48 protein-coding genes and 1 tRNA gene (2 of these 49 cut by a window edge) are annotated in these 57,671 nt (G+C 57.8%); 18 read left to right on the top strand and 31 right to left on the bottom strand.

Features of this window, described 5'->3' with window-relative positions; translation table 11 throughout:
* The 10 genes from BMX80_RS02970 to BMX80_RS02925 all read right to left on the bottom strand — a co-directional run.
* A protein-coding gene (locus tag BMX80_RS02970) for an efflux RND transporter permease subunit (protein WP_071871165.1) crosses the window boundary here: on the bottom strand, positions 1-2,281 show its 5' portion. 71 nt of this gene lie to the left of the window's left edge; only the first 2,281 of its 2,352 coding nucleotides appear in the window; its start codon is at positions 2,279-2,281; its stop codon lies off the left edge, out of view.
* 21 nt (positions 2,282-2,302) lie between these two features.
* Positions 2,303-3,352 carry a WD40/YVTN/BNR-like repeat-containing protein gene (locus BMX80_RS02965; protein ID WP_074864900.1) on the bottom strand — a complete coding sequence of 350 codons (1,050 nt, stop codon included), beginning with the start codon at positions 3,350-3,352 and terminating at the stop codon, positions 2,303-2,305.
* A 183-nt stretch (positions 3,353-3,535) separates the two neighbouring features.
* A complete protein-coding gene (locus tag BMX80_RS02960; RefSeq protein WP_074864897.1) occupies positions 3,536-4,906 on the bottom strand; it encodes a DUF1329 domain-containing protein in 1,371 nt (456 codons plus the stop codon).
* Between the two features lie 63 nt (positions 4,907-4,969).
* Positions 4,970-7,003 (bottom strand): DUF1302 domain-containing protein, encoded by a 2,034-nt coding sequence (locus BMX80_RS02955; RefSeq protein ID WP_074864896.1) that lies wholly within the window; start codon positions 7,001-7,003, stop codon positions 4,970-4,972.
* Positions 7,004-7,527: 524 nt separating this feature from the next.
* Positions 7,528-10,185 carry an aminopeptidase N gene (gene pepN, locus BMX80_RS02950; protein ID WP_074864893.1) on the bottom strand — a complete coding sequence of 886 codons (2,658 nt, stop codon included), beginning with the start codon at positions 10,183-10,185 and terminating at the stop codon, positions 7,528-7,530.
* 34 nt (positions 10,186-10,219) lie between these two features.
* Positions 10,220-11,047 carry a DUF2797 domain-containing protein gene (locus tag BMX80_RS02945; RefSeq protein WP_074864891.1) on the bottom strand — a complete coding sequence of 276 codons (828 nt, stop codon included), beginning with the start codon at positions 11,045-11,047 and terminating at the stop codon, positions 10,220-10,222.
* Positions 11,047-11,310: a YeaC family protein gene (locus tag BMX80_RS02940; protein WP_074864888.1), complete on the bottom strand. Its 264-nt coding sequence runs from the start codon at positions 11,308-11,310 to the stop codon at positions 11,047-11,049. The genes BMX80_RS02945 and BMX80_RS02940 overlap by 1 nt, the downstream gene beginning before the upstream one ends.
* Before the next feature lie 13 nt (positions 11,311-11,323).
* On the bottom strand, positions 11,324-12,190 hold the full coding sequence (locus BMX80_RS02935) for a rhomboid family intramembrane serine protease (RefSeq protein ID WP_074864885.1): 867 nt from the start codon (positions 12,188-12,190) through the stop codon (positions 11,324-11,326).
* The gene (locus tag BMX80_RS02930; RefSeq protein ID WP_074865001.1) at positions 12,187-13,161 is read right to left on the bottom strand and encodes a metallophosphoesterase; all 975 of its coding nucleotides are present in this window, start codon (positions 13,159-13,161) and stop codon (positions 12,187-12,189) included. The genes BMX80_RS02935 and BMX80_RS02930 overlap by 4 nt, the downstream gene beginning before the upstream one ends.
* A gap of 5 nt (positions 13,162-13,166) precedes the next feature.
* On the bottom strand, positions 13,167-14,054 hold the full coding sequence (locus BMX80_RS02925; protein WP_071871157.1) for an NAD(+) kinase: 888 nt from the start codon (positions 14,052-14,054) through the stop codon (positions 13,167-13,169).
* Between the two features lie 140 nt (positions 14,055-14,194).
* Here BMX80_RS02925 and BMX80_RS02920 point away from each other — a divergent pair, with 140 nt between their 5' ends.
* Genes BMX80_RS02920 through BMX80_RS02910 form a run of 3 tightly spaced genes read left to right on the top strand, consistent with a single transcriptional unit; the run spans position 14,195 to position 20,362 of the window.
* Positions 14,195-17,479 carry a transporter substrate-binding domain-containing protein gene (locus tag BMX80_RS02920; protein ID WP_074864882.1) on the top strand — a complete coding sequence of 1,095 codons (3,285 nt, stop codon included), beginning with the start codon at positions 14,195-14,197 and terminating at the stop codon, positions 17,477-17,479.
* Positions 17,445-17,870 (top strand): response regulator, encoded by a 426-nt coding sequence (locus BMX80_RS02915; RefSeq protein WP_074864879.1) that lies wholly within the window; start codon positions 17,445-17,447, stop codon positions 17,868-17,870. Before BMX80_RS02920 ends, BMX80_RS02915 begins: the two co-directional genes overlap by 35 nt.
* Positions 17,871-17,878: 8 nt before the next feature.
* Positions 17,879-20,362 carry a two-component system response regulator gene (locus BMX80_RS02910; protein WP_074864875.1) on the top strand — a complete coding sequence of 828 codons (2,484 nt, stop codon included), beginning with the start codon at positions 17,879-17,881 and terminating at the stop codon, positions 20,360-20,362.
* Between the two features lie 22 nt (positions 20,363-20,384).
* Here BMX80_RS02910 and BMX80_RS02905 read toward each other — a convergent pair whose 3' ends face one another.
* Positions 20,385-21,047, bottom strand: coding sequence for a class I SAM-dependent methyltransferase (locus BMX80_RS02905; protein WP_074864872.1), 663 nt, complete (start codon positions 21,045-21,047; stop codon positions 20,385-20,387).
* 210 nt (positions 21,048-21,257) lie between these two features.
* On the opposite strand from BMX80_RS02905, the gene BMX80_RS02900 reads away from it, so the two are divergent.
* The 3 genes from BMX80_RS02900 (at position 21,258) to folE (ending at position 22,966) form a co-directional block, all read left to right on the top strand.
* Positions 21,258-21,551, top strand: a complete 294-nt coding sequence (locus BMX80_RS02900; RefSeq protein WP_074864869.1) for a hypothetical protein — start codon at positions 21,258-21,260, stop codon at positions 21,549-21,551.
* Positions 21,552-21,769: 218 nt separating this feature from the next.
* Positions 21,770-22,339, top strand: a complete 570-nt coding sequence (locus BMX80_RS02895) for a Smr/MutS family protein (RefSeq protein ID WP_074864867.1) — start codon at positions 21,770-21,772, stop codon at positions 22,337-22,339.
* A gap of 78 nt (positions 22,340-22,417) precedes the next feature.
* Positions 22,418-22,966: a GTP cyclohydrolase I FolE gene (gene folE, locus BMX80_RS02890; protein ID WP_071871150.1), complete on the top strand. Its 549-nt coding sequence runs from the start codon at positions 22,418-22,420 to the stop codon at positions 22,964-22,966.
* A gap of 56 nt (positions 22,967-23,022) precedes the next feature.
* Here the strand turns inward: folE and BMX80_RS02885 are convergent, their stop codons facing one another.
* A complete protein-coding gene (locus BMX80_RS02885) occupies positions 23,023-24,042 on the bottom strand; it encodes an AraC family transcriptional regulator (protein WP_139213999.1) in 1,020 nt (339 codons plus the stop codon).
* 192 nt (positions 24,043-24,234) lie between these two features.
* Here BMX80_RS02885 and BMX80_RS02880 point away from each other — a divergent pair, with 192 nt between their 5' ends.
* Genes BMX80_RS02880 through BMX80_RS02870 form a run of 3 tightly spaced genes read left to right on the top strand, consistent with a single transcriptional unit; the run spans position 24,235 to position 25,975 of the window.
* Complete coding sequence (locus BMX80_RS02880; protein ID WP_074864862.1) at positions 24,235-24,687, top strand: hypothetical protein; 453 nt, start codon at positions 24,235-24,237, stop codon at positions 24,685-24,687.
* Positions 24,688-24,699: 12 nt separating this feature from the next.
* A complete protein-coding gene (locus BMX80_RS02875; RefSeq protein WP_074864860.1) occupies positions 24,700-25,098 on the top strand; it encodes a hypothetical protein in 399 nt (132 codons plus the stop codon).
* 37 nt (positions 25,099-25,135) lie between these two features.
* Positions 25,136-25,975: an SDR family oxidoreductase gene (locus BMX80_RS02870; RefSeq protein ID WP_074864858.1), complete on the top strand. Its 840-nt coding sequence runs from the start codon at positions 25,136-25,138 to the stop codon at positions 25,973-25,975.
* Positions 25,976-26,031: 56 nt separating this feature from the next.
* Here the strand turns inward: BMX80_RS02870 and BMX80_RS02865 are convergent.
* The 5 genes from BMX80_RS02865 to prmB all read right to left on the bottom strand — a co-directional run bounded on the left by BMX80_RS02865 (position 26,032) and on the right by prmB (position 30,022).
* Positions 26,032-26,122, bottom strand: a tRNA-Ser gene (locus tag BMX80_RS02865).
* Between the two features lie 104 nt (positions 26,123-26,226).
* Positions 26,227-26,763: a cupin domain-containing protein gene (locus BMX80_RS02860; RefSeq protein ID WP_074864855.1), complete on the bottom strand. Its 537-nt coding sequence runs from the start codon at positions 26,761-26,763 to the stop codon at positions 26,227-26,229.
* 9 nt (positions 26,764-26,772) lie between these two features.
* Positions 26,773-27,927, bottom strand: coding sequence for an MFS transporter (locus BMX80_RS02855; protein ID WP_074864853.1), 1,155 nt, complete (start codon positions 27,925-27,927; stop codon positions 26,773-26,775).
* A gap of 13 nt (positions 27,928-27,940) precedes the next feature.
* Positions 27,941-29,032, bottom strand: coding sequence for a chorismate synthase (aroC, locus tag BMX80_RS02850; RefSeq protein ID WP_074864850.1), 1,092 nt, complete (start codon positions 29,030-29,032; stop codon positions 27,941-27,943).
* 72 nt (positions 29,033-29,104) lie between these two features.
* A complete protein-coding gene (prmB, locus tag BMX80_RS02845; RefSeq protein WP_074864847.1) occupies positions 29,105-30,022 on the bottom strand; it encodes a 50S ribosomal protein L3 N(5)-glutamine methyltransferase in 918 nt (305 codons plus the stop codon).
* A gap of 191 nt (positions 30,023-30,213) precedes the next feature.
* On the opposite strand from prmB, the gene nhaD reads away from it, so the two are divergent.
* The gene (gene nhaD / locus BMX80_RS02840; protein ID WP_071871141.1) at positions 30,214-31,503 is read left to right on the top strand and encodes a sodium:proton antiporter NhaD; all 1,290 of its coding nucleotides are present in this window, start codon (positions 30,214-30,216) and stop codon (positions 31,501-31,503) included.
* A gap of 313 nt (positions 31,504-31,816) precedes the next feature.
* Here nhaD and BMX80_RS02835 read toward each other — a convergent pair whose 3' ends face one another.
* From BMX80_RS02835 to ppsA, 8 genes are all read right to left on the bottom strand, one after another.
* The gene (locus tag BMX80_RS02835) at positions 31,817-32,869 is read right to left on the bottom strand and encodes an OmpA family protein (RefSeq protein ID WP_074864844.1); all 1,053 of its coding nucleotides are present in this window, start codon (positions 32,867-32,869) and stop codon (positions 31,817-31,819) included.
* An 80-nt stretch (positions 32,870-32,949) separates the two neighbouring features.
* Positions 32,950-33,546: an RNA polymerase sigma factor SigX gene (sigX, locus tag BMX80_RS02830; protein WP_071871139.1), complete on the bottom strand. Its 597-nt coding sequence runs from the start codon at positions 33,544-33,546 to the stop codon at positions 32,950-32,952.
* Positions 33,547-33,647: 101 nt separating this feature from the next.
* On the bottom strand, positions 33,648-34,472 hold the full coding sequence (locus tag BMX80_RS02825; protein WP_071871138.1) for a mechanosensitive ion channel family protein: 825 nt from the start codon (positions 34,470-34,472) through the stop codon (positions 33,648-33,650).
* A gap of 7 nt (positions 34,473-34,479) precedes the next feature.
* Entirely contained in the window at positions 34,480-34,713 is a 234-nt protein-coding gene (locus BMX80_RS02820; protein WP_083394217.1) for a hypothetical protein, read from the bottom strand.
* An 87-nt stretch (positions 34,714-34,800) separates the two neighbouring features.
* On the bottom strand, positions 34,801-35,793 hold the full coding sequence (locus BMX80_RS02815) for a zinc transporter ZntB (RefSeq protein ID WP_074864841.1): 993 nt from the start codon (positions 35,791-35,793) through the stop codon (positions 34,801-34,803).
* A 3-nt stretch (positions 35,794-35,796) separates the two neighbouring features.
* Positions 35,797-36,282, bottom strand: coding sequence for a ribonuclease E activity regulator RraA (rraA, locus tag BMX80_RS02810; RefSeq protein ID WP_071871136.1), 486 nt, complete (start codon positions 36,280-36,282; stop codon positions 35,797-35,799).
* Between the two features lie 30 nt (positions 36,283-36,312).
* Positions 36,313-37,281: an alpha/beta fold hydrolase gene (locus tag BMX80_RS02805; RefSeq protein ID WP_074864839.1), complete on the bottom strand. Its 969-nt coding sequence runs from the start codon at positions 37,279-37,281 to the stop codon at positions 36,313-36,315.
* A 98-nt stretch (positions 37,282-37,379) separates the two neighbouring features.
* Positions 37,380-39,752: a phosphoenolpyruvate synthase gene (ppsA, locus tag BMX80_RS02800; RefSeq protein WP_074864836.1), complete on the bottom strand. Its 2,373-nt coding sequence runs from the start codon at positions 39,750-39,752 to the stop codon at positions 37,380-37,382.
* A gap of 167 nt (positions 39,753-39,919) precedes the next feature.
* Here ppsA and ppsR point away from each other — a divergent pair, with 167 nt between their 5' ends.
* The 4 genes from ppsR to maiA all read left to right on the top strand — a co-directional run bounded on the left by ppsR (position 39,920) and on the right by maiA (position 43,054).
* The gene (gene ppsR, locus BMX80_RS02795; RefSeq protein WP_071871133.1) at positions 39,920-40,738 is read left to right on the top strand and encodes a posphoenolpyruvate synthetase regulatory kinase/phosphorylase PpsR; all 819 of its coding nucleotides are present in this window, start codon (positions 39,920-39,922) and stop codon (positions 40,736-40,738) included.
* A gap of 122 nt (positions 40,739-40,860) precedes the next feature.
* The gene (locus BMX80_RS02790) at positions 40,861-41,409 is read left to right on the top strand and encodes a VOC family protein (protein WP_074864834.1); all 549 of its coding nucleotides are present in this window, start codon (positions 40,861-40,863) and stop codon (positions 41,407-41,409) included.
* Positions 41,406-42,407 (top strand): fumarylacetoacetate hydrolase family protein, encoded by a 1,002-nt coding sequence (locus tag BMX80_RS02785; protein WP_074864832.1) that lies wholly within the window; start codon positions 41,406-41,408, stop codon positions 42,405-42,407. The genes BMX80_RS02790 and BMX80_RS02785 overlap by 4 nt, the downstream gene beginning before the upstream one ends.
* Positions 42,404-43,054, top strand: coding sequence for a maleylacetoacetate isomerase (gene maiA / locus BMX80_RS02780; protein WP_074864829.1), 651 nt, complete (start codon positions 42,404-42,406; stop codon positions 43,052-43,054). The genes BMX80_RS02785 and maiA overlap by 4 nt, the downstream gene beginning before the upstream one ends.
* 49 nt (positions 43,055-43,103) lie before the next feature.
* Here the strand turns inward: maiA and prpF are convergent, their stop codons facing one another.
* From prpF to BMX80_RS02755, 5 genes are all read right to left on the bottom strand, one after another.
* The gene (gene prpF, locus BMX80_RS02775) at positions 43,104-44,297 is read right to left on the bottom strand and encodes a 2-methylaconitate cis-trans isomerase PrpF (RefSeq protein ID WP_074864825.1); all 1,194 of its coding nucleotides are present in this window, start codon (positions 44,295-44,297) and stop codon (positions 43,104-43,106) included.
* Between the two features lie 53 nt (positions 44,298-44,350).
* Complete coding sequence (acnD, locus tag BMX80_RS02770) at positions 44,351-46,951, bottom strand: Fe/S-dependent 2-methylisocitrate dehydratase AcnD (protein WP_074864821.1); 2,601 nt, start codon at positions 46,949-46,951, stop codon at positions 44,351-44,353.
* A gap of 63 nt (positions 46,952-47,014) precedes the next feature.
* Positions 47,015-48,142, bottom strand: coding sequence for a bifunctional 2-methylcitrate synthase/citrate synthase (prpC, locus tag BMX80_RS02765; RefSeq protein ID WP_074864819.1), 1,128 nt, complete (start codon positions 48,140-48,142; stop codon positions 47,015-47,017).
* Positions 48,143-48,337: 195 nt separating this feature from the next.
* Positions 48,338-49,228, bottom strand: coding sequence for a methylisocitrate lyase (prpB, locus tag BMX80_RS02760; protein ID WP_071871126.1), 891 nt, complete (start codon positions 49,226-49,228; stop codon positions 48,338-48,340).
* Positions 49,225-49,935, bottom strand: a complete 711-nt coding sequence (locus BMX80_RS02755; RefSeq protein WP_074864816.1) for a GntR family transcriptional regulator — start codon at positions 49,933-49,935, stop codon at positions 49,225-49,227. The genes prpB and BMX80_RS02755 overlap by 4 nt, the downstream gene beginning before the upstream one ends.
* 258 nt (positions 49,936-50,193) lie before the next feature.
* On the opposite strand from BMX80_RS02755, the gene rloA reads away from it, so the two are divergent.
* Genes rloA through BMX80_RS02740 form a run of 3 tightly spaced genes read left to right on the top strand, consistent with a single transcriptional unit; the run spans position 50,194 to position 53,267 of the window.
* Positions 50,194-50,718 (top strand): retropepsin-like aspartic peptidase RloA, encoded by a 525-nt coding sequence (gene rloA / locus BMX80_RS02750; protein ID WP_074864813.1) that lies wholly within the window; start codon positions 50,194-50,196, stop codon positions 50,716-50,718.
* 23 nt (positions 50,719-50,741) lie between these two features.
* Positions 50,742-52,271: an osmotic stress tolerance membrane protein RloB gene (rloB, locus tag BMX80_RS02745; RefSeq protein WP_074864811.1), complete on the top strand. Its 1,530-nt coding sequence runs from the start codon at positions 50,742-50,744 to the stop codon at positions 52,269-52,271.
* Positions 52,272-52,277: 6 nt separating this feature from the next.
* Complete coding sequence (locus BMX80_RS02740; RefSeq protein WP_139214004.1) at positions 52,278-53,267, top strand: alpha-L-glutamate ligase-like protein; 990 nt, start codon at positions 52,278-52,280, stop codon at positions 53,265-53,267.
* A gap of 83 nt (positions 53,268-53,350) precedes the next feature.
* Here the strand turns inward: BMX80_RS02740 and BMX80_RS02735 are convergent, their stop codons facing one another.
* Positions 53,351-56,125 carry a sensor domain-containing diguanylate cyclase gene (locus BMX80_RS02735; protein ID WP_074864805.1) on the bottom strand — a complete coding sequence of 925 codons (2,775 nt, stop codon included), beginning with the start codon at positions 56,123-56,125 and terminating at the stop codon, positions 53,351-53,353.
* A gap of 183 nt (positions 56,126-56,308) precedes the next feature.
* Between BMX80_RS02735 and dacB the strand changes: the two genes are divergently transcribed.
* Positions 56,309-57,671 carry the 5' portion of a D-alanyl-D-alanine carboxypeptidase/D-alanyl-D-alanine endopeptidase gene (dacB, locus tag BMX80_RS02730; RefSeq protein ID WP_074864802.1) on the top strand. Its footprint extends 80 nt past the window's final position, so only the first 1,363 of its 1,443 coding nucleotides appear in the window; it begins with the start codon at positions 56,309-56,311; the stop codon falls past the right edge of the window.

Below are 57,671 nucleotides of genomic sequence, written 5' to 3'. Positions count from 1 at the left end.
CCATGTTCCACAAGAACATGAAGGTCAGCATCAAGCCCATATCGGCCTGGAACTTAATCGCCGAGAAGATCCACGTAGCCACCGCAATCGCCAAGCAGATACCGGTAAACAATACCGCTTTACCTGTGCTCTTGAGTGTCTCGTAGTAAGCCTCTTGCAGCGTCAAGCCCTTACGCAGGAAAGACTCCAGACGGCTGTAGATGTAGATACCGTAGTCCACACCGATACCCACGCCCAGCGCGATCACCGGCAGGGTCGCCACCTTCACCCCAATACCCAGATACGCCATCAAGGCGTTACCGAGGATGGAGGTCAACACCAAGGGCAGAATCACACACAAGGTTGCCGCGATGGAGCGGAAGGTCAGCAAGCACATGATGCTCACCGCCGCATACACGGCCATCAGCATGGTTTCTTCCGACTGATCGATCACCACGTTAGTGGCAGCCTCAATACCGGCGTTACCCGCTGCGAGCAGGAACTTGCGGTCTTCCGTATCGTACTCTGCGGTGAACTCATTGATCTCGTTAACCACACGGATCAGTGTGTCGGCTTTGTGATCGTTCAAGAACACCAGCACCGGCGCCAATGAGCAGTCGCCGTTGTACAGCTCGGTGCCACGACTAATGGCGTTGTTGAGGATGTCTTGGTTACGCGACAGGCTTTCCCATTTCAGGTTGCCTTCGTTCATACCCTTGATCACCTGCTTGGCCACAGTCACCAGCGAGATGGTCGACTGCACGCCTTCGGTGTTCTCCAGCTTCCACATCAGCTGGTCGATGGCGTACTGAGTGTCGTAGATCGAACAACCTTCAGGCTTGGTTTTGACCATCACCACCAGCACATCAGAACTGGTCGAGTAGTTCTTGATGATGAAGTCGTTATCCAAGTTGTAGCGCGAGTCTGGATGCAGCTCAGGCGCGCCCGGATCAAGGTCTCCAATCTTCAGGTTCTGGCCATACCAAAGGCCGCCGACCACAGCCAGCAAGGCCACAGTGACAGAAATCGGTGCAACCACCGGGTGAGCAAAGTTAGACACCTTGCGCCACATGGGGCTTTCGCTGCTGGCCTGCTTACGGCTGCGCTCTACCGACTTCTTGCTGATACCCAGATAAGAAATGGTCACTGGCAGCAGGATCAGGTTGGTCAGAATGATCACTGCCACACCCATAGAGGCGCCAATAGCCAATTCGCGGATCACGCCGATATCGATCAGCAGCAGGGTCACGAAACCTACCGCATCGGATAGCAGCGCAATCAAACCCGGCATAAACAGCTGACGGAAAGCACGACGGGCCGCCGACAGGGCGTCTTCCGCTTGACCGGCTTCCATGGCGATACCGTTAATCTTCTGCACGCCGTGGGAAATACCAATCGCGAACACCAAGAACGGCACCAGAATCGAATACGGATCCAGACCGAAGCCCATGGTGTGCAACAAGCCCAACTGCCAAATCACCGCAATCGTGGTGGTTAGCAATACCGCCAAGGTGCTGCGCATGCAGTGGGTAAAGAAGTACAGCAACACCAAGGTGATGCCGAAAGCCAAACCGAAGAACATCACCACTTGAATGATGCCGTCGATCAAGTCGCCGACCTTCTTGGCGAAACCAATCACGTGCACTTTGACGTTGGGGTTTTTCGCTTGGTACTTATCGCGAATTTTCTCTTCGATCTCGTGAGAGAACTTGCGGTAATCCAGCTTCAGCAGTTCACCTTGGTTCTCCGGGTTGGGGTATTCCTCAACCAACGGCACGTCGATGATGCTGGACTTGAAGTTGTTCGCCACCAAGCGGCCAATCTGACCAGACTTGAGGACGTTATTACGCAGCTCTTCCAGCGACTCAGCCGAGCCGTCGTAGGTTTGCGGAATGACTTCACCACCGGCAAAACCTTCTTCGGTCACTTCGGTCCAGCGTACGCTGGGACTCCACAGTGACTTCAAACCGGAACGGTCTACACCGCCGATGTAGAAGACTTCGTCGTTAATCTGACGCAGGGTTTCCATGTATTCCTTGGTGAAGATGTCGCCATCGACAGCCTCAACAGAAATACGGATGGAGTTACCCAAGTTAGCCAGATCGTTACGGTGCTCCAGCATGTTCTGAATGAACGGGTGCTGCAGCGGGATCATTTTTTCAAAACTGGTCGACGGCTTTACCTGCGCGGCTTGGTAAAACAGAAAGACCGAAATCAACGCGCACAGCAGAATCACTGCCGGGCGGTTGTTAAAGACCAGACGCTCGAGGAACGACGCGCCTTCGTTGTGATGCTTACTCATCCAAACTCTCCTGGCGTGTCGTTACTTATCTTTTGAGGCGCCTTTGGCGTCGGCCATATGCACACCGCCACTGCCTACCAGCACCAACTTGCCATCCGCCAGACCAGTAACGCCGCCCAATGAGAGGCGATCAGGGCGATTGAACACGCTAAAGCTGCGGCCGTTATCTTGGCTACGCAGCACAGTGCCGCCATGGCCGACGATCAGCAGATTGCCATTAGCCAAACGCGTGCCGTCGGACAAACCGTACTCAACCACACCGTCTTCGCCTTTGGCTTCGACTTGCGTCCAGGTCGCACCGAAATCCGCCGAGTGGAAGATGTGACCACGCAGGCCATACACCACCACTTCGTTATTGGCGCCACTTAACAGGCCAAACAACGAACCTTCATAGGGGCTTTCGACGATTTCCCACGTCGTGCCGTAATCGGGCGAGCGGAAGATATTACCCAGCTCACCCACCACCATCAGGCCCGCGCCTTTTACTTCGGCAATGGCATTGAGGTGGTAGCCGTCTTCGTTATCTAACGAGTCGCTGACGTCGTCCCAGGTTTTGCCGCCATCGGTGGTGCTCAGCAGCATGCCGTAAGCGCCCACGGCGTAGCCTACTTTGGCGTCACGAAACCAAACGTCGAGCAACGGCGCTTCGCGCTCTGGCTCTTCAAACTGCTTAGTCCAGGTTGCACCACCATCGTCGGTGGCCAAAATGACCGCATCGTGACCGACGGCCCAGCCATGCTGGCCGTCCACGAAATACAGCGAGGTCAGCAGCTGGCGGGTCGGCACAATGACCTGACTCCAGCTCTGCCCCTGATCGCGAGAGATCAGTACGTGCCCGCGTTCACCGACAGCCACTAAATTCTGGCCAGCCAGCGCCACATCAACCAGCAAGCTATCAACGGCTTTGGCTGAGGCAATGGCATCGTAGGTTTTGATTTTATCTGCAGCCAGTGCCGACATGCTCATCACACCCAGAGACAGGCTCAGGGCCAAAGGCTTGAGCAATGTGGTCAAAGATGGGCGATGACGAACATCGCAGGCTGTCGAGCGCCGAACGTTGGGCTCAAACATACAGCTCCCCCCTATTATTATCGGTAAACGGCAAAGCGTAAGAGTGACTATCCTAGCCAGCTTGGTCACTGCGAACAATGCAATGGCCGTAATCTTTTGTTACCTATTTCTGACTGAACAGTTCTCAGATAGCAGAAAGCACAAAGCCGCTGTCCTTAGACAGCGGCTTTGTGCGCAACGCTATTAGCGAGTACCGCGACGACGCAGAGCAGACGGCTTGAAGTAAGAGTCTTCCGGCACAGCCTGGCTGAAGTCGATGGTCGAGGACTCTTCGTTATCCAAGTTTTGTACGTGGTAACGGCGAGCCTGCAGGTCATGGAAGACATCCAGAGCCGACCAGGTGGTGGGCAACTCATAGAAGTTCTTCAGGTAGGCCATGGACACACGCCACAGCTCACCACGACCGTCGTACTGGTCAACCACAGCGGCACCCCAGCTGTCCTCGTCGAGGAACAGGGTACGCTTGGAGTAGATGTGGCGAGCGCCCTTCTTCAGAGTACCTTCCACTTCCCATACGCGGTGCAACTCGTAGCGAGTGTGCTGCGGGTTCAGGTGACCCACTTGCAGCAGATCGTCGTACTTCACGCTGGGGCTGGTTACGCGGTAGTTGTTGTAAGGAATGTAAACTTCCTTCTTACCCACCAGTTTCCAGTCGTAGCGATCCGGCGCACCGTTGTACATATCGGTGTCATCGGCAGTACGCAGGCCGTCAGCTGCGGCGATTGGGGTGTCATACGCCAAGTTCGGTGCACGACGCACACGACGCTGACCGGAGTTATAGCCCCACGCTTGGCGCGGCTCTTTAACTTGGTCGAGCATTTCGTGAACCAGCACCGCACCACCGGCCAGACGAGCTGGAGTCTTGGTGAAAGACAGGTAGTAGAACAACAGGTTGTTCAGATCGGCATAGCTGCCGTTCTGGTTGTAGTAACGGAACAGCGCTTCTTGCTGCGAGGTCACCAAACTGTACGAACCATTACGCTGCACAGCCACTTCCGAGGCGCGACGCACAATGTAAGTACCGCGGTAACGAGCAATGTGGTTCCACAGCGCTTCTACGCCGTTTTGCGGGATCGGGAACGGGATGCCGCCGTAAGCGTCGGAGAAACCGTTACCACCGTCCAACAGCTTAGCGCTGGTGGCGTTTTTCACGGTATTGTCATAGATCCACTGCGGCGCGGAACCCGAACGACGGGATTCGTACACCGGCATCTGGAACGACTGCGGGTAGGCATTGAACAGGGCAACCTGACCTGCGGTCAGGTTAGCCTTGTACTGATCCAGATTGGCTTTGGTGATGGTGAACAGCGGTTTATCAGCAGCGAACGGATCTAGGTGATGCTGGCCCGAACCTTTGTAGCCAGCCGGCGCCTGAGTCAGGCCACCAGTCCAAGCCGGGATGGTGCCCGCCGCGTTACCGGCTTTTTCAGCGCCGAACGGGGTCAGACTGTCGCCCAGCTTGGCGGCTTCCTGCGCCGACACTGCAGCCAGAGCACCCGAGGACGCCAGGGTCAGCGCGATAGCAGCGCTGATCAGAGAGCGTTTCTTCAACATGTAGTTCGTCTCCGTGAGGATGCATACACCGAGCGCCACCCGGCGCCCGGCTTTTTATGATTATTAGAAGGAGTACTTAACGTTCAGACCGATGTTGTCGCGATCGCGGGCAGAGTTGTTCTGACCGGCACCGAAGAATTCGGTGTACTGAATTTCAGCTTCCAACGCGTTCAAGTAGCTAGCACGCAGACCAACGGTGTAAGCCTCACGACCTTCAATGAAGTTACCAGTCTGATGCGAGTTGCCTTCGAAGTCGTTCTTATACACAGCGAACGGTGACAGGTTTACGCCAGCGTAGACGTCGTTCCAAGTACCGTTAACCAACAAGGTGTAGCCGTAGGCGTTTTTGTTGATTTGATCGTCGCGGTTATAGCCAGAACGGTACGCACCATTCGGGCGACCTGCGTAGTAGCGATTTGTAGTAACACCTGAAGACACATACGCATCGTACTGCAAGCTATCGCCACGCAAATGCTCAGAAGCCAACTCGGCCACCCCAAAGAAAGAGTCGAAACCCATTACCGGGCCAAAGTTATGAATAGCCCCAATGGAACTATTGAAAGCCTCAACTCGAGTATAGTTACTAACAGCACCATCTCTCCGGTATGTATCACCAGCCAGCAGCGCAGTGCCATTACCAGCGATATTGGATACATCAACAAAGCCAGCCGCCTGAGCCGTTAAGTCACCCAACAAATCATTGGTAGCTGATATACCCACAGGCAGGTTAGGACGATAGCTCAGCTCACCAAATACAGAAGTATCTCCAACAGTAGTATTGAAGCTCATGCCATACATGCGGACATCTTCAGCGTATTCACGCTTAGCCTGGACATTACCCAACGCATCAATCGTTGCCACCCCGCCAGCAACCTCTACGCAGTCAGGAATACCGTTACCATTAGCATCCACTGCAAAGCAGCCAGCGCCACCACCCAAAGTGCTAGCCAGCGTTTGAATATTAACCCCATCATAACCATTCAAATCCGCATAAATAGCCGGCTCTTTTGAGTGATAATTAACAAAGTAAAAACCAAACTCTGTAGAGTTCAACTCTTCTGCAATATACCGAAAAGCAACACCAAACTGACCATCATCCTTGGCATTCAAGTCAGAGGTGATATCAGCAACTTTCAAAGTGGTATTGTCTGAGTAAACAAAGTTCTTACCACTTGAACAAAGCCCACCAACTTGACCGGCACACGCACCACCCGCGCCTGCATTATAGAACTGCACAAGCGATGCACCACCCAGTCCCGCCTGTGAAGCAGTCAGAGATGTACCCGCATAATTGTTGTAAGCAGTATTACCACCATCCGCAAACAAGTCAGTTTCAGAGAAGAAAGTACCCACTGGGTCAACGGCAGTTTCTTTCCAGTTCCACTGATAGAAGGCTTCCATCGACAGGTTGTCGGTAAGACCCAAGTTAAACTGGAAAGCTTCCAGCGGGATCAACACTTCTTTAACTTCCGAACCTGGCAGGCGGAACTTAGCGGCGTCCACCGGGTTAGTGGTGTTTACGCCACCACGGTAGAACAGGCCTTCACCCCAGTTGAATACCTGCTTACCCAAACGGGCCGACAGCGGCATATCGAAGACATCCCAGTAGCCATAGACATAGGCATCAAGGATTTCTGCGTTATGACCGGCTTTATCACGCGTCTCGCTGGTGAAGCGATTGTCACGCGGATAGCTCTGGCTTGGCTGATTAGTAGCACCAGGGGCATTGTAGTAGTCGTTACGGCTATCCATGATTTCGGTGTCGTAGAAAGCCGTGCCACGCACGAATGCACCGTAGTCGCCGTAACGCACTTCTGCGTCAGAAGTAATTTTGAACACCTGTGACACCAAGCCGGTACCGAAGTTACGGTTACCGTCATTGCTGTTCACGTCGTTATTGCTACGGTCTTGACCCTGTACGCGCCACAGGGCGCCGTAGGACACAGTGGTATCGATAGAACCGGTGATTTCGTCGTCAGCAAAGCTGAATTCAACGGCTTGGGCCTGAGCGGCGACCATCAGCGGCAGAAGGCCTGCCAGCGCGTAGCCGGCCTTAGCCGGGGCGAAGCGCAGTGGTGAGCGAGCGATGATTTCCATTGCGTCATTAACTCCGTGGATTGATCTGAATAATCAGGCACAGGGCCCAAGAAGAATTTTGTGACTGTCTCGCAGTCTGTTGTTATGCGTCCGCACGCTCTACGGCGCACTTTCAGCAGGACGGCACGAAAGAAAGCAAATTCAGTGCCAGCATTTACATCCCGTTACATTTCAGCCTGCAAGCACTCCAATATCCAACCACGTCAAAACGTGACCGAATATTCAGCTTCGTTTTCGCGCCGCAAATGAAACATTTGTTTAAAAACGCCCCGCCTCACGAACAGCAACCCTTGACACCTCAACACGGGGCAGAACGCTGAGAAAGCAAACTTTTCGGTACAAAAAAGCCTCGAGCGCATAAACGCTCGAGGCTTTATTACAAAAGGTAACAAACAGTGTTACTCGCCAGCGCAAGGTAACGCCACCCCGCTCACTCTATCGACGGTAACGCCGCTAGAGGAAGGAGGTCACTCCTCCCTTATGGCGATCTTTTACTGGCGGAAACTTGCTCAGCGAAGCGGGGATTAATCCGCCAAGCTTTTACTCACCACCTCAAACACGTCTTTAGAAAGCCCACCACTGGCGCGGATGCGCTCAAGTTCGGCGCGCATTTGCGCTTGTCGAGCAGGTGCATACTTGCGCCAACGGGTTAAGGGCGTGAGCAGGCGCGAGGCAATTTGCGGGTTGAGCGCATTCAGAGCGATCACTTGATCGGCCAAGAAGCGATAGCCTTCACCATCGGCGGCGTGGAAGTGGATCGGGTTTTGCGCGCAGAAACCGCCAATCAATGCGCGGATTTTGTTGGGGTTTTTAAAGCTAAACGCCGGGTGCTGCATCAGCGCTTTCACTTGATTTAGCGTGCCAGGGCAGACCGAACCAGCCTGCACGCTAAACCACTGATCCATCACCAGCGCATCGTCTTTAAAGTGCTCGGCAAACTGCGCTAAGGCTTGGGCTTTTTCTGCAGCAAACGATGAGTTCACCAGACACGCCAACGCGTTCAAGCGCTCGGTCATGTTGTGCGCCTGCTCGAACTGCTCGACACAGGCGGCCTTGACCTCGGTTTTTTCGGTGAGCATCAGGTAAGCCAGCAGCTTGCCCTGTAGGCTGCGGCGGGCAATTTGTTCGGCATCGGCCGCATAAGCCTGCTCGCGGGACTGCGCGCGTAACGCCTGATAGCGCTGCCACATCGGCGCATACAGGGCTTGCGCCAGCGCCTTGCGGAGAAACTCGCGCGCTTGATGGATGGCCTCGACATCCGCCACTTCGGCCAGCTCGGCCAACAGTGCTTCGCTGGGCAGGCTGAGCATTTCCGCCAGCATGGCTTGATCTAGGCTGCTGTCGGCCAGCAAGCCGGCGAACACCTCAGCCAGTTGCGGGTCGCTCTTTAAGGTTTTGCCGGCCTGCACAGCGGCGATCAAGCCGTTGAGGATCGCCAACTGCAGCTGCTGGGCAGCCTCCCAACGGTTAAAACCATCGCTGTCGTGTTGCATCAGCGCCAGCAGTTGTTCACGGCTGTACTCGACGCTCATCTTCACGGGCGCCGAGAAGCTGCGTAGCAGCGAGGGCAATGGTTCGGCCTCGATACCGACAAACGTGAAGCTTTGCTCGGCTTCGCTGACCGCCAAGACGCGCTCGCAACCTTGCGCGCTATCTTCGCCTTTTAATTGCAGCGGCAAGTGCTCACCGTCTGCGCTGAGCAGCGCCATTTGCACCGGAATCACAAACGGCAGCTTCTCACTCTGCCCCGGCGTGGCTGGGCAGCTTTGTTGGAAGGTCAGGGTGTATTCGGCACTGGCCTTGTCGTAATAGCTGCTGACCGCCAAACGCGGCGTACCGGCTTGACTGTACCAACGCTTGAACTGAGAGAGGTCGGCGCCGTTGGCATCTTCCATGGCTTTGATGAAGTCATCGCAAGTCACCGCTTGGCCGTCGTGGCGTTCGAAGTACAAGTCCGAACCCTTACGGAAGCCATCCGCGCCGAGCAAGGTGCGCAGCATGCGCACCACTTCTGAGCCCTTCTCGTACACAGTCAGGGTGTAGAAGTTAGAGATCTCGATGTAGGAATCCGGGCGAATCGGGTGGGCCATGGGGCCGGCGTCTTCGGCGAATTGGTTGGTGCGCAGAAACACCACATCCTCGATGCGCTTGACGGTGCGTGAGTTCATGTCAGCGCTGAATTCGGCATCGCGGAATACGGTAAAGCCTTCTTTAAGCGATAACTGGAACCAGTCGCGGCAGGTCACGCGGTTGCCCGACCAGTTGTGGAAATACTCGTGCGCCACCACGGCCTCGACGCGTTGGTGCGCGGCATCGGTGGCAGTTTCCGGGCTGGCCAGCACGCAACTGGAGTTAAAGATGTTGAGGCCTTTGTTCTCCATCGCGCCCATGTTGAAGTCGCTAACGGCGACGATCATGAAGATATCGAGGTCGTATTCGCGGCCGTAGACCTCTTCGTCCCACTTCATCGACTTCTTCAGGCTGTCCATGGCGTGCTGCACTTTGCCGAGGTTTTCTGGCTCGACATAAATACGCAGCGCCACCTCACGCTGACTCATGGTGGTGAAACTGTCTTCCACGCACCACAAATCGCCAGCCACTAAGGCAAACAGATAGGCCGGCTTTTTAAACGGGTCTTCCCAGGTCGCCCAGTGGCGAGCGCCCTCCTCGCCTTGCGCAACCGGGTTACCGTTAGACAGCAGCACGGGGAAGCGCTGCTTATCGGCGCGCACTGTGGTGGTAAAGGCGCTCATCACATCGGGGCGATCGAGGTAGTAAGTGATTTTGCGGAAGCCCTCGGCCTCGCACTGGGTGCAGAACATCTTGCCGGAGCGGTACAGGCCTTCCAGCGCGGTGTTGCTTTCCGGGTGAATACGCACTTGGGTGCGCAGCACAAAGCGCTTGGTTTGCGGCTGCAGCGTCAGATGATTATCACTGACCTGATAGGCGCTACTCGGTAACTCTTGGCCGTCGATACTAACGCTGAGCAGCTCTAACTCTTGGCCATCGAGCACCAGCGGCGGCAAGTCGCTGCCTTTATCGCTGTTACGCAGCACAGTGAGTTCGGCAGTGACGGTGCTGTGATCATCGTAAAGATCGAAATCCAGCACTGTGCGCTCGATGAAATAGTCGGGCGCTTGGTAATCCTTTAACTGAACTGCGACAGGGGTTTCGCTACGCATGGGTGCCTCGGTGCTGTTTTCTAGACGCGAACTATCAAGCGCTAAACGCCACTTGATAGGCGGTAAATTTACGCAAGTTAATCACCCCGCTATCGAGGATCAGGTACTGGCCTTTAAGGCCCAGTAAGCGACCGCTAACCTGCGGGGTTTTCTCTAAATCGAGGCTCACCACTTTGCTCGGGTAAGCCTCGACGGGGTAGTTGATCTCAAGCGGCGCGCTATCGACCGGCTGAATCGCCTGTAAACCAAAGCGCTGCTGCAACTCTCTGATCGCATCTTGGCACAAGCCCAGCAGGCGCTCGCGCTCGGCGGGCAAATCCAATAACGGCGTGTCGCCTTTGAGCAAGGCGCGCCAGTTGGTGCGATCGGTGACGTGCGCGCGAATCGCATCTTCCAACAGGCCCGACTGTTGCCGCGTGGCCACGCGCAGCATAGGCACGGCTTGGCGCGCGCCTTGGTCGAGCCAACGGGTAGGCATTTGCGAAGCGCGGGTGATGCCGACTTTAAAACCGGTGGAGTTAGCCAGATACACCACGTGTTCGGTCATGCAGAACTGCTCACCCCAACTGGGTTCGCGGCAGGTACCAGCATGGTAGTGACATTTCTCTGGGCTCATGATGCAACTATCGCACTGCGCGAGTTTTTTAAAGCAGGGGTAGCAATAGCCTTGGCTGAAGCTTTTTTTGGTTAAGCGCCCACAGTGGCAGCAATGGATTTGGCCGAGAAACTCCAACGTGATCGACTGCCCCAAGAAGGGGTTCAGCGCCAGCGCCTGTTCGCCCAAGCGCAGTTGGTAGTGCGCGTTACCTTGCTCATCCAAGCTGATCGCCAGCTTGCTGAGTGCACCTTGTAGCTCGGCCATCAGTGCAGGGTGTCCGAGCTTTTAAACAGAATATTGGGGATTTCTTCGTTCCTGCTCTTGCAGCCTTGCGGGCCCATGTAGCCGGTGCGCTGGTCTTCGGGCAGGTTGTCTTGTTCCCAGGCGATCATGGCTTGCAGGCACAACTCTTTTTGCTCTTGGGTGAGCTTACGGCCATCAGGCCATTTGCCGATTTCGACGGCGGTTTTTAGGTTTTCGTAGATTTCTGGGGTGACGCTTTGCAGCAATTCAGCAAACGATGACATGCGATTAACCTCTTTACGCTTGTTGCGCGCGGCGCTTATCCCACTGCGCCGCCGCTAAACCCAACACACAGCCTACCGCCAAGCCGCCGACATGCGCCGCGTTGGCGATATGCAAATCAAACAGGCTGAGCACGCCGCTGACACCAATCAACAGCCAACCCAGCATTAAACCGATCAAGGCTTTAGGTAGCGCATAAGCCACCACCGGATGCCGCCACTGATACAGCCAGCAAAAGCCCAACAGCGCAAACACCACGCCCGACAAGCCACCAAACAGCGGCGCATCACTGAACTGATATTGCGCCAAATTCGACAGCACGCCGGCAAGCAGCACTAGCGCCAAATACACGCTGCGGCCTTGTTGTAGCTCGATGCGCCGACCTAGCTCCCACAGCCACAGGGCGTTAAACACTAAGTGCAGCACGCTGAAATGCAGCAGCATTGGCGTGACCAAACGCCACCACTGCCCCGAGCTTAAGGTGTGCTCTAAGGGCAGAAAATGACCGTACTCACCGTGCACGGTAAAGGCTTGCAGGCTAAACCAGCTAACGATGTCTAAGCGCTCACCAAGGCCGGTAATCAGCGCGACGATGGCCGTTAACACCAGCCACAGGCCAGTAAGCCACGCTTGGCGCAGCTGCGCAGCAAAACTTGGGCGCTCGACCGGCACAGGACTCGCGGCTTGCGCGGCAAACGCCGCCCATGCATCTGGATTAGCAAACAGCTGCTGCACCGGCTCGACCAACTCGGCCGGCACCCAGAGCACTTGCTCGCCGCGTTCTTCGCTCACGCGGCACGGCACCTGTTGTTGCTGTAACAGCTGCACAAAGGCGGACAGGTCTTGATCCAGCGTGCAGCGCAGAGCGATGGCGAGATTCACGGCGCCTCCGGACGGCGCACGTTCACGGCGACAAACTTATCGCGCGACAGATGCCGCTCACCATCGAAGCGATAGGACACCAGCTGGCCGTACTTCACTGCGCTGTAATCCAAACACGCCAAGTTGGGGCGGATCGGCGCCGGCTTGCCGGTTTGCCAGTAGTGACCGACAAATAGCGGCGGTTCGCTGGCGGGGTAGACCAACAAGTCGGCGCGCTGCTCAGCCGACAGCGGCATCTCGGCTATCTCATCCGGCAGGCCATCGGGCTGGAACACCACGTCGCCTAAGGTTTGCGGGTCTTCTTCCCAGAACTTGGTGCGGAAGAACGCGCGGGTAAAGCCGTCGCTGCCGGTAAGCGTCATGCCGTGCGGCAGCGCCATGTCGGTACCACGCAGCAGGCGGTCGAGCACTTGGCGGGCAAAGCTGTCGCGCTCGCACGAGGCCTGTAAAAAGTGCTCATCAATGCGCCCATCGGGGTACAGCTGATACAGCGGCTCGATCAGCGCGGCATCCCAACAAGCATGCACCACGCGGAAGTTGCCGCCATCGAGCACCAAGGGCAGCTGCTGAAACCAATCCAGATCGCTTTGCCATTGCTCGGGGGCGTCGCGGTATTGCGCCAAGGTTTCGCGAATGATCCGCTCGTGCCGCGCATTGTGCTCGCGCACATGCTGGCGGCCACTGCCCGGCAGCGCGCGTGTGTGCCAGCCGAGGGCGTTGTATTCGTGGTTGCCCATGATGCACAGGGCAAAACCGGCCTCGACCATAGTGCGCACCAGCGCCACCACCTCACGAATGCGCGGGCCGCGATCGAGCAAATCGCCTAAAAAAATCGCCCGCCGCGCGGGGTGCTGCCAGACGCCATCGACATGCGCATAGCCCAGCTCGCCCAGCAAGCGCTCTAAGGTTTGCGCGCAGCCGTGTATATCGCCAATCAAGTCGTAGCCTAGGTGCTCACTAGCCGGGGCGATACGCACTAATCGTGCCCTCCCAAGCGACTGCCCCAGCCGAGTTTGGTACGGCACACTTCGTAGAAGTTGTGATCCAGCGGGTGAATCAAGCGCAGCTTCTGCGCCTTCTTATAAATAGTAATGGTGTCGCCGGGGGCGCAGGTGACATGGTTTTGCCCATCGCACGACACTTGCGGGTAGATGCTCATATCGTGCGAAACGACAATCTTCAGCTCGCTGTTGCCGTCCACCACCATGGGTCGACTGGATAAGGTGTGCGGATACATAGGCACCACCACCATGGCGTCCAACTTGGGGTGCATGATCGGCCCGCCGGCCGACAGCGCATAGGCGGTGGAGCCGGTCGGCGTGGCGACAATCAAGCCATCGGCCTTTTGACTGCAGACGAATTGCCCCTCGATAAACAGCTCGAACTCGATCATGCGCGTCGATTTACCGGGGTGCAGGATGATGTCGTTCAGCGCATCAGCTTGGCCAATCGGTGTTTCGCCGCGGCGCACCACGCATTCGAGCAAGAAGCGGCTTTCCACCGTGTATTGGCCATCGAGCACTTCGGCGACTTTTTCTTCCAGCTGATCGGGGCGAATGTCGGTTAAAAAGCCCAAACTGCCCCGGTTAACCCCCAACACCGGCACCTTGTAGCGGGCCAGCGCGCGGGCCGCGCCGAGCAAGCTGCCGTCACCGCCGACCACAATCACCAAGTCGCAGATCTCGCCCATCATCTTTTTCGAGCACACCTGCATACCGTGACCGGGCAACAACTCGGCAATGGGCTCATCCAGCATGATGGCAATGCCGCGACTGCTGAGGAATTTCTTCAGCCGGCGCACGGTTTCAATCACCTGCGAACTGCCAAGACGGCCGATGATGCCAATGTTGCGAAACTGCTCCATGGGGCGCTTCCTTGAGGGATGTGCGGCAATTATCCGCCAGCCACAAGGGCCGGGGCAAACCGCAGGCGGTGATAAAGCCAATGCGGCAATTTCAAAAAAATTAGCCACACTCAATACAGGACTCATGACCAAGGACCTGTATGAGCGCCAGCCCACGCGCATACCCACGCGCTGTACTTCCATGGCCCATGCCGTGGCGGCTGAGCTTTGCCCTCATAGTGTGGCTAATCAGCGGCCTTACCAGCGCTGCCACGCTGCAGTTAAGTGACGAAGAACAGGCCTTTGTGCGCGAACATCCGGTGATTCGCATAGGCGTCGACGCCGGTTATGCGCCTTATGCTTTCTTTGACAGCCAACAGGCATTCCAAGGCCTTGCCGCCGATGTTATGCAGCTAATCAGTCAAAGCACCGGGTTACGCTTTGAACCTGTGCCAAACCTCAGCTGGCCGGAAATTCTTAGCGCCGCGCAAGAGCGCAAACTCGATGTCATCACCACTGCGGTGGTACGCCCCGAACGCACCGCTTACTTAAACTTCACCCAGATCTACATACCCACGCCACTGGTCATCATCACCCGTGACGAACGGCCGAAAATTCGCAGCAGCGCCGATTTTGAGCAAGGCACCGTGGCCTTGGTAAAAGGCTATTCCTCCACTGACGAGGTGCTAGAGCGGCACCCCAAAATCAACGCCCAGCTGTTTGACACCCCGCTTGATGGCCTTAATGCCCTAGCGGCGGGAGAGGTAGAGGCATATGTCGGCGTCATCGGCGTTAGTCATCACCTGATCAACCTGCATGGCCTCAGCAATCTGAAGATCAATGCCGGCTTTGATATGGCCCTCAACGGGCAGCGCCTGGCAACGCGCAAAGACTGGCCAGTGCTCAATGGGCTGCTCGACCGCGCACTCAGCCATATCGACCCACAACAACGCCAAGCGATTTTTCAAAAGTGGGTGCCCATCAAATACGAGCACCTAGAGCAGATCCCCGCTGGCATCAGTGCCGCACAACAAACCTGGCTAGAGCAACACCCTACCGTGCGTGTTGGGGTGCTCAATCAGCAAGAGCCCTATGAAAGCTTTACCCCTCCGGACTACCACCGCGGCCTAGCCAGTGCCTACCTAGAAAAACTGCGCGACAGCAGTGACCAGCTGATCGAGCTGCACGGCGCCGATAGCCCTGACGAACTGCTAGAGGCACTACGTGCCGGCAAGATCGACCTTATCAGCGCGTGGTATGACCCCAAAACGCCCAGCGATTTACTGGCCAGCCGCAGCTACCTCGACACGCCACTGCTGTTAATCACCACGCGCGATGACAGCGGCACCTACAGCGCCAGCAATCTGGGCCAACAGCCGGTCATCGTGCGGGCCGACAGCATGGCCGACCGCTGGCTAAAAAGCGGCGAAATCACCACCAACGTGATCCGCATGCAAAACAATCGTGCCGCGCTCGATAGCCTGCTCAATGGGCAACAAGGCGTGGCGGTGTTACCCGCAGCCATCGCCGTGCCCCTGTTACAGCAACGCCGTTACAGCGAATTAAGGGTCGCCGGCGCTCTGCCCAAGCGTCTGCGCTTACGCATGCTGATGCGCAACGACTGGCAAACTCAACAGGAACTGCTCAACCAACTCTTCAGCCGTATTGCCGACGAAGAGCACAGCCGCATTCGCAACCAGTGGTTCACTCCGCCCATACAGTACGGTTTAGGCGCCGAAACCATACTGCTATGGGCCGGTATCGGCGGGGGGCTGGCAATCACCCTTTTTGCTATCGCCATGCTGTGGAATCGCCGTCTGCACCAACGCATTCAGGCACAGCACCGTGCGCAACAAGCCCTGCTAGAAGGCCGCGAGAAAACCTTAGAGCTAATGATCAACGAAGTACGCCAGCGCGAGCAGGTGCAAGACGCCCTGCGCGATCAAACGGAAATGCTCCGCCGAGCGCAGCACGTTGCCGCGGTTGGTAGCGGGGTTTATTACCCGCACACACAACAGTTCGAGCTCAGTGATGAGGCCTGTCGCATTCTGCAATGCCCGGCCAACAAGCCGCTCAGTCTAGAGCAGCTACATAGCCGCTTATCCCCCGATGACCGCCGACGTTTTCAGCTCGACTGGCAAGCCTGCCTGAATGGCCATGCCCTCAACACGGAATACCCTTTATTTCTCGACGACGGCGAACACTGGGTTGGGCTGTGCGCCGAACTCGATCACAGCAGCCGCAAGCCGCGCATCATCCTCACCCTCAATGATTTGGATGAAATTCGCCGGCAACAGCAGGAATACCGCCGCCTGCATCAACTGATGACCGCACTGATCGAAGGCTCCATCGACTGCATTTTTGTCAAAGACGAGCAAGGTCATTACCTGATTGCCAACCGCGCCTTGTGCGAGCTCACCGGCCTTAACCCCGAGCAACTAATTGGCCGCACCGATTACGAACTCTTCCCCGCCGATTTGGCCGAGCAATACCGTCAAGACGATCAGCACTTTATGCAACTGAGCGAAGCTCGTACTTTTGAGGAGCCGGTGCAAACACCTAACGGACGGCGCATTTTTCTCACCACCAAAGGTCCGCTGTTATTGGATGGTGAAGTGCGCGGCGTGTTTGGCATTTCTCGTGAAATCAGCGAGCTAAAAAAAGCCGAAGAGCATGTGCGCCTGCTCAATACCACGCTAGAAAACCGCGTTGCGCAGCGCACCGCCGAGCTTGAGCACGCCAACCAAGAGCTACGCAGCTTTAGTTACTCCGTCTCGCACGACCTCAAAGCGCCACTGCGCGCCATTCAGGGCTACAGCCAGTTACTGCTCGAAGACCACACCGACCACCTCAATAGCGAAGGTCTGCATTTTGTGCAAACCATCGACAGCAGCGCGCGGCAGATGAGCGAGCTGATCGACAACCTGCTCGATTATTCGCGCACCGAACGGCAAGAGCTGCAATTCAACGACATCGACTTAGCGGCCTTGGTGGATGACGTACTCACCACCTACCAACCGCGCATTGAGCAAACGCAGGCAGAAATAGTGCTGCACCTGCACGATGCCCACCTGCACAGCGATGCACGTTGCCTTAAGCAAATTCTTAGCAACCTGATCGACAACGCGCTGAAGTTCCAACAGCCCGAGATGCCGCCAAAAATCACCATCAGCGCCCGCCATGACCTCGGCCATTTCACCCTGCGCGTGCAGGACAACGGCATTGGTTTTGACATGAAGTTCAACACGCGCATTTTTGACATCTTCCAGCGCCTGCACAGCCAAACCGAATTCGCCGGCACCGGCATTGGTTTGGCCATCGTGCGCAAAGCGGCGCAGCGCTTAGGCGCACAGGTTTGGGCCGAAAGTCGCCCCGGCTTGGGCAGCAGCTTTTTTGTGAGGATTCCCCAGCATGAGCCCGACGATGCGGCACTTCGTGCTGATTGAAGACAACCCGCTGGATATCGACCTGATCCAGCGCGCCTTCGCTCGCCTAGGGCAAGCGCAAGCCTTGCAGGTGGTCGCCTCGTGCTCGCAAGCACGGCAACTGTTCGCCCAATGGCAAAACCAAGAAGCCCTGCCGGCGCTGATTTTGCTCGATATCAACCTGCACGGCGAAAGCGGCCTAGACTTACTGGAAGAGCTGCGCGCCCAACCACTGACCGAGCACATTCCCGTGGTGGTGTTGTCGTCGTCGCAAGAGCACTGCGACATTAAACGAGCTTATCGCAGTGGCGTTAACGCCTATCTGCAAAAGCCCATGGAGTTTGCCGAACTGCGTAGCCTGCTGGCCGAAATCGCCAGCTTTTGGGGCCAACACAATATAACTTGCCACTAGGGACAGCCATGCACCTGTATTTGCTGGAAGACTCACGCACCGATGGCGACTTAGTGACCCGCTTCATCCAACGTGCGCGCCCACATTGGCAAGTGCACGTTGCCAATAGCCTAAAGCAAGCCCGTCAAGACCCAGCGTGCCAGAAGGCCGACCTGCTGCTGCTAGATATTCACCTGCCCGACGGTAGCGGGCTGGATTTGCTCCTCGAGCTGCGCGCGCAACACTTCACCCAAGCGATTGTCATGCTCACCGGGCACGGCGACGAAGAATCTGCCGTGCGCGCCCTCAAAGCCGGCGCCAACGACTACATCAGCAAACGGGGTGACTATCTAGAGCGCTTGCCACAGCTGCTGGAACAGGCGCTCCTGCGCCAGCAAGGGCATGCCTCTTTTAGCGATAAACAATTGCGCGTGCTGTATGTCGAGCATGACGCCCATGATATTGACCTAACCTACCGCCACCTCAGCCGTCACGCCCCGCACCTGCAACTTGAGGTATGCCGCAGTGGTCTTGAGTGCGAGCAGCGCTTAGCCGAAGGCGAGCAGCCTGACGTGCTCCTAATTGACTACCGCCTACCCGGCGAAAATGCCCTTGAGCTGGTACAGCGGCTGTTTAGCAACGGCAGCCTTAATCTGCCGGTGGTGCTGATTACCGGGCAAGGTAATGAAGACGTCGCCGCCCAAGCCTTGCGCCTAGGCATTAGCGACTACCTGGTCAAACACCCCGCTTATTTATTCGAGTTACCAGCCTTGCTGGAGCGTGCGCGCCGTGACCATCAATTGCAGCAAGAGCAGCGCGCCCATCGACACAGCCTGCAAAATTTACGACTACAAGCAGCAGCTTTTCAAAGCAGCCACAACGGCATTCTGATCACAGATTTACGCCAACGGATTTGCAGCGTTAACCCTGCACTGTGCCAGCTAACCGGCTACTGCGAAGATGAGCTGATTGACCAGCGCCCCTCATTGCTTAACTCCGGCCTACATGATGGCGACTTCTACCAAGAGCTCTGGCAAACGCTGATGGACCAAGGCCATTGGGAAGGCCAATTATGGAACCGCAGCAAAGACGGACAAGTGCGCTTATTGCGCGTCAGCATCAGCCGCATTCTGGGCGATCACGGCCTACCCAAACATTACGTGGCGGTGTACACCGATTTAAGCCAACTGCAGCAAGCGCAATCGCAACTGCAGCACCTAAGCCACTACGACGCCCTCACCGACCTGCCCAACCGTTTGCTGCTAACCACTCACCTTGAGCACTGGTTGGAGCTGGCCCACCAATCACCGGACGACAATCACGCCGTAGCCGTGTTGCATTTGGACTTAGACAACTTCAGCCGCATTAACGACAGCCTCGGCCAACGCAACGGCAACCAGCTACTGAAAACCTTTGCCCGCCGTTTACAACGCAGCCTTAACGCGCAAGAAACCTTAGGTCGCTTAGGCTCGGATGAGTTCGTGTTGCTAATTTCTCACTGCCAAGCCGAACACGCAGCCCTGCGCGCGCAAGAGCTGCTCGCCTGCTGCGAAGAGCCTTTTCGGCTTGATACACAAGAGCAATACGTTCACGCCTGTATCGGCATCAGCTTAAGCAGCCCCAATATCAGCGCCGAGCTTTTGCTGGAGCATGCTGATACGGCGCTGCATAAAGCCAAACAGCGCGGACGCCAGCAAGTTACTTTTTATCGCGAGGACGATGGTCACGCAGCCCGCCAACATCTGGCGCTAGAAAATCGCCTACGCCAAGCGTTAAACCGCAACGAATTCCAGCTGTATTACCAACCGCTCGCGCGCCTCGATAATGGCAAAGTGGTAGGCGCTGAGGCGCTGCTACGTTGGCTACCGAAAGACGGCCAAAGCGTGGGGCCAGCGGAGTTTATTCCGCTTTTGGAAGACAGCGGCCTGATCGTTCCGATCGGCCAATGGGTACTTGAACAAGCCTGTGAGCAAGCCCAGCGCTGGCTACAGGCGGGGTTTAAGCTGCAAACCATGGCGGTCAACATCTCGCCGGCACAACTAAAGCTTGCCCCTGTACTTAGGCAGGTGCAGCACACCTTAGCCAACAGTGGTTTACCTGCGGATATTTTGGAACTGGAAGTCACCGAGTCAGGGCTATTAGAAAACAGCAGGAAAACCTTAGCCGTGCTGAATAATCTGCGCGGCCTTGGCGTGCGTATCGCCGTGGACGACTTCGGCACTGGCTACTCCTCGCTGGCGTACTTAAGCCAACTGCCGCTGGACAAACTCAAAATCGACCGCAGCTTTGTCATGCGTCTGCATGAAAGCCCGCGCGACGCGAGCATAGTGCGTGCGATTATCGCCATGGCCAACGAGCTGGGCTTGCACATTCTCGCCGAGGGCGTAGAAAGCGCCGAGCAGGCCCAGCACTTAAGTGGCTTGGGCGCTCAGCTATTCCAAGGTTTCTGGCTTAGCCCGGCGATACCGGCCGAGTGCTTTGCCGAGCAGTTTCTCAGCCGCCAACCGGGCTAAACCTGCACAAACCCTGTGCCGACTAGCGTTTACGGCACAGGGTTAACCCATCGCCGACCGGCAGCAGCGACAGGTCAATCCGTTCGTCGTGCAACAGCGCCTTATTCAGCGCCTGCAGAGCGCGGGTGTCTAAGTCGCTGGTGTGCGCATCCAGCACCCGGCCACTCCACAGGGTGTTGTCCAACAGCAGCAAACCACCGGGGCGCAGTAAGGCCAAACCCAGCTCGACATATTCGGCATAGCCGGTTTTATCGGCATCGATAAACATCAGGTCATATTGCCCGACCCCACCCGCCTTGAGCCTGGCCGATAAGGTTTCTTCTGCCGGCGCCAGCACCAGCTCAATGCGTTGCTGCACGCCGGCGGCCTGCCAGTAGCGCTGCGCAATGGCCGTCCACTCGGCGGAAACGTCACAGCAGAGGATCTTGCCGTCTTCAGGCAACACCTGCGCCATGCTCAAGGCGCTATAACCAGTGAAGGTGCCGACTTCGATAATCTGCCGCGCGCCCATCAGCTTCACCAGCAAGGCCATAAACTGCCCCTGCTCTGGGGCAATTTGCATGCGCGCCATTTCTAGCGTCGCGGTTTCTTCGCGAAGCTGGCGTTGCCACGGCGTTTCGCGCAGCGACACGCCGCAGAGGTAATCGTAGAGGGCGTCATCGAGCACTAAGGTGCGGTTACTCATGGGGCTCTCCTAAGGCGTTAAGGCGTAAGGGTGATCAGTCACAGTTTCATCCATGACCATAGCCGATCATGCAGAACTGACACATTAATCACAGAACCACAGCCGAGTGCGCGGCATGCTGCGGGAAATTGACGCCAAACATCGTGCGCCACATATCCGTTCATGCACCCACTTAGACAAGTCCAGCAGGGAAGCCGGCCAGGTGAGCCCATGCAAGACCATTTCGGCAGCACCGCCCGACTCGCATTTCGCCAACCCGCACGCTGGCCGTGGCAGTTGTTAGCCGCGTTGGGCCATCTGTGCATCGCTCTCTGTGCGTTACTGCTGTTACTGGAGCTGGCCTGGCAACTCAGCCCCGAGCAGCTCCCTAGCAGCCTAGCCCCGGCCGGTGCCCTGGCGGCACTGAGCTTGTCGCCGCTGCTCTTGGGCTATTGGCTTAGACGTATAGCCAAACGCCGACTTGAGCAACTGCCGACGCTCACCCTAGCGCGGCATTTACGCTAGGCAAACACCGCTGCAATGCCTGCACGACTCAATCACAGCGTTACGCGGTGCTCACAGACTCGCCTACCTTTTGGTATGTCTCGTCTGCTGCGCTCCGGGCGCCTTGCGCTTGCGCCGTTCGCCAATTTCATCGGCGTTTCCTTCGCCTCTCTCTATGCGCCTCTCTATTCGCCTCTCTATTACAAGGCAGTTAAACTGCTCGGCGGAGGCTTTCACCCATGCAAAACCCAGACGACGGCGACGATTTCGCCCTGTTCCGCTCCGCCGTAAAAGGCGTTAAACGCATCGAGCACGACCGTGCCGACACCGGCAAAGTGCACAGCGATGCGGCCACCCGCAAAGTGCGCCAAGCCAACGCCACCGCCAAACTCGGCAACACCCGTGTGGATGGCCTGTCGGATCAGTTCATTATCGATGTCGATGCCGAAGACACCCTCTACTGGGCCCGCGACGGTGTGCAAGACGGGCAAATGCGCCGTCTCAAAACCGGGCAAATCAGCTTTGAAGGCAGTGTCGATTTGCACGGCATGAGCGTGGAAAAAGCCCGCGAAACCCTCTGGGACTTCTTTGCCGAAGCGGCCAAGCTGGAAGTGCGCTGCGTGCGCGTCACCCACGGCAAAGCCGCGCGTTTAGATGGCCGCAAGCCGCTGATTAAAAGCCACGTGAATACGTGGCTGCGCCAGCACCCGCAAGTGCTCGGCTTTACCTCGTGCCTGCCTAAACACGGCGGCACCGGGGCGATTTATGTATTGCTGAAACGCCACATGATGGACGGCCGCGACGACTAATCTGGCGTGCTCAGCCTTGCCGAGCCGCCTGCAACGGCCTACCCTGCCGCGCATCCACCTTTTTAAGACTGAAGATTTATGTCACTGGAACAACACTACAGCGCCATCCTCACTCAACTCGGCGAAGACGTGCAGCGCGAAGGCCTGCTCGACACCCCCAAGCGCGCCGCTAAAGCCATGCAGTTTTTGTGTCGCGGCTACCAGCAAACGCTGGATGAAGTGGTCGGTAGTGCGCTGTTTAGCTCCGACAACAGCGAGCTGGTGCTGGTAAAGAACATCGAGCTGTATTCGCTGTGCGAGCATCACCTGCTGCCCTTTATCGGCAAGGTGCATGTGGGCTACCTGCCTAACGGCAAAGTGCTGGGCCTGTCGAAAGTGGCGCGCATCGTCGATATGTTCGGCCGCCGCCTGCAAATTCAAGAAAACCTCACCCGACAAATCGCCGAAGCCATCGAGCAAGTCACCGGCGCACTGGGCGTGGGTGTGGTGATCGAAGCGCAGCACATGTGCATGATGATGCGCGGCGTAGAGAAGCAAAACTCGTCGATGGTCAGCTCGGTAATGCTGGGCGAACTGCGCGCCAACCCAGCTACCCGCAGTGAGTTTTTGAGCCTAATCGGCAAGTAAGTACCTTAAGGGCTCGCCGCCGTGCGAGCCCTTTCCCCCTTTCTTCACGCCCCCCGCTAAGACGAAAGGCGCGCCTGCGCAGCACGGTATTTACCCGGCGTGCTACCCGTCCAGCGCTTAAAGGCGTGAATAAAGCTGGCGGTTTCCGCATAGCCCATGCGCTCCGCCACCGACTCCACACTCAGCTGCGCGGTGGCTAATAACTCCATCGCCACGCCCGCCCGGGTTTCTTCCAGCAGCGCGCGAAAGCTGGCTTGCTCGTCATCTAAACGCCGCCGAAAGGTGCGCGGGCTCATATTGAAATGCTGCGCCGCCGCCTGCAGCGATGGCATCTGGCCGATATGTGCCAAGAGTAACGCGCGCACTTGCCCAGCAAAGCCCGACTGCTGCTTACGCTGATCGAGCAACTCCTCACACTGACGCACGCAAAACTGCGCGGTGGCTGCATTGGCTTGCGGGGTGGCGCGATCCAGCACCGCACGATCAAACACCAAGCGGTTGGCGCTGGCGCCCAAGTGCAAACGGCTCTCCTGAATAATCGCCGGCATCTGAGTAAACGGCAGCGTGTCGACCGTCAGATAAATATCGCGCGGGCGAATAATTTGCTCGCTCATCATCGAGCGAATCAGCAACAAGGTGATTAAAAACTGCCGTTCGAGAACGAACTGCCGCAAATGCGCGGGGATATGCGCGATATCGATGTGAAACTCGGCGCTATCTTCATTCTCGTGCAGCGAGTACTTGGCCAGCACCAACGACAAATCGGCAAAACGTAGCGCCACATCAATCGCCGCGCGCACCGTAGCACTGCTGATAATCGCAAAGCCCCAAATACCCAAAGTACTCAGCTGATAGCGCATACCGGCCTGTAGCCCCAAGCCTTTAACGTCTGGCAGCGCGCGCACCAAATTGTCGATCACTTGCAGCTCTTGGCTTGCCTCCACCTGCGTGGTGGGGTCCGCCAGCTGCGCCGGGCTGATACCTGTCTGCTGCAGGCACTGAGTGATACTCAGGCCATGCTCCTGCGCCAAGTCAATCATGACCTGCACACTGCCAACGCCACGCCGACTGGGCACGTTTACCCCCTTCTGCTGTTCGCCATGGCCATCAGTATCAAGTTAATCAGGCCGATGGCAACCGCCGACACATTGGCCACAACTATCAAAAAGTGACCACTGCGCACATCAACAAGCAACCCCAGCCGGCCTAGAGTAAAGGCACCACCCCCGCTACCGCTCGCCCGCAAAGGCAAGCCACAGGAGCCAACGATGCCAAAAATCATCTGCACTGTGCCGGCTCACACGCCTAAGGCGCAGATCCTGCAAAGCCAAGCCGCTTTCACCGCCCTGTACGCCGAACACTTCGGCAGCGCGAAGGGACTCACCATCGTCTGGATGCTGACACCCGCCGGACAAACGTTTCAGGCCGGGCAGCCGGCAGACATTTATCTGGCCATGATCGAAGTTGAAAACGACTTAGCACAGCGCATTCGCGAGCCGGCCATGTGGGCCTTCACCCTGCGCTGGGCCAAGATTTTAGCCATCGACATCAACCGTTTGATGGTTACCTGCGCCGACAGCAGCACGGTTAATGCCTACCTGAGCCAGCACCGACAGCGCCTGCGCCCCATTCGCCGCGTGCCTTTTCTGCTCTCTAGCCTGTATCACTTGCTGCGTAGCCGCCGCGCCAACGGTTTTGCCCAGCTGCGTATCAACCTGTAACGGAGTCTTAGCATGCCCCTATACAACCTTGCCTGCCGCACGCCGCTATCAGCCACGCAGCGGCAAAGCGTCGCCACCCTGATTACCCAAGCCCACTGCCACGTCACCACCGCGCTACCGCATTACGTCAACGTGGTGTTTAGCGATAACTGGGCACTCCCTGCCGGCATCGAAGTGAGCATTTTGGGCGGCGTACGCATTGGCGGCACACGGACTCACGCCGTGGTGGAAAAGCTCAAGCGCGCGTTGGTTGCCGCCACCGCCCAAGGCTGCGGACTAACGCCGGCTGCGGTGGCGATCAGCACCGTCGGCATGCCCGCCCAGTGGATCATTGAAGGCGGCGAAGTGATGCCCGAACCCGGTGCAGAGCCCGGCGCAAATCACCCTCAGGCGCAACACCAAGCGCAATAAAAGCCCAGCAGCGCCGCCCCAACCTAGGAAACCCCGCATGCCCAGAAGCGTTTTAATTACCGGCTGCTCCAGCGGCATTGGCCACGCCTTAGCTCGCGCATTTGCCGCGCACGGCGATAGGGTAATCGCCACCGCACGGCGCCTAAGCAGCCTAGAAAGCTTGAGCCCGCAGTGCCAAACCGTGGCGCTGGATGTCACCAGCGAAACCAGCCGCGCCGCACTGCTTGAGCAACTGGCAGAAAAAGGCATTCGCCACATCGACATACTGATCAATAACGCTGGCATCTCGGCCATGGGCCCAGTTATAGAGTTGCCCGCCGAGCAACTGCGCGGCCAATTTGAAACCAACGTGGTCGCCCCTGTGCTGCTAACGCAGGCGTTATTCCCGCTGCTGCAACAGTCGCAACGCCCGCTGGTCGTGAATATTGGCAGCGTGTCGGGTGTACCCACCACGCCGTTTGCCGGCGCCTACTGCGCCAGTAAAGCGGCGCTGCACAGTTTGTCAGATGCCCTGCGCATGGAGCTGGCGCCCTTCGGCGTGCAGGTGATTACCGTGCAGCCGGGGGCTATCCAATCGAGCTTTGGTGATTCGGCAGCCAGTGGTATCGAAGCGTGGCTCGGCGCGCACTCACGATACGCTGGTATTCGTGACGGCATCATGGCCCGCGCACAGGCTTCGCAAGTCAACGCCACAGCTGCTGACGACTTTGCCGCTGCCTTGCTGACCGAACTCAACACGGATCAACCCAAGGCCTTGATCCGTATTGGCAAAGGCAGCCGTAGCATGCCAGCCGTGGCCAGACTGTTGCCCAGCGAACTGACCCGCACACTATTAAGCCGTAAGTTCAGCCTTAACCGCTTGCCGGGCATTCACTGAGCAAAGCAATAAGCCAGAAACGAAAAAGCCCAGCTGGTTAGCTGGGCTTTTCAATATGGCGGTGAGAGAGGGATTCGAACCCTCGGTACGCTATTAACGTACACACACTTTCCAGGCGTGCTCCTTCAACCACTCGGACATCTCACCGAATCTTGCAGGGGGCTGCCCAACAAGGCGCGCTAATTTAACCGAAGCCCCTGCCCTTGGCAAACACTTTTTCCTAGCGATTCATTGGCTTACCGCGCGCCGGCTTAGTCGGCCAGGCGAGCGAAACGCAGCAGCGCTTGGCTGTCGCTGTAGCCCAACGGCGCAGCGGTTTGCTGCAACTGCACGGCGATCAACTGCGGAAACTCACCGGCATCCAGCCAGTGCACACAGCCGGCTGGCAAGTTCAGCCAATCACCACGCTCTAGCTCCAGCGCCAGCACATCGGCACCGACCTGTACGGTGAGCAACGCACGCCCGGCCAAGACGCCATAAGCACAGCGCCCAGCGCCAACACGCTCGTCGTGTGGCAACTGAGCAACAGACTCTTCGCCGGGGCGACCGGCCAAACTGAATAACTCCACGGCATCGCACTGCTGCGCGGCTTGCCAGCGCGGCAAGTCATCGGCCAGCGCTTGCTGCAACGCAACTAACGGCATGCCGGGCGTTAGGCGTTGGGTAAATGCCTCATGCGATAGCTGGATATCCTGCGGCGCGAGCAAGGCGACGATATCTTCAGCATGGGTGAGCACCTTGTAGGGCTGCTCGGGGTGCTCGGCGTGGTAGACATACAACAAGCTCATGGCCATTCCTTATCTGTGTTCAACGCGGGGATACAGCCAACGCGCGGCAATCAAGACACCTAACAAGGCGATACCCGCCGCGCCCCAATAGGTCGTGCTCGCCCCCAGACTGCCCCAGGCGTAGCCGCTAAGCAATGCGCCTAAAGCCCCGCCCGCGCCCCCTAAGGTGCTGTACAAGGCCTGCCCCGTACTTTGTCGCTGCAACGGGAAATGCTGTTGGATAAACGCTACCGCCGCCGCATGAAAGGTGCCGAAGGTGGCCGCATGCAGGCACTGAGCGAGCAATAGCCAGAGAATATGGTCTGCCCATTCGGCGATCATGATCCAGCGCAACACCGCGAGCACTAGCGAGCCAAGTAGCACCCGGCGCAAGCCAAAACGCGGCAGCAGACGCGCCATGACCAAGAACACGGCAATCTCTGCCACCACGCCCAAGGCCCACAGCAAACCAATGGCGGTGCGGCTGTAATCTAGGGTCTGCAGGTACACACTAAAAAAGGTGTAATACGGGCCGTGGCTGGCCAGCATCAATAAACAGCAGGCATAAAAGGCCAAAATCGCCGGCTGGCGCAGTAAGCCACGCAGCGTACCTTTGGCCAGTGGCGCGCTGTCAACCGCTGGCGGTAGGGCCGGCAGCAGCCAACCGGCGAGAATAATCATCAGCATGATGGCGGCCATCAAGTGCGGCAAATACAGCACCGGGATGTACTCGAACAACCCACCAAAGCCGACCACCACGACGATAAAACCGACCGAGCCCCACAAGCGCACTTTGCTGTAATCCGCGCCGCGCTCGGCCAAGTGGTGCAAGGTGATCACTTCGGCCTGCGGCAACACCGCATGCCAGAAGAAACTGTGCAGCGCCATCACCAACGCCAGCACCCAGAAGGATTGATCGATAAACACGCCGGCGAAGAACAGCAGCGTGCACACGCTGCCTAAACGCAGAATGCGCAAACGCTCGCCACGATAATCGGCCAATGCGGCCCACAGATTCGGCGCCAGTACGCGCATCAACATGGGAATGGCGATCAGCTCGCCGATGCGCGCAGGGCTTAAACCTAAGCGCTCAAGAAACAGCGGCCAGAACGGCGCGCTGGCGCCGAGCAGGCTGAAATACCAGAAATAGAAATTCGAAAGCCGCCAATACGGCACGCTGGCCATGCCACGGTGCCGCTTACAGCTGCGGCAGTACCGGGGTAATTACCTGTACGTCGGCATTCTGACCACGGTGACGCAACAGGTGATCGAGCAGCACGATGGCCATCATGGCTTCGGCAATCGGCGTGGCGCGGATGCCCACACACGGGTCGTGACGGCCCTTGGTAATCACCTCGACGGGGTTGCCGTGAATATCGATCGAGCGGCCCGGCGTGGTGATACTGGACGTCGGCTTAAGCGCCAAGTGCGCAACAATCGGTTGGCCGGAAGAAATGCCACCTAAGATGCCGCCGGCGTTGTTGGAGAGAAAGCCGTCCGGCGTCATCTCATCGCGGTGTTCGGTGCCGCGCTGCGCCACGCAGGCGAAACCAGCGCCAATTTCCACGCCCTTCACTGCGTTAATGCTCATCAGCGCGTGGGCTAAGTCGGCATCGAGGCGATCAAAAATCGGCTCGCCTAGGCCGGGCATCACGCCTTCAGCCACCACAGTGATTTTCGCGCCGACCGAATCTTGATCGCGGCGCAGCTGGTCCATATAGGCTTCCAGCTCCGGCACTTTGTCCGGATCAGGGCTGAAGAAGGCGTTCTGTTCCACGCTGTCCCAGGTTTTAAACGGGATTTCAATCGGGCCCAGCTGGCTCATATAGCCGCGCACCTGAATGCCAAGGCCCGCCAAGGCTTTCTTGGCGATGGCACCGGCGGCTACGCGCATGGCGGTTTCCCGCGCTGAGCTACGGCCGCCGCCACGGTAATCGCGCAGACCGTACTTGTGGTGATAGGTGTAATCGGCATGCGCCGGACGGAACAGCTCGCTGATCGCCGAGTAGTCTTTGGACTTCTGATCGGTATTACGAATCAGCAGGCCAATCGGGCAACCGGTGGTTTTACCTTCGAAAACACCGGAGAGAATTTCCACCTCATCGGCTTCTTGACGCTGGGTGGTGTGGCGGCTGGTGCCGGGCTTGCGGCGATCTAAATCACGTTGCAAATCCGCCAGGTTCAGCTCGATGCCCGGTGGGCAACCATCGACAATCGCTACCAGCGCAGGGCCGTGGCTTTCGCCGGCGGAGGTCACCGTAAACAGTTTGCCGAAGGTATTGCCAGACATAGCCACACTCCCAAAAAGCAAAAACAAACTCAGCGCACCGCTGAGGGCCGCGCAGTATAACGGATTTAACCCTTAGGCTTGTGCCACTCGCTGCTTGAACAGCGCTTGGTGCTCACGGCACTGACGCTCGGTGAGCAAGAACACACCGTGCCCGCCTTGGCTGAACTCTAGCCAAGTGAAGTCGACCTCGGGGTACGTCGCCTCGACATGCACCTGCGAATTGCCCACCTCAACCACCAACACACCGTGCGGGTTTAGGTGATCGGCTGCTTGAGCCAAAATGCGCCGCACAATCAGCAAGCCATCGTCACCGGCGCCCAGCCCCATGGCCGGTTCGTGGTGGTATTCAGCGGGCATATCGGCCAAGTCTTCGGCGTCTACATAGGGCGGGTTCGACACAATCAGATCAAATTTCTGCCCCGGCAAGCCTTCCAGCAAATCGCCCTGCACGGTAAATACCCGCGACTCTAAGCCGTGGCGCTCGATATTGATGTTGGCCACTTCCAGCGCGTCGAAGGACAAGTCCGCCAGCACCACTTCGCTTTCAGGGAACATGTCGGCACAGGCGATGCCGATGCAGCCAGAGCCCGTGCATAAATCCAACACACGCAGCGGCGCTTCATCCAACCACGGGCTAAAGCCTTGTTCGATCTGCTCGGCAATCGGCGAGCGCGGCACCAGCACGCGCTCATCGACATAGAACGACAAGCCACAGAACCACGCTTCGTTGAGCAGATAAGCCGCTGGCACGCGCTGCTCAATACGCTGACGGAACAGCTCGCGCAAATGCGCGGCTTCGTCTTCTTCGAGGCGGCAATCGAGGTAGCTGTCGTTGATCTGCCACGGCAGATTCAGTGCGCCCAAGACCAACTGACGGGCTTCATCCCAAGCATTGTCGGTGCCGTGACCGAAAAACAGCTCGTGCTGATGAAACTGGCTAACGGCAAAACGAATATGGTCGCGCAGGGTTAGCAGGCGGCTGGCAGACATAAGCACCTCTGCAGGTAAAAAGAGCGCATGTTACCGAAAAAACCGCCAACACAGGCGGCCAATTGTGGCGCGTTCGCAACAAAAAAAGGCGCCAAAACAGAGCAAGCCCCATAGCTGGAAACATTTTGTTGCACGATAATGGCGCACCACTTTCTGACCCTTACGTCAACCTTCCCCGAGCCCCTCCCACCATGCTTATCGAACCCTTCTCGTTCACTGGCATCGCCGTGCTGGTGATATTCCTTATTGGTATGGCTTTGATCATGTTCGAAGCCCAGCTTGAAATGGATAAGTTCAAGCCCGCCATGTTCATGATGTCTGGCCTAGTAGTGATCGGCCTGCATTACATGCTCAACGACCCAAATGGCTTTCAGCTGTTTGCCGAAGCTCAAGAGCACATCAAAACCGAGCTGTTTGGCCTGATCGCCTTCATGGCGTTTATGTGGATGATCGTTGAGTTACTCAATGAGCGGAACGTGTTTACCGCACTCAACGGCTATCTATTGAAAAAAGGCCTCGGCGCTCGCGGCATGTTTTGGGCCACCGGCGCGTTGTCTGCGCTGATGTCGCCGTTTATCAACAACTTCACCACGGCGATGATCTTCGGCAAGTCGATCAAGAACATCTCAATCAACGAGCGCTACACCCATGTATCGCTGTGCAACATCGTGGTGGCCTCCAACACCGGCGTATGGTTCTTAGGCACCTCGACGTCGCTGATGATTGTGCTGGCCGGCAAGATCTCCCTTGCAGGTTTATTGCTGTTGATTCCTTCAGCGCTGATTGGCTGGCTGCTGTTTGCCCTCACCCTGCAGTTCTTCTACATGCGCCCACTGAAGAACCAACAGCTGATTCGCGAAATTGAAGGCGAAGACTCTGCCCTTAAGCCCGGCGGCGCCAGCATTGCGGTGGTTGGCCTGACCGCCATCGTGTTTGCCGTGACGGCCAACGTGACCTTGCACGTGGATATCGAGTTCGCCACCGGCATTGGCTTAGGCTTTGTGGCGTTGTGGGCTTGGGTGTTGAGTCATCGCGGCATTGAGCTGCCGTGGCAAGACCAGCTGCAAAAAGTGGAATGGAACGCCCTGCTGTTCTTTATTGGCATCATCACCGCGGTGTCATGCTTGAACCACGTGGGCTGGCTGTCGTACATCTCCAAGCTGTTTGAGCTGTTTGACCCGACACTGGTGAACGTCATTCTCGGCGTTATTTCCGGAATTATGGATAACGTGCCGGTAGAGGCCGCAGCGTTGATGTCCAGCCCCGACCTTGGGCTAGACCAATGGGCGCTGAACGCCTTGATGGTGGGCATCGGCGGTTCGTTAACGGTGGTCGGTTCTGCTGCTGGCATCATGGCCATGGCGCTGGACAAGAGTTACACCTTCGGCGTGCACCTGAAGTTTTTACCGGCAATTCTGGTCAACTTCTTAGGCTCGCTGGGCGTATGGTGGTTGCAGTTTAAGTTCTTCGGCTTGTACTGATAGCGCACTGCCTTAATCAGTCTCTACGCTCCGCCCTAGTCATAAAAAACGCCGCGTTATCCAAGTGATACGCGGCGTTTTTTAGCGATTAAATCCCCACCAACGCTGCACATGACGGCCCTAGAGCGCCGCTGCATACCTGTACTAGCCCTGTAACCGCTAAGACTGTCAGATCACCCTGACACACCAAGCTTGCGTCCACTTTCTTGCCGGCTGTTTCGACCGGCAATAAAAAACCCGCGCAGTGCGCGGGTTTCTTGGCTGCGCAGCAGAGAATCTCTACCGCACAGCGCTTTGCCTATCGACTAGCGAATTACTGCTTAGCCTGAGCTTCTACTTCGGCTTCTACACGACGGTTAATCGCGCGGCCTTCGTTGGAAGCGTTGTCAGCTACCGGACGAGCTTCGCCGTAGCCTACTGCGCCTACACGCTCAGACTCTACACCGTACTCGTTAACCAGTACTTCACGCACGGCGTTAGCGCGGCGCTCAGACAGCTGCTGGTTGTAAGCATCGCTACCCACGGCGTCAGTGTGACCTTCAACAGTGGTGGTGGTCTGCGGGTACTGCTTCATGAAGTCTGCCAGGCTCTGGATGTCCTGATAGCTTTCCGGCTTAACCACAGCCTTGTCGAAGTCGAACTTAACGTCCAGCTCAACACGTACTACTTCAGCCACAGCCGGGCAGCCGTCAGCGTCTACAGTCACGTTAGCCGGAGTGTCCGGGCACTTGTCGACGTTGTCGCACACGCCGTCGTTGTCGCTGTCGGTGCACATTTCAACCGGAGCAGGTGCCGGTGCAGCCGGCTTAGCGCCGCCCAGGTTGATGCCCAGGCCTACGCCAGCCATCCACTCAGTTTGGCCGTTGTCCAGACCGTGCAGCACGTCAACGCCGGTTTTCAGCATGACGTTTTCGCTCAGGTAGTACTTAACGCCGGCACCCAAGGTGTACAGGGTGGTGGTGTCTTCGCCACGGGTGTAAGTGTTATCCAGTTCCTGATGGGCGAAACCGGTGGAAACATACGGACGCAGCGCGCGCGGACCTGGGATGCCCCAGTGGTAAACCGCTTCCAGGCCAGTTTGGTGGCCGTTTACTTTCTCTTTGTTGCTCTCGCCAGCCAGAGTGTCGTTGGACTCTAGGCTCTTGAACACACCGTGATTCAGGCTCAGGGACAGGTCTTCGGTCAGGAAGTAACCCAGGCTGCCGCCGTACAGGTTGCCGTTGGTGATGTCGCGAGAACTATCCGAGAAATAACGCTTGGCAAAAACGTCCATCTCCACTGCGCCCTGGCCCTGAGCCAGTACAGGCATGGAGGACATGGCAACCAGCGAACCGATTACCAAGCCAAGGGTGCTTTTCAGTTTCATGTGTTTCCCCTCTCAAGTTAAACACGGCACTGCCACATGCAGCGCCGGTACCGCCCAAGCCTGCCGCTCGCGTGAGACTCCTAGTCCACGTTTTGCGCGGCAAACTTATCGCGTAAGCGGTCGAGTGCGCGCTTGTAGCGCATTTTAGTCGCACTCAACCCCATGTGCATGATGTCGGCGATCTCTTGAAACTCAAGCTCAGCGACAAAACGCAGCACTAAAATCTCTCGGTCAATCGGATTGACCTGATCTAACCATCTATCCAGCCCGCCGCGCTCAAGGGTGAGCGGCGCAATTTCTTCGCCGGGCTCGTCGTCATCGGCCTCTAAACTTAAGGCCTCGACCAAGCGCCTCTTACGGCGTTCTTTACGGTACTGAGTAATGCATTCGTTATAGGTGATGCTGTACAGCCAAGTTTTGAACTTCGACTTCCCTTCGAAGTGCTTTAAACCATGGAAGACTTTCAGCATCACTTCCTGACACACGTCGTCGGCGTCACGCTCATTACCGAGATAACGCACACAGACGCTAAAGAGTACGCGCTGATAACGGCGCATGAGCTCTTCGTAAGCGGTCGTCACATGATGGACAAGCTCTGCGTTGGCCCGCTCAACCAACTCCTCGTCGGACAGCTCACGAGGGTTATATCGCAGAGAAAGTGGGTGAGACTTTTTCAAGACGCTCTACTAGTCGCTGGCGATGAACGCCGCCCTAGGCACCTTGGGTGTCTTATTTGGCGGCGTAAATTAGGGAATTATGGCTGCTTTTGCAACCGTCTTCAGCGACTTTTTACGCTGCTTTCCAACAGTGCCCTATTGGGCAACGTAACCCGCTCTCCCGAGGCCAGCAAAATAATGGTCTTCACCGTGCCGATCTCTTCAATCTCGCCTTCGACATTATCCAGAGAAATCTGATCGCCAGCTTCATACAGCTCGCGCACATAAATACCGGCGAGAATCTGGCTAGCGACTTGGCGGCTACCTAAACCTATCGACAGCGCGGCGGCCAAACCGACAGTCACCAACACAATGGCAATGACCAAGTTCAGCAGCTCAGTTTTAATCTGCAGTTGGCTAATCGCCACAGAAATACTGATGATCAGCACCAAGCCTTGGCTTAACCGGCCCATTGCATGGGCGTAATCCAAGCCTATGCCTTCAGCAGCACCTTTAGCGACGTTGTAGACCAAGTGCGCCAACAAGAAACCACCGAGCATTAATAAAGCGGCGGAGAACAACTTGGGCAAATACAGCACCACGCCATCGAGCATGCTGGAAACGCGATCAAGGCCGAGCACTTCAACGGCCGACACCGCAAACACCAGCACGATAAACCAGTAGATGACTTTGCCAGTGAGTGCCGATACCGGCAGACCAATGCCGATGCGCTTAAGCAGTTTATCGACACCTGTGCCCGCCATCAGGCGGTCGAGCCCGAGCTTGGCCAGCACTTTGGTGATTAGTGCATCGAGCAACTTAGCCACCACGAAGCCCAGAATCACCAGCACCACAGCACCGAGCAAATTGGGGATAAACCCAGCAATCTTGCCCCACAGGGTGCTCATGGCAGAAACCAGACCTTGAGTCCAAATATCCAGCGGCATGGCTCGCTTACTCCTTATTCGTGTCCTGAGGTGCGGACGACTGTTTCTTCATGGTGGATGAGGCGTGCGTCACGCCGATCAGCAAGGCTTCGATGGCGTGCCCGAGCATTTCCAGCAGGTCGGCAAAACCGCTTTGTCGGTTAGCTTTGCGCAACACTTGGTGCAAACGGCGGTCTTCAACCTCGACCGATTCACTGTCTTTGCCCATCAGCTCGCGCAGCGACGCTTCGAAAGGATCCACCTGAAATTTCCTCGTTGAAATCCGCGATATTGACGATAAACAGCGCCGCCGCGTCACATTGCCGCAGCGCCATAGGTAGGGTTTTGCTTAAATCCAGCGTAAGCGACGAAAGACGATCAGCTGCACAGCACTTAATGTCAGCATCAGGCCGAGAGCAATCCAGAAGCCCCACGGGCTTTCCGCACCAGGCATGCCGCCAACGTTGATACCCAACAGCCCCGTGACAAAGCCCAGCGGCAAGAACAGCGCACTGATAATACCCAGCAGGTACAAGGTGCGGTTCATTCGCTCACTCATAAAGCGCTGCTGTAATTCCTGCAAAAAGCCGATGCGCTCACGCAGCAAATCGAGCTCTTCCACATGCCGTGTCAGGTCATTGTGCAGCTCATACCAGCGTTTGTGCTGCTGCGGGGTGAACCAGTCGCCGCCGAGTTCTTGCAGCTGATTGAAGATATCCCGCTGCGGACCGAGAAAACGCCGCAGCGATGCCACCCGCCGGCGCTGCGGGGTGAGCACCTGACGGTGAAAGTCTGCCGAGTTTTCATCGGCCTGATCTTCCAATCGATCAATACTGTCTTCGACCTCCAGCAAACTGCTGTCGATACGCTGACTGAGGTTCTCGGTCAAATCCAACAACAGGCTACTGAGATCGCGCGCGCCACGCCCAGCGTCAAGCATTTCGCGGGTATCCACGGCGGCGCGCAGCGGCCGATGGCGCAGGGTGATCAACATATGCCGATCAACGTAAATGCGCAGACTGACCATGTCTTCCATGTCGGCGCCGGGGTTTAAGTTCACCCCGCGCAAGAACAGCAGCAGTGCGTCGTCACCCACCTTGACCAAGCGTGGGCGGGTGTTTTCTTCCAGCAGCAGCTCGCACACGTATTCGTTAAGGCCGCTGTGCTGATACAGCCACTGCTGCGCCGCCACATGGGTGCGTTCTAGATGCAACCACAGGTGTTCGTCAGTCGCTTGCTCGGTGTGCCGATCGGGCAGGCTTTCTAGCATGCGCAGAAAGCCACCGCGCCCGTCGAGCACGCCGCCAAAGATCAAGCCACTGTCTTGCGGCGCGTCTACCATGGTTTATTCCGGCATGCTCAGCGCGGTGGGCGACACGATAATGCCGTTGTTATCGGCATACACGTATTCACCCGGCTTGAAGGTCACGCCGCCGAAGGTAACCGGCACATTCAAATCGCCGATGCCACGCTTGTCGGTTTTCATCGGGTGCGTCGCCAGCGCTTGCACGCCCAGATCGGTTTGCCCGATGACATCCACATCGCGAATGCAGCCATAAACGATGATGCCTTCCCAGCCGTTTTTAGCGGCTTTTTCGGCGAGCATGTCACCCAGCAGCGCACGACGCAGCGAACCGCCGCCATCCACCACCATGACTTTACCGCGACCGTCTTGGTCAACTTGCTCTTTGACCACCGAGTTATCTTCAAAACATTTAACGGTAACGATCTGCCCGCCGAAGGAATCACGACCACCGAAGTTACCGAACATCGGCTCAACCACATTCACGTCTGGGTAGGCGTCGCACAGATCTGGGGTTACGTATTGCATGATTACTCTCCTCTAAAAAATCGTCGTGGGTCAGTCGAGTCTTTGCGCGGCACTGTGCGGGCTGTCTTGCTCGCGCAGCCAATGGCAGACCAAGGGCCACACCTCTTCCTGCGCCGCCTTGCTGATCAGCATATCGACATGACCAAAGTTATGACTAAAACCGGCCGACTTGCCCAAACTTAAAAAGTAACGTGGCGTGGCGCCGTATTGCTCCGCCAGCTTGCGACAGCACCAAGCCGGGTCTTGATGATCGCCCTCGCCAGCCACCGCCAAAAGTGGCACCTTGGCTTGGCTTAAGCCAAACCACCAATCTTTGTCGGCATCACCAAAGCGGCCAAATAACTGATGCCAGCGCAGCGTTTCTAACGCCAAACCGAGCGGCTCATCTTCTGGGCCGCGCTTTAAACGCCGGCCGGGAATCATGCCTAAGCGCTTGAGCACAAAGCGGCTACCCCACGCAACAGGCGGCAACTTGAGCGGCCAGTACACACGACTGACTTGTGCGCCAAACAAGGTCACGCTGTGCGCCTCATGCTCGCTCAGGTATTCCCCACCAATCGCTGCGGCCAAGGTGATACCGCCGAGGGAATGACCAATCCAGTGTGGCTTCTGCCCACCGGTTTGCTCCATCACAAAGGCGGCAATCGCCGGCAAATCGTAACGCGCGTAATCGGCCACGGTATTGCTGTTATACGCCTGATTGCGCGGTGACAGGCCGTGGCCACGCATTTCCGCAATCCACACATCGAAGCCTTCACGCGCCAGCATAGCGCCCAAGCCAACGCCGCGCGGCGAGCACCAAAAGCGCCGATTAGAAAAACTGCCGTGCAGCAAAATCACTGGCACGCCACCCTTACCATGGCTTAACCGCGTGACCGCCAGCGTAACGCTAGGGTCTGGGCTGTTGCCGGGCTTGAGCAAATACACGTCTTCATTCAGCCCTGCGCACAGCTCGGCGCTGTGCAGGGTCACAGGAAATAACGCACTACTACTTTGCATGCCGAGAACTCTGCGGCTTAAAAGAAAGCGACAGACGACGCTAGGTCGCCTGCCGCATCTTGGAAACAGTGATTGGGGCGTGCAGCCATGCAATCGCCTTAGGCCTTGCTGTCGCCAGCGAGGAAGAACCACGTCTCCATCACCGAGTCAGGATTCAGCGACACACTGTCGATGCCCTGCTCCATCAGCCACTTAGCCAAATCGGGGTGATCCGATGGGCCTTGGCCGCAAATACCGATGTACTTACCAGCCTTGTTACACGCCTGAATCGCATTGGCCAGCAGCTTCTTCACCGCCGGGTTACGCTCATCGAACAGGTGCGCGACGATGCCCGAGTCACGGTCCAGACCCAAAGTCAGCTGAGTCAGGTCGTTAGAGCCGATCGAGAAGCCATCGAAGAACTCCAAGAACTCTTCGGCCAGCAAGGCGTTGGACGGCAGCTCGCACATCATGATCACGCGCAGATCGTTCTCGCCACGCTTCAGGCCGTTGGTGGCCAGCAGGTCAACCACTTGCTCCGCCTCGCCCAAGGTGCGCACGAACGGCACCATGATCTCGACGTTGGTCAGGCCCATCTCGTTGCGTACTTTCTTCAGTGCACGGCATTCCAGCTCGAAACAGTCACGGAAGCTTTCACTGATGTAACGCGACGCACCGCGGAAGCCCAGCATGGGGTTTTCTTCTTCCGGCTCGTAGAGCTTGCCGCCGATCAGGTTGGCGTATTCGTTGGACTTAAAGTCCGACAGGCGCACGATGACTTTCTTCGACCAGAAGGCTGCCGCCAAGGTGCTGATACCCTCAACCAGCTTCTCAACGTAGAAATCCACCGGCGACGGGTAACCGGCAATGCGGCGCTCGACGCTGGTTTTCACCTCCTGCGGGATGCTGTTGAAGTTCAGCAGAGCCTTAGGATGCACGCCGATCATGCGGTTGATGATGAACTCCAGACGCGCCAAACCGATGCCTTCGTTAGGCAGCTGGGCGAAGTCGAAGGCGCGGTCGGGGTTACCGACGTTCATCATGATTTTGAACGGCAGATCAGGCATGGCATCGACCGAGTCGGTGCGCAGCTCGAAGTTCAGCTGACCGGAATAGATCATGCCGGTGTCGCCTTCGGCACAAGAAACCGTCACTTCTTGGCCGTCTTGCAGCAGCTCAGTGGCGTTACCGCAACCGACCACCGCCGGAATACCCAGCTCACGCGCGATAATTGCCGCGTGGCAAGTACGCCCGCCACGATTGGTGACGATGGCGCTGGCACGCTTCATGATCGGCTCCCAGTCCGGGTCGGTCATGTCGGAGACCAGCACGTCGCCCGGCTGGATTTTGTCCATCTCGGCCAAATCGTGAATCACCTTGACCTTGCCGGCGCCGATGCGCTGGCCAATGGCGCGGCCTTCAACCAGCACAGTGCCTTTTTCTTTCAGCAGGTAGCGTTCCATCACGCTGGCGCTGGCACGGCTTTTCACGGTTTCTGGGCGCGCCTGCACGATGTACAGCTGGCCGTCGTCACCGTCTTTGGCCCACTCGATATCCATCGGGCGGCCGTAGTGGTTTTCAATGATCAGCGCTTGCTTGGCCAGTGCTTCCACTTCGGCATCGGTGATCGAGAAGCGCGCGCGCTCGGCGGCGTCGACGTCGACCACTTTCACCGACTTACCGGCTTTGGCTTCGTCGCCGTAGATCATCTTGATCGCTTTGCTGCCCAAGTTACGGCGCAGAATGGCCGGGCGGCCTTCATTCAAGCCGTGCTTGTGCACATAGAACTCGTCGGGGTTAACCGCGCCTTGCACCACGGTTTCGCCCAAGCCATAGGCCGAGGTGATAAACACCACATCGCGGAAGCCTGATTCGGTATCCAGGGTAAACATCACCCCGGCCATGCCGGTTTCCGAGCGCACCATTTTTTGAATACCGGCGGACAAGGCGACCAACTTGTGATCGAAGCCTTGGTGCACGCGGTAAGCAATGGCGCGGTCGTTAAACAGCGAGGCGAACACTTCTTTTACCGCGCGGATCACGTTATCCACGCCGCGAATGTTCAGGAAGGTTTCTTGCTGACCAGCAAACGAGGCATCGGGCAAATCTTCGGCGGTGGCGGAAGAGCGCACGGCCACGGCCAGATTGCCGTTGGAGCCCGCTAGCTCAGCGAAGGCGCTGCGAATGGCAGCGTCGAGCTGCTCGGGGAACGGTGCATCCATTACCCATTGGCGAATTTCGGCGCCGGTTTTGGTCAGCGCGCTAACGTTATCGACATCCAGAGCATCCAAAGCCGCGTGAATGCGATCATTCAGGCCACTTTGTTCGAGGAAGTCACGGTAAGCCTGCGCAGTGGTGGCAAAACCACCGGGTACGGAAACGCCAGCGTTAGCGAGATTGCTGATCATCTCGCCCAGTGAAGCATTCTTGCCGCCAACGTACTCGACATCATGCACGCCAAGCTTATCGAGGGACACTACGTAATCTGCCAAGGTGATCTCTCCCCTAGGATCTGGAAAAACGGGCCCGGCACGGCCCGGTGGTGAATGTGGCTCATAGCGACAAAATAAGTAACAATGCCGCCCATTCGCTACACGGCGCTTGCGAAAGCGCCGCCTATGATAGCCGAGAATCCTTCTTGTCTTAAGGCCCAAGGCCCATGAAACGCACTGCATTCTTTATTTCAGACGGTACCGGCATCACCGCCGAAGCATTGGGCCAGTCTTTGCTGGCGCAATTTGAGAACATTCGTTTCGACAAACTGACTCGCCCGTACATCGACACCACCGAAAAAGCCCACGCCATCGTGGCGCAAATCAACCGTGCCGCCGAGCAAGACGGCTGCCGGCCGATCATTTTCGATACGGTGGTGAATAAAGAAATCCGCCAAGTCATCACCGAATCCAACGGCTATATGGTGGACATTTTTGCCACCTTCTTATCGCCGCTGGAAGCCGAGCTAGGCGCTGACTCCAGCTACTCAGTAGGCAAATCGCACTCCATCGACAACAACCAAGGCTATAAAGAGCGCATCGACGCGGTGCACTTTGCCATGGACAACGACGATGGCGCGCGTACCCACTTCTACAACAAGGCTGACTTGATTCTGGTCGGCGTGTCGCGCTGCGGCAAAACCCCAACCTGTCTGTATATGGCCTTGCAGTACGGCATTCGCGCGGCCAACTACCCGCTCACCGAAGAAGACATGGAGCGCCTGCAGCTGCCCACCAGCCTTAAGCCGCATAAGCATAAGCTGTTTGGCCTGACCATCGACCCGGATCGCCTAAGCGCCATCCGTAACGAACGCAAGCCCAACAGCCGCTATGCCAGCTTCGACCAGTGCGACTTCGAAGTGCGCGAAGTGGAAGCCATGTTCCGCCGCGAGGGCATTCCGTTTATTAACTCCACACATTTCTCGGTGGAAGAAATCGCCGCCAAGATCCTCGTCGAGATGGGCATCGAGCGCCGCCTCAAGTAACCCTGCCACGGCGCACAATGTCTGTGCGCCGCCTGCTAAAAAGTCTGCGCACGCTGAAGAAAAACCCGCTACGGTTAAGGGCAATCCACGCCCCTACCCTGAGCGTGGGTTTGGAGGCGCACATGGCTTTGATCCAAAAGATTCATCATGTTGCCTATCGCTGCCACGATGCCCAAGCCACCGTGCAATGGTACGTGCAGCATTTGCACATGAACTTCATCCTCGCGATTGCCGAAGACCGCGTGCCGTCCACCGGCCAGGCGGATCCGTACATGCACGTGTTTCTCGATGCTGGCGACGGCAACGTGCTGGCGTTTTTCGAGCTACCGCACAGCCCCAACATGGGCCGCGATACCAATACCCCCGCGTGGGTGCAGCACATCGCTTTTAAAGTGGCCGACCTCGACACCCTGCTCGCCACCAAGGCACGCCTTGAGCAGAGCGGCATAGACGTCATCGGCCCCACCGACCACACCTTGTTTCAGTCGATCTATTTCTTCGACCCTAACGGGCATCGCCTAGAGCTGGCCGCCGAAACGGCTACACCGGCCATGTACCGCGAGCTGGATCGGGTCAAATGGGACATGCTCGACGAATGGGCGCGCACCCGCCGCGCCCCGCAACACGCCAGCTGGATGCACGACGGCAGCGCCAAGGAGAAATTTCAATGAAGCTCGCCAGTTACAAAAGCACCCGCCGTGATGGCGAACTGCGGGTGGTCAGCCGCGACCTGTCGCGCTGCCGCGCCGTACCGAAAATCGCCGACACCTTGCAGCAAGCGCTGGATGACTGGGACAGCTGCCAAAGCGCACTAGAACAGGTGTATGCCGAGCTGAATGCCGGCACAGGCGCCAACGAGCCCTTCGTGCAGAGCGCCTGCCACTCGCCGTTACCGCGCGCCTATCAATGGGCTGACGGCTCGGCGTATTTAAACCATGTTGAGCTGGTGCGCCGCGCGCGGGGCGCGGAAGTGCCGGAGTCCTTCTATCACGACCCGCTGATGTACCAAGGCGGCAGCGATCGCTTTATTGGCCCGCAGGATGCCATTGTCGCCAACCCCGAATACGGCATCGATTTTGAGGCAGAAGTAGCGGTGATCACCGGCGACGTTCAACTTGGCGCCAGCGTGGCCGAGTGCGGCGCATCGATTCGCCTGCTGATGCTGGTCAACGATGTGTCGCTGCGCGGTTTGATTCCTAACGAGTTAGCCAAGGGCTTTGGCTTTTTCCAATCCAAGCCCGCTTCGGCATTTAGCCCAGTGGCGATTACCCCCGATGAGTTAGGCAGCCATTGGCGCGACTTTAAGGTGCACCTGCCGCTGGAGGTACAGCTCAACGAGCAGCCCTTTGGTTGCCCTAATGCCGGGCAAGACATGACCTTTAACTTTGCCGAGCTGGTGGCGCATATCGCCAAGACGCGTGAGCTGGGCGCCGGCTCCATCGTCGGCTCGGGCACTGTCTCGAACAAACAAGGCAATCTGCATGGCTCGTCCATCGCTAATGGCGGCGTCGGTTACTGTTGTTTGGCTGAACTGCGCATGTACGAAACCATCGAAACCGGCCAAGCACAGACGCCCTTTATGCAGCACGGCGATCAGGTGGGCATTGCCATGCACTGTGACGGCGCCGACCTGTTTGGACAAATCCACAACCGAGTCACTGCGCTATGAGCCTGACCCTGTACAGCTACTTTCGTAGCTCCGCGGCGTACCGCGTGCGCATCGCGCTGAACCTCAAGGGCCTGCCCTATGAGGTGATTCCGGTGCATTTAGTCAAAGACGGCGGCCAGCAACATCAAGCAGCGTTCCAAGCGATCAACCCCGCCGAGCTGGTGCCAGCACTCGGCACTGGGCAACAGGTGCTTAATCAGTCGCTGGCCATTATCGAATACTTAGAAGAGCTACAGCCCACACCCGCACTGCTGCCCGGCAACGCGCTTGAGCGCGCACAAATTCGCGCCCTCGCGCTGGATATCGCCTGCGACATCCACCCGCTGAACAACCTGCGCGTACTGCAGTACTTAAGCGGCACCTTACAGGTGAGCGACGACGCCAAAGCCACTTGGTACCACCACTGGATTCGGCAAGGCTTCGACGCCCTTGAGCAACGCCTGAGCCAATCACCAAGCTGCGGGCAGTTTTGTTTTGGCGACACGCCGACCTTGGCCGACTGCTGCCTGGTTCCGCAACTCACCAACGCACGGCGCTTTAACGGCGAGGTGAGCCGCTGGCCCACCTTGACCCGCATCGAGGCTAACGCCATGCAACTCAGCGCTTTTCAACAAGCCGCGCCGGAACAACAAATCGATGCTGAATAAAAAGCCGCTTCGAAGGCGGCTTAGCTTGGAGAACGACTAAAGGCTCTCGTTAAAAAGAATCAGCAGGCACACGCACACTGCCTTCCATCAAGATACGCGCGCTGCGCGACATGATGGCTTTAGTGACCGTCCACTGACCGCCCTCTAACTGCGCCTGCGCACCCACGCGCAAGGTGCCGGACGGATGGCCAAAGCGCACCGCTTCGCGCTCGCCACCACCGGCCGCTTGGTTAACCAAGGTACCGGAGATCGCCGCGGCGGTACCAATGGCCACGGCACAAGTGCCCATCATGGCGTGGTGCAACTTACCCATCGACAGCGCACGCACCAGCAAATCCACCTCAGCCGCCTCAACGGTTTTACCGCTGGAGGCTTGATAGGTTTGCGGCGCGCTGACAAAGGCAATCTTCGGCGTATGCTGACGCTTGGCCGCCTCTTCAGCGCTTTTGATCAAGCCCATGCGCAGCGCACCGGCCACGCGGATGCTTTCCAGCTTGGCCAGCGCTTGCGGGTCGCCGTTAATCGCCTCTTGCAGCTCGGTGCCTTGGTAGCCAATGTCGGCGGCATTCACGAACACGGTAGGAATACCGGCGGTGATCATAGTTGCCGGCAGGCTGCCCAAACCGGGCACGTCCAGCGCATCGACCAAGTTGCCGGTGGGGAACATCGACGCCCCACCCTCGCCTTCGCCTTCATCGGCCGGATCAAGAAACTCCAGCACAATCTCAGCAGCGGGAAAGGTCACGCCGTCCAGCTCAAAATCGCCGGTTTCCTGCACTTCACCATTGGTGATCGGCACATGGGCGATGATGGTTTTGTGGATATTGGCCTGCCAAATACGCACCACGCACACACCGTTATGCGGAATGCGCGCGGCATCCACCAGACCAGCATGAATGGCAAACGCACCCGCGGCGGTCGATAAGTTGCCGCAGTTACCGCTCCAATCGACAAACGCGCTGTCGATAGCCACTTGGCCGTAGAGGTAATCCACATCGTGATCGGGCTGCGTGCTCTTGGACAAAATCACGCACTTGGATGTCGACGACGTGGCGCCGCCCATACCGTCGGTGTGCTTGGCATACGGGTCGGGGCTACCGATCACGCGCATAAACAAACGGTCACGCGCCTCGCCCGGCACTTGCGCGCTGGCGGGCAAGTCTTGCAGGCGAAAGAACACCCCTTTACTGGTACCACCGCGCATATAGGTGGCGGGGATTTTGATTTGTGGCGCAAAGCTCATGGCAAATCCTCAATGAAAACAGCCCCACCCCGCTAAGGGGCAGGGCTTTGGCCTTACGCCTTACCGTCTAAAAAGTCCTGTGCGAAGCGCTGCAGCACGCCGCCGGCTTCGTAGATGGACACTTCTTCGGCGGTATCCAAGCGGCAGGTGACGGGCACTTCGAGGGTTTCGCCGTTCTTGCGATTGATCACCAAGGTCAAGTCGCAACGCGGGGTGCGGGCGCCTTTCACGTCGTAGGTCTCGGTGCCGTCCAGCCCTAAGGTCAGGCGGTTGGTGCCGGGTTTGAACTCCAGCGGCAGCACGCCCATGCCGATCAGGTTGGTGCGGTGAATACGCTCAAAACCTTCGGCGGCAATGGCCTCGACGCCGGCCAAGCGCACGCCTTTGGCGGCCCAGTCACGCGAGCTGCCTTGGCCGTAATCGGCACCGGCGACGATGATCAGCGGCTGCTTGCGGTTCATGTAGGTTTCAATCGCTTCCCACATGCGCATCACGGTGCCTTCTGGCTCCACGCGGGCCAGCGAGCCTTGTTTCACGCTGCCATCGGCGTTACGCACCATTTCGTTAAGCAATTTGGGGTTAGCGAAGGTGGCGCGTTGCGCGGTGAGGTGGTCGCCACGGTGGGTGGCGTAGGAGTTGAAGTCCTCCTCAGGCAGGCCCATTTTCGCCAAGTATTCACCGGCTGCCGAGCTGGCCAGAATGGCGTTAGACGGCGACAGGTGGTCGGTGGTGATGTTGTCACCCAGCACGGCCAACGGGCGCATACCGCTTAAGGTGCGCTCACCGGCCAAGGCGCCTTCCCAATACGGCGGGCGGCGAATGTAGGTACTCATCTCGCGCCAGTCGTACAGCGGGCTCTTGGCCTGCTCGATGGTGCCCAAGTCAAACATGGGGATGTAGATTTCGCGGAACTGCTCAGGCTTCACATGCGCGCCGACAATCGCGTCGATTTCTTCATCGCTGGGCCAGATGTCTTTGAGGCGCACTTCTTGGCCGTCGACCACGCCGAGCACGTCGTTTTCGATATCAAAACGCATGGTGCCGGCAATCGCGTAGGCCACCACCAAAGGCGGCGAGGCCAAGAAGGCCTGCTTGGCGTACGGATGAATACGGCCGTCGAAGTTACGGTTACCGCTGAGCACCGCGGTGGCGTACAAGTCGCGGTCGATGATTTCTTGCTGAATTGCCGGGTCCAGCGCGCCGCTCATGCCGTTACAGGTGGTGCAGGCAAAGGCGACGATGCCGAAGCCGAGCTTTTCCAATTCAGGCAGCAAGCCGGCTTCTTTTAAGTACAGCTCAGCCACTTTCGAGCCCGGTGCGAAAGATGACTTCACCCACGGCTTACGCAGCAAGCCCAGCTTGTTAGCGTTACGCGCCAGCAGCCCCGCCGCCACCACGTTGCGCGGGTTACTGGTGTTGGTGCAGCTGGTGATGGCGGCGATGATCACCGCGCCATCGGGCATCAAGCCTTCGGCCTCTTGCGCCCGCGCGGCGGCCAGATCACCGGCGATGCCTTTGGCTTTCAAGTCAGTCGTCGCCACACGCGCATGCGGGTTAGACGGACCGGCGATATTGCGGCCGACGCTGGACAAGTCAAAGCGCAGCACGCGCTCGTATTCCACCTTACTCAGGCTGTCCGACCAGAAGCCAGCAGTCTTCGCATAGTGCTCAACCAACTCAACCTGCTGCGGCTCGCGGCCGGTGAGCTTTAAGTAGTCGATGGTTTGCTCGTCGATGGAGAACATCGCCGCCGTGGCGCCGTATTCGGGCGTCATGTTGGAGATGGTCGCGCGGTCACCAATGGTCAGGCTCGCCGCGCCCTCGCCGAAGAACTCCAGATACGCGCCGACCACGCGCTCTTTACGCAGGTATTCGGTCAGCGCTAGCACGATATCGGTGGCGGTAATGCCCGGTTGGCGCTTGCCGGTGAGCTCCACACCGACGATATCCGGCAGGCGCATCATCGAGGCGCGGCCGAGCATCACGGTTTCTGCCTCTAGGCCGCCAACACCGACGGAGATCACGCCCAGCGCATCCACGTGCGGGGTGTGGCTGTCGGTGCCCACACAGGTATCGGGGAAGGCCACGCCTTCGCGCACCTGAATCACCGGCGACATTTTCTCCAGATTGATCTGGTGCATGATGCCGTTACCGGCGGGGATCACATCGACGTTTTTGAACGCGGTTTTAGTCCACTCAATAAAGTGGAAGCGGTCTTCGTTGCGGCGCTCTTCAATGGCGCGGTTTTTCGCGAAGGCATCCGGGTCGAAGCCGCCGCACTCAACGGCCAGCGAGTGGTCGACAATCAGTTGGGTCGGCACCACCGGATTAACCTGCGACGGATCGCCGCCTTTCTCGGCGATGGCATCGCGCAGGCCGGCCAAGTCGACCAGCGCGGTTTGGCCGAGAATGTCGTGACAGACCACGCGCGCGGGGTACCAAGGGAAGTCCAAGTCACGCTTGCGCTCGATGATTTGCTCCAGCGACGCGGTGAGCGTGGCAGGGTCGCAGCGGCGCACCAGCTGCTCGGCGAGCACGCGCGAGGTGTACGGCAGGGTGTCGTAAGCGCCGGGGCGGATGGCCTCGACGGCTGCGCGGGTGTCGAAGTAGTCAAGCACGCTGCCGGGCAGGTTCTTGCGGTATTGGCTGTTCATAACGAGTCTCGAATCAGGCAAGTTGCCGAGCGACTGCCGCAGCGCCGCTCGGTCGATTGTTTATTAGCGCTCGGTGATGGCCGGTACAGGGCGCGCATCCGGCCCCACATAGTCGGCACTCGGGCGAATGATGCGGTTGTTGGCGCGCTGCTCGAACACGTGCGCACACCAGCCAGTCACCCGCGAGCAAACGAAGATCGGCGTGAACAACTTGGTCGGAATGCCCATAAAGTGATACGCGCTGGCATGGAAAAAGTCGGCGTTGCAGAACAGCTTCTTCTCGCGCCACATCACCTCTTCACAGCGCACGGATACCGGATACAGCACGGTGTCGCCCACGTCTTGGGCGAGCTTTTCTGACCACTGTTTGATGATGCCGTTACGCGGGTCGGACTCGCTGTAAATAGCGTGACCAAAGCCCATGATTTTGTCTTTGCGCGCCAGCATGGCGAGGATCTCGCGCTCGGCTTCATCGGCCGATTGCCACTGCTCAATCATGTCCATCGCCGCTTCGTTCGCGCCACCATGCAGCGGGCCACGTAGCGAGCCAATCGAGCCGGTCACGCAGCTGTGGATGTCCGACAAGGTCGAAGCGCACACGCGGGCGGTGAAGGTCGAGGCGTTGAATTCGTGCTCGGCGTAGAGAATCAGCGACACGTTCATCACCTTGGCATGCAGGGCACTGGGCTTTTCGCCGCGCAGCATGTGCAGGAAGTGCGAGCCGGTGCTGTCGTCGTCCAGCGCGGTTTCAATGCGCACGCCATCGTGGCTGAAGCGATACCAGTAGCAGATGATCGACGGCAGAATGGCCAGCAAACGATCGGCCTGATCGCCCTGCTCGGCAAAGCTCTGCTCGGTTTCCAGAGTACCCAGCACGGCAATGCCGGCGCGCATCACATCCATCGGGTGCGCATCGGCGGGGATACGCTCGAGCACTTCTTTCAGCGCTTGCGGTAAGGCGCGCAGGGTTTTCAGCTTGCCAACATAGGCGTCTAACTCGGCTTGCGTGGGCAGCTCGCCCTTGAGCAGCAGGTGGGCAACTTCTTCAAAGCTGACCTTCTCGGCCAGCTCGTGAATGTCGTAGCCGCGGTAGGTCAGGCCCGAGCCGGTTTTACCCACCGTACACAGGGCGGTAGAACCGGCTGACTGGCCGCGCAGGCCTGCGCCTGTGAGTTTTTTTGCTTCTGCCATGGTGTTATCTCCTCATCCGGGGCGCAGTTCGTTGCTGCGCGAAAGCCTAGGAAGGCACTTATTTAATGCCTGCACGTCTCAATCACTACGTTGTGCGGTGCTCACAACCTCGCCTACCACGCGGTATGTCTCGGCTGCTGCGCTCCGTACGCCTTGTGCTTAAGCCGTTCGCCGATTAAATCAGCGTCTTCCTTGTTATTTGTTTTTGCCTTGCGCAAACAGCGCGTCGAGCTTCTGCTCGAAGCTGTGGTAATCGAGGAAGTCGTACAGATCCATGCGCGTTTGCATCAGATCCACCACATCCTTTTGATCACCCTTGGCGAGAATGTTTTCGTAGACCGCCAGCGCCGCTTTGTTCATGGCGCGGAAGGCCGACAGCGGGTACAGCACCATGGTGGCGCCGTGCTCGCCGAGTTCCTGTTTGTTAAACAGCGGCGTAGCGCCGAACTCGGTGATATTGGCTAGCAAGTGGGCGCCGCCGATGCCATCGGCAAACGCGCGGTAGTCTTCGAGGGTGTGCACGGCTTCGGCGAAGATGCCGTCGGCACCGGCTTCCAAACAGGCGCGGGCACGCTCCACGGCGGCCTCAAGACCATCCTTTTGAAAAGCATCGGTACGTGCGATCACAAAGAAGCTGTCATCGGTCTTGGCATCGACCGCAGCCTTAACCCGATCAACCATTTCTTCTTGGCTAACGATTTCTTTATTCGGGCGATGACCGCAGCGCTTTTGCGCCACTTGGTCTTCGATATGCACGGCGGCAGCGCCGGCGCGGATCATTTCTTTCACGGTGCGGGCAATGTTGAAAGCGCCGCCCCAGCCGGTATCGATATCCACCAGCAGCGGGGTGTCCACGGCGGCGGTGATGCGGCGCACGTCTTCCAGCACATCGTTCATGCTGGTCATGCCCAAGTCCGGCAGGCCGTAAGAGGCATTCGCCACGCCGCCACCGGAGAGGTAAATCGCCTGATGGCCCACGCGCTTGGCCATCATCGCCGCGTAAGCATTGATGGTGCCGACGATTTGCAGCGGTTTGTTGTCTTGCAGGGCCTGACGAAAACGCTGGCCAGCGGTCATGTGACTCATGCTTTGCTCCTTGATTTGCGCGCTGGTGTGGCTGGCTGGGCTAGCTCTGCCAAACGCTGTTCAACATTGCGCTGCGAGCCGCGAATATGGCGGCGCATCAGCAGTTCGGCGAGTTCGCCATCGCGATCGGCAATGGCGTCGAGAATGCGGTGGTGCTCGGCAAACGCCTGCCGCGGGCGATTGGGCGTGGTCGAGAAACGGTAGCGGTACATGCGCACCAAGTGGTACAGCTCGCCACACAAGAGATCAGTGAGCATCTGATTGCCACTGCCTTGGATGATTCGATAGTGAAAGTCGAAGTCGCCTTCTTGCTGGTAGTAAGCCACGCCGCTTTGCAGCTCTTCGCTGCGTTCGTGGGCTTCCAGCACGCGGCGCAGTTCGTCCACCTCGGCGCGACTCATGCGCTCGGCCGCCATGCGGCAGGCCATGCCTTCCAGCGCTTGGCGCACCTCATAGAGTTCGATCAGTTCTTCTAAGCTCAGCGATACCACCCGGGCGCCGGCATGCGGGGTGCGCACCAGCAGCTTACGCCCCTCTAAGCGGCGCATGGCCTCACGCAGGGGACCACGACTGACGCCGTATTGACGGGCTAATTCTGGCTCAGACACTTTGCTACCCGGCGCCAGTTCACCTTTAACAATGGCGTTCTGGATCTGCTGAAACACTTGCTCGGCTAACGTAGCCGATGACTCGAAGGCGTCGCTCATAAGCCACCAATTGTCGACAATGACCACAAAATACTCGGCAAAACACCCTTAGCACAAGCTAAAAACCAGCCGATTGTCGACAGAATAGCTATGACTTTAGTCCAAAACTGCCCAGCAAAACATTCCGCAAACGCGCGCCGTGACTATGGTGAACACCGCTCGCATGCTACTATCTAGGGGTTTTGGGTCGTTGGCGAAGCGCCCAGTTGCGCTTCTCGCAGTGCCCACCCATTCCACTTTTCATCATTGATAGGAACCATGAGACGCGCTGCTTCTGCCCTTCTCTGTCTTTGCTTGGCTGCACCGTTAGTCGCAGCAGAGAAAACCATTTACGGCCTCAACGAATACGTTGGCCTTCCCAACCTTGACCTACAGGTAGCCGCTAAGCTGGATACCGGGGCCAAGACTGCCTCGCTGAGCGCGACGGATATCGAGCGCTTTAAACGCGATGGCGAAACTTGGGTACGTTTCTACCTGGCCATCGACGATGCCCACGAACACCCTATCGAGATGCCGCTTTCACGCATCAGCAAAATCAAACGCCGCTCAGGCGACTACAATAGCGAAGACGAAGACGCCAAGAGCTACACCAAACGTCCAGTAATTGAGCTGGATATGTGTATGGGCGGCCAGATGCGCTTAATTGAAGTGAACCTGACCGACCGTTCCAGTTTTCAGTACCCGTTGTTGATCGGCTCCGAAGCCCTGAAGCATTTCGGCGCCCTGGTTGACCCTAGTCTGAAATATTCCGCCGGCAAACCTGCCTGCGTAGCCCAAAACTAAAAGCGAGCCGAGAAAAACACGCCATGCGCTCAACCAATACACACCTGAAATTTATGGTGGCTTTGCTGGTCTCTTTAGGCCTTGCGATCACTGCCTACCAAATCTTCGTGATTGGTATTCCCGTCACCGAAGATGCCACCGACAACTTGTGGACAGTGGATGCCAAAGTCGAGTTTCAGGCCCAGTCTGGCAAACCGGTCAAGGTAAACATGTTTGTACCGCCGATGACCGACAACTATGTCAGCCTGAACGAGAGCTTCATCTCCAACAATTACGGCGTTAGCGTGCAGCGTGATAACGGCAACCGCAGCCTGACGTGGTCGGCCCGCCGCGCCAAAGGCAAGCAGACGCTGTATTACCGTTTAGTGCTGTCCAAGCGCTATGGCGGCGAAGCACCGAAAGCCAAAGGCTCGATCTACCGCGAGTCTCTGCCGCTAGAAGGCCCAGAGAAGATCGCCGCCGAAGCGTTGCTGTCGCCGATTCGTCAACACTCGGCTGACGTGGAAACCTTCATCAGCGAAACCATTCGCCGGGTAAACCGCCCGGGTGACGACAACGTTGCCCTGCTGCTAGCCGGCGATAACAGCGTTGAGAAAAAAGTTCAGGTCATTGATCTGCTGCTGTCGGTTGCACACATCCCCATGGAGCGTGTGCGCACCATCAAGCTGGTGGAAATCAACAGCCAAGAGCCTGAGCTGTGGCTGCGCAGCTTCAACGGCGAGAAGTGGTTGTACTTCCACCCAGAAAGCGGCCAACAAGGCCTGCCGGCTGACCGCCTGATCTGGTGGTTAGGCGAAGGCGAACTGGTCAGCATCGAAGGCGGTAAAAAGCCCAGCGTGACCTTCAGCCTGAACAGTAACGAGCTGAACGCGATTCGCGTAGCGAAGATGTCGGATGAAAAAACCGACGCCTCGTTCCTCGACTACTCGCTGTACGGCCTGCCGCTGTCTACCCAGCAGACCTACAAGATCATGATCATGATCCCGATCGGCGTGCTGGTGATTCTGGTGCTGCGCAACCTGATCGGCATTCAGACCCTGGGTACGTTTACCCCGGTACTGATCGCCCTGGCCTTCCGTGAAACCCAAGTGGGCTTCGGCATCATTCTGTTCACTGTGATCACCGCTCTGGGCCTGTCGCTGCGCTCTTACTTGGAGCATTTGAAGCTACAAATGCTGCCGCGCTTGTCGATTGTATTGACCTTCGTGGTGGTGCTGATCGCCATCATCAGCCTGTTCAGCCATAAGCTGGGCTTGGAGCGAGGCCTGGCCATTGCGCTGTTCCCGATGGTGATTTTGACCATGACCATTGAGCGTCTGTCGATCACTTGGGAAGAGCGCGGCGGCGCGCAAACCTTCAAGATTGCCGTGGGCACCGCGATTGCTGCCTCGCTGGCACACCTGCTGATGACCATCCCTGAGCTGGTGTACTTCGTGTTCACCTTCCCGGGCGTACTGCTGGTGCTGGTGGGCTTCATGCTGGCCATGGGTCGCTACCGCGGCTACCGCCTGACTGAGCTGTTCCGCTTTAAAGCCATGCTCAAGGACAGCTAAGCCATGCTGAACCTGATCAAAACGTGGAAGGCGCTGTCTGCCCAGGGGATCATGGGCATCAACCGGCGTAACGCAGACTACGTACTGAAGTACAACAAGCGGCACCTGTACCCGGTGGTGGATGACAAGATCCTCACCAAAGAGCGGGCCATTGCCGCCGGCATTGATGTGCCAGAGCTGTACGGCATTATCGAAACTGAAAAGGAAGTCGATAAGCTGCCGGGCATCTTGGCCAAGCACAAAGATTTCGTCATCAAGCCGGCGCAAGGCGCCGGCGGTGACGGCATCATCGTGATTGCCGACCGTTACGAAGGTCGTTACAAAACCGTTTCCGGCAAGATCATCAGCCACGAAGAAATCGAGCACCATATCTCGAGCATTCTGTCCGGGCTGTACTCACTGGGCGGCCACCGTGACCGCGTATTGATCGAATACCGCGTCACGCCCGACCCGATCTTCAAGGGCATTAGCTACGAAGGTGTCCCGGATATCCGCATCATCGTGCTCATGGGCTACCCGGTGATGGCCATGCTGCGTTTGCCAACCCGCCAATCCAGCGGCAAGGCCAACTTGCACCAAGGCGCCATTGGCGTGGGCGTTGACCTGGCCACCGGCCTGACCCTAAAGGGCACTTGGCTAAACAACAAGATCACCAAACACCCCGACACCGCGCAGGAAGTTGAAGGCGTGCAGTTGCCCGACTGGGATGGTTTTATGAAGCTGGCCGCCGGCTGCTATGAGCTGTCCGGCTTGGGCTACATCGGCGTGGACATGGTGCTTGACCAAGAAAAAGGCCCGTTGATTCTGGAACTTAACGCCCGTCCGGGCTTGAACATTCAGATCGCCAACGACGCCGGCCTCACCAAGCGTACCCACGCGGTTGAGGCTCGCATCGCCGAGCTGAAGAAAAAGGGCATCGAAGAGACGCCAGAAGAACGCGTGCGCTTCGCCCAAGAGATGTTTGGTCACACCGCGCGGCAAACGCCGTCAGCGTGATCTAAACCACTCTAACCGCTCTACAAGAAGGCCGCAGCTCACCACTTGCGGCCTTCTTGTTAGTAGCGTTCAGCAGCACGCCTTTAGCCACGCACACACGCCCGCCCTTCCGCTTTGGCCTGATACAGCAAAGCATCTGCACGATTAAACACCTGCGCTAAGCTCTCGCCACTTTGCCAAGCCACCACAGCAAAGCTGGCCGTCACTTTGCCCACACGCGGCAAACGGGCCTCTTCACACAAGGCAAGCAGATCGTCGGCCAATTGCCGCGCCGCGCTTAAATCGGTTTGTGGCAGAAGTACGGCAAACTCTTCACCGCCCAAGCGACACAGATAGTCCGATTGGCGTAAGCGCGCGCTAAATTGCTCAACAAATTGCTGCAGCACACGATCGCCCCACTCGTGGCCATAGCGATCATTGATGGCCTTGAAGTGGTCGATATCCCACATCAGTAGCGACAGCGGAGTGCGATAACGCTCGGCACGATGGATCTCCAAGCGCCCTTGCTCATCAAAAAAGCGCCGGTTGAAGGCTTTGGTCAGCGGGTCGGTGATGGTCAGCTGACGTAACTCGGCTTCTAGCTTCTTCTGCACGCTGACATCGGTTAAATAGCCGTACCAGATAAAACTGCCATCGCGGCGCGATTCGGTGCGCGCTTCGCCCCGCACCCAGAGCACCTCGCCGGCGTGGGTAAGAATTCGAAACTCATCGTGCCAAGCGCTCGCGCGTTGCTCATAGGTTTGCCGAATGCTGGCTTGTACACGCACTTTGTCGTCACGGTGAATGCGGGTGAATAAGCTTGCCGCCTCCAAGGGGCCGTGCGCTGGGTCTAGATCGAGCAGCTTGTAGGCGCCGTCGCTGATAAAGACAAACTCGACGCTGCCTTCTAAGTCCATCCGGTATTGAAACAGCGCACCGGGCACCTGTGATGCCAGTTTGCGCAAACGCTCGTCATGGGCCTTGAGCTGGCGCTGCACCTCGCGCCGCTCGGTCACATCCACGGCAATACCTAAAAAGCCGGTTAAGCCGCCTTGGTGGTTGCGAATAGCGGTAATTCGCAGGCTGATATCGCGCCACTGCCCGTTCTTATGCCGCATGCGCCAATCGCGGGCCTCTACCTCGCCCAAACGGACCTGCGCGACCAAAGCAGCAAAGCCTTCGTAATGCCCCAAACCACGCGCCTGCAAGTCTTCGCTCATGGCTTTGATCTGCAACGGATCATGCAACAGCAGCGGGGTTTCACGGTTCACCACATCATTGGCTTGATAGCCAAACAGGCGCTCTGCTCCGGCGTTAAACAGGGTGAAACGACCGTGAATATCGGTGGCCATAATGGCCACTTCGGTGGCCGCATCGAGCACCGATTGCAGGTAGCGCTGGCTGTCTTCGGCGCGGCGCTGAATACTCTTTAAGCCGTCGATCTCGGTTTGCGTGCCAATCATGCGCAGTGCGCGGCCCTGCTCATTACGGCTGATCACTTGGCCGCGATCCATCACCCACAAATATTCGCCGGCATGGTTTTGCAGGCGGTACTCCATCATTAAGGTGTTGGTTTCGCCACGCACATGCTGACGCACACACGCCTGACAGCGTTCGCGGTCGTCCTCATGCACACGCATTAGCCAGTCTTCTTCACGAGTGCCGAACTCACTGGCGGTATACCCCAAACGCCCCAGATAGCGGTCGCAGAACGACAGCACATGGGCGCTTAGGTCCCACTCCCAAATACCGTCGCCGGCGCTATCCAGTGCGGCACGCCAGCGGGCCTCTAAGCCGGCCACTTGCGCACTGCGCAGCTCTAGCTCTTGGGTACGCGAACGCACCAGCGACATAGCCGTAAAGCGCTGATTACTCAGCACCCAAACCAACAGCGTGGTCATCAAGGTTAAGAGCGCGCCCAGCCAAGGCACCCACACCACGCGAGCATCTTGGTAAGTTGCAACAAAGCTCGGCAGGGCTTCGATACTCACATCCAACTGGCGATCGGCCAGAGGCACCATGCTGTGCACTTGCCCCAGTTCCGACAGAGCCTTAGGCAAAGGCTGCGGATAACTAGCCAATAGCGGGGCGTTAGCCTGCTGGGCGTCTTTAACCCCGACCGTGAGGCCGTTAAAGGTTTCATCATTGAGCAGGCGGCGCAGCACGCTTTGCAGCGACACGGTCATGATCAAGAAGCCACGCAGCTGCTGGCGGCGCGCCTGCAAGTTTTCCGGCACTTTACCGCCGAAGTACACCGGGCTGACCAACAACTGCGCTTGCGCCTGCTTATCTAAACCAACCAACGACAGCAGATTACTCAAGGCCGGTTCGCCACTGTCACGCGCGCGCTTTAGTAGCGCATACAGCACAGGGTGCGACGCCATGTTGAAGCCCATGGCCGCATTGTCGTAGTTCAGCGAGCTGATATAGGTCAGCGGGAAATATTCATCGCGCGGAGCTGCCGGCGACCATTGATTGTCTTGGTTCAGATCAAGAATCTGGTAACCACGCAGACCCTCATCGCGCTGGGTCTGCTCGTGGCTATCACGCTGTATGTGGCCCACCCGTGGCGCCCACGCGATACCGACAATGTGCTCTAGGGCGTGATGGTTAAAACCGGCAAACTCGCGGCGACTGACTTCATCACTAAAGCTGAAAAAGCGCTGCAAGCCACGCATTTCTGTGGCCAATGCACGCACTTGCGTGGCGATTAAGGCCATGCGTTCACCACCAAGCAGCTGCAGGCGGCTTTTCAATTGTTCTTGGTTGGTTTGCAGCATGGCGCGGGTTGCCAACACGCTCAGCAACGCGCCTAACAGCAGCACAACCAGACTAACCCCCCAACGCTGCCACAGCGCCGCGCCCTTCACATTCAACACGCCACCCCTATCTGCCTTCCTGCAGCCAGCTCAGCTTTGCGCACCGTTACCCTGTCGGCGGCAAATCCAGCAATTACCTTTACAGAGCATAAGCAGCCCTATGGCGGCTGGCCAGTATCCTTTGTGTGATCGATGCGGCACCGTACAATGCGTGCAGTGTTCACAGGGAGTTATCCGCACATCATGCCCGCCCCGTTTTTGCGTTTAGTAGCCACCCTCGGCTTGTTAAGCGTGCTGGCCTTACCCAGCCATGCCAGCAACTTGGCGCAGTTCTCGCCCAAGCTGGTTAAAGCCATGCAGCAGCACAAGTTACCCGCCGATGCGCTATCGCTGGCCATTGTGCCGCTGGATGGCCCCGGCCAAGCGCGCTTTATCGGCGCCGATGTGCCGCTGAACCCCGCCTCGACCATGAAGCTGGTGACCACTTACGCGGCGCTTGAATTACTGGGCCCAACCCACCGCTGGGCCACGCGTCTGTACACCTTAGGCACGCTTAACGGCGACACCCTGCAAGGCGATCTGTACCTGCAGTTAGGCGGCGACCCTAAGCTCACCCAGGAGCGTCTATGGTTGCTGCTGCGTGACTTACGCAGCGCCGGAGTCAAACACGTAAGCGGCCGACTGCTGCTCGATAGCAGCCATATTCGCCCCAACGTTGGCCAATCGTTTAAAGATGATGGTAACGACCCTAGCCGACCGTTTTTAGTCGATGCCGACAGCCTGCTGGTTAACTTCAAGAGCCTGCGCGTGGATGTGCGCACCCGCAGCGGACAAAGCTTTGTCAGCATTGAGCCGCCATTGGCTAACGTGCAGGTCGACAATGCCGTGCAGGTGAAACCCGCCAGCACCTGCCCACGCTGGCCAGCGCTGCGTTTTGAAACCCAAGACCAAGGCCAACAAGCGCGTATCCGCGTGGTGGGCAGCCTGCCCAACGGCTGCTTAGCCCAGCACTACGTGTCGCTGTTGGATCACGCCAGTTACACCAGCGCCCTGCTGCGAGCACTGTGGCAAGAGCTCGGCGGCAGCATCGGCGGCGAGAATGGCTTGGTCGCGAGCGTGCCTCCTGGTGCACAACTGCTGGCTTACAGCCAGAGTGAAGATGTCGCCACGGTGATTCGCGACATCAACAAATTCAGCAACAACACCATGGCCCGCCAGTTGTTTTACGGCATTGGCGCGCAGTTCCGCCAAGCTGGCGATGCTCACGACGGTGACGCCGCCGAACGGGTCATCCAGCAGTGGTTTCGCAGTAAGCAAATCAGCCCGCAAGCCCTAGTGATGGAGAACGGCTCTGGCCTGTCACGCATCGAGCGCATCAGCGCCCGGCAGATGGCCAATATGCTGCAGTCAGCCTGGCAAAGCCCGTATGCCGCCGAGTTTATTGCCTCCATGCCCCTAGCCGGCATGGACGGCACCCTGCGCCGTCGCCTGCGTGGCACCGCCGTTGAGGGCCAAGCGCATATGAAAACCGGCTCGCTGAACAATGTGCGCGCACTGGCCGGCTACACCCGCGATGCCAAACACCATACCTGGGCCGTGGTGGCGA

Origin of the sequence: Atopomonas hussainii (genome assembly GCF_900109735.1) — a bacterium.
Taxonomy (GTDB): Bacteria; Pseudomonadota; Gammaproteobacteria; order Pseudomonadales; family Pseudomonadaceae; genus Atopomonas; species Atopomonas hussainii.
This window is presented reverse-complemented; position numbering and strand designations above follow the sequence as displayed.

What these genes read in the sequence shown, in the direction of transcription:
- BMX80_RS02965 (WP_074864900.1), bottom strand. Translation starts at nt 3,352, where the DNA reads ATGTTTGAGCCCAACGTTCGGCGCTCGACAGCCTGCGATGTTCGTCAT.
- BMX80_RS02960 (WP_074864897.1), bottom strand. Translation starts at nt 4,906, where the DNA reads ATGTTGAAGAAACGCTCTCTGATCAGCGCTGCTATCGCGCTGACCCTG.
- BMX80_RS02955 (WP_074864896.1), bottom strand. Translation starts at nt 7,003, where the DNA reads ATGGAAATCATCGCTCGCTCACCACTGCGCTTCGCCCCGGCTAAGGCC.
- pepN (WP_074864893.1), bottom strand. Translation starts at nt 10,185, where the DNA reads ATGCGTAGCGAAACCCCTGTCGCAGTTCAGTTAAAGGATTACCAAGCG.
- BMX80_RS02945 (WP_074864891.1), bottom strand. Translation starts at nt 11,047, where the DNA reads ATGGCCGAGCTACAAGGTGCACTCAGCAAGCTGGCGATCAGCTTGGAT.
- BMX80_RS02940 (WP_074864888.1), bottom strand. Translation starts at nt 11,310, where the DNA reads ATGTCATCGTTTGCTGAATTGCTGCAAAGCGTCACCCCAGAAATCTAC.
- BMX80_RS02925 (WP_071871157.1), bottom strand. Translation starts at nt 14,054, where the DNA reads ATGGAGCAGTTTCGCAACATTGGCATCATCGGCCGTCTTGGCAGTTCG.
- BMX80_RS02920 (WP_074864882.1), top strand. Translation starts at nt 14,195, where the DNA reads ATGAGCGCCAGCCCACGCGCATACCCACGCGCTGTACTTCCATGGCCC.
- BMX80_RS02915 (WP_074864879.1), top strand. Translation starts at nt 17,445, where the DNA reads ATGAGCCCGACGATGCGGCACTTCGTGCTGATTGAAGACAACCCGCTG.
- BMX80_RS02910 (WP_074864875.1), top strand. Translation starts at nt 17,879, where the DNA reads ATGCACCTGTATTTGCTGGAAGACTCACGCACCGATGGCGACTTAGTG.
- BMX80_RS02905 (WP_074864872.1), bottom strand. Translation starts at nt 21,047, where the DNA reads ATGAGTAACCGCACCTTAGTGCTCGATGACGCCCTCTACGATTACCTC.
- BMX80_RS02900 (WP_074864869.1), top strand. Translation starts at nt 21,258, where the DNA reads ATGCAAGACCATTTCGGCAGCACCGCCCGACTCGCATTTCGCCAACCC.
- BMX80_RS02895 (WP_074864867.1), top strand. Translation starts at nt 21,770, where the DNA reads ATGCAAAACCCAGACGACGGCGACGATTTCGCCCTGTTCCGCTCCGCC.
- folE (WP_071871150.1), top strand. Translation starts at nt 22,418, where the DNA reads ATGTCACTGGAACAACACTACAGCGCCATCCTCACTCAACTCGGCGAA.
- BMX80_RS02880 (WP_074864862.1), top strand. Translation starts at nt 24,235, where the DNA reads ATGCCAAAAATCATCTGCACTGTGCCGGCTCACACGCCTAAGGCGCAG.
- BMX80_RS02875 (WP_074864860.1), top strand. Translation starts at nt 24,700, where the DNA reads ATGCCCCTATACAACCTTGCCTGCCGCACGCCGCTATCAGCCACGCAG.
- BMX80_RS02870 (WP_074864858.1), top strand. Translation starts at nt 25,136, where the DNA reads ATGCCCAGAAGCGTTTTAATTACCGGCTGCTCCAGCGGCATTGGCCAC.
- BMX80_RS02860 (WP_074864855.1), bottom strand. Translation starts at nt 26,763, where the DNA reads ATGAGCTTGTTGTATGTCTACCACGCCGAGCACCCCGAGCAGCCCTAC.
- BMX80_RS02855 (WP_074864853.1), bottom strand. Translation starts at nt 27,927, where the DNA reads ATGGCCAGCGTGCCGTATTGGCGGCTTTCGAATTTCTATTTCTGGTAT.
- aroC (WP_074864850.1), bottom strand. Translation starts at nt 29,032, where the DNA reads ATGTCTGGCAATACCTTCGGCAAACTGTTTACGGTGACCTCCGCCGGC.
- prmB (WP_074864847.1), bottom strand. Translation starts at nt 30,022, where the DNA reads ATGTCTGCCAGCCGCCTGCTAACCCTGCGCGACCATATTCGTTTTGCC.
- nhaD (WP_071871141.1), top strand. Translation starts at nt 30,214, where the DNA reads ATGCTTATCGAACCCTTCTCGTTCACTGGCATCGCCGTGCTGGTGATA.
- BMX80_RS02835 (WP_074864844.1), bottom strand. Translation starts at nt 32,869, where the DNA reads ATGAAACTGAAAAGCACCCTTGGCTTGGTAATCGGTTCGCTGGTTGCC.
- BMX80_RS02825 (WP_071871138.1), bottom strand. Translation starts at nt 34,472, where the DNA reads ATGCCGCTGGATATTTGGACTCAAGGTCTGGTTTCTGCCATGAGCACC.
- BMX80_RS02815 (WP_074864841.1), bottom strand. Translation starts at nt 35,793, where the DNA reads ATGGTAGACGCGCCGCAAGACAGTGGCTTGATCTTTGGCGGCGTGCTC.
- rraA (WP_071871136.1), bottom strand. Translation starts at nt 36,282, where the DNA reads ATGCAATACGTAACCCCAGATCTGTGCGACGCCTACCCAGACGTGAAT.
- BMX80_RS02805 (WP_074864839.1), bottom strand. Translation starts at nt 37,281, where the DNA reads ATGCAAAGTAGTAGTGCGTTATTTCCTGTGACCCTGCACAGCGCCGAG.
- ppsR (WP_071871133.1), top strand. Translation starts at nt 39,920, where the DNA reads ATGAAACGCACTGCATTCTTTATTTCAGACGGTACCGGCATCACCGCC.
- BMX80_RS02790 (WP_074864834.1), top strand. Translation starts at nt 40,861, where the DNA reads ATGGCTTTGATCCAAAAGATTCATCATGTTGCCTATCGCTGCCACGAT.
- BMX80_RS02785 (WP_074864832.1), top strand. Translation starts at nt 41,406, where the DNA reads ATGAAGCTCGCCAGTTACAAAAGCACCCGCCGTGATGGCGAACTGCGG.
- maiA (WP_074864829.1), top strand. Translation starts at nt 42,404, where the DNA reads ATGAGCCTGACCCTGTACAGCTACTTTCGTAGCTCCGCGGCGTACCGC.
- prpF (WP_074864825.1), bottom strand. Translation starts at nt 44,297, where the DNA reads ATGAGCTTTGCGCCACAAATCAAAATCCCCGCCACCTATATGCGCGGT.
- acnD (WP_074864821.1), bottom strand. Translation starts at nt 46,951, where the DNA reads ATGAACAGCCAATACCGCAAGAACCTGCCCGGCAGCGTGCTTGACTAC.
- prpC (WP_074864819.1), bottom strand. Translation starts at nt 48,142, where the DNA reads ATGGCAGAAGCAAAAAAACTCACAGGCGCAGGCCTGCGCGGCCAGTCA.
- prpB (WP_071871126.1), bottom strand. Translation starts at nt 49,228, where the DNA reads ATGAGTCACATGACCGCTGGCCAGCGTTTTCGTCAGGCCCTGCAAGAC.
- BMX80_RS02755 (WP_074864816.1), bottom strand. Translation starts at nt 49,935, where the DNA reads ATGAGCGACGCCTTCGAGTCATCGGCTACGTTAGCCGAGCAAGTGTTT.
- rloA (WP_074864813.1), top strand. Translation starts at nt 50,194, where the DNA reads ATGAGACGCGCTGCTTCTGCCCTTCTCTGTCTTTGCTTGGCTGCACCG.
- rloB (WP_074864811.1), top strand. Translation starts at nt 50,742, where the DNA reads ATGCGCTCAACCAATACACACCTGAAATTTATGGTGGCTTTGCTGGTC.